The 57,671-nt window shown below is 38.1% G+C and carries 39 protein-coding genes and 2 pseudogenes (1 of these 41 running past the window's edge); 31 read left to right on the forward strand and 10 right to left on the reverse strand.

All coding sequences use genetic code 11. The features are described 5' to 3' along the window. The 6 genes from B5V81_RS06650 to B5V81_RS06675 all read left to right on the forward strand — a co-directional run. The coding region (locus B5V81_RS06650) for an autotransporter outer membrane beta-barrel domain-containing protein (RefSeq protein WP_212112772.1) at positions 1-361 on the forward strand (361 nt) is incomplete at its 5' end. Between the two features lie 1,858 nt (positions 362-2,219). After that, entirely contained in the window at positions 2,220-4,685 is a 2,466-nt protein-coding gene (locus tag B5V81_RS06655) for an autotransporter outer membrane beta-barrel domain-containing protein (protein ID WP_212112773.1), read from the forward strand. Positions 4,686-5,255: 570 nt separating this feature from the next. After that, the gene (locus B5V81_RS06660) at positions 5,256-7,700 is read left to right on the forward strand and encodes an autotransporter outer membrane beta-barrel domain-containing protein (RefSeq protein ID WP_212112774.1); all 2,445 of its coding nucleotides are present in this window, start codon (positions 5,256-5,258) and stop codon (positions 7,698-7,700) included. Between the two features lie 145 nt (positions 7,701-7,845). After that, positions 7,846-9,543, forward strand: a complete 1,698-nt coding sequence (locus B5V81_RS06665) for an autotransporter outer membrane beta-barrel domain-containing protein (protein ID WP_212112775.1) — start codon at positions 7,846-7,848, stop codon at positions 9,541-9,543. Positions 9,544-9,675: 132 nt separating this feature from the next. Continuing rightward, positions 9,676-12,723: an autotransporter outer membrane beta-barrel domain-containing protein gene (locus tag B5V81_RS06670; protein WP_212112776.1), complete on the forward strand. Its 3,048-nt coding sequence runs from the start codon at positions 9,676-9,678 to the stop codon at positions 12,721-12,723. A 1,050-nt stretch (positions 12,724-13,773) separates the two neighbouring features. Continuing rightward, the gene (locus B5V81_RS06675; RefSeq protein ID WP_212112777.1) at positions 13,774-14,133 is read left to right on the forward strand and encodes a helix-turn-helix domain-containing protein; all 360 of its coding nucleotides are present in this window, start codon (positions 13,774-13,776) and stop codon (positions 14,131-14,133) included. A gap of 1,690 nt (positions 14,134-15,823) precedes the next feature. On the opposite strand, the gene B5V81_RS06680 is transcribed toward B5V81_RS06675, so the two are convergent. The 3 genes from B5V81_RS06680 to B5V81_RS06690 form a co-directional block, all read right to left on the reverse strand. After that, positions 15,824-16,228 carry a flagellar protein FlgN gene (locus tag B5V81_RS06680; RefSeq protein WP_212112778.1) on the reverse strand — a complete coding sequence of 135 codons (405 nt, stop codon included), beginning with the start codon at positions 16,226-16,228 and terminating at the stop codon, positions 15,824-15,826. Between the two features lie 1,733 nt (positions 16,229-17,961). Beyond that, complete coding sequence (locus tag B5V81_RS09115; RefSeq protein ID WP_212112779.1) at positions 17,962-18,084, reverse strand: EexN family lipoprotein; 123 nt, start codon at positions 18,082-18,084, stop codon at positions 17,962-17,964. Positions 18,085-18,247: 163 nt separating this feature from the next. Continuing rightward, on the reverse strand, positions 18,248-18,535 hold the full coding sequence (locus tag B5V81_RS06690; protein ID WP_212112780.1) for an EexN family lipoprotein: 288 nt from the start codon (positions 18,533-18,535) through the stop codon (positions 18,248-18,250). 1,032 nt (positions 18,536-19,567) lie between these two features. Here B5V81_RS06690 and B5V81_RS06695 point away from each other — a divergent pair. Continuing rightward, positions 19,568-19,792 (forward strand): annotated as a pseudogene (locus tag B5V81_RS06695) (Arm DNA-binding domain-containing protein); the annotation flags it as partial. Positions 19,793-20,031: 239 nt separating this feature from the next. Here B5V81_RS06695 and B5V81_RS06700 read toward each other — a convergent pair. From B5V81_RS06700 to B5V81_RS06710, 3 genes are all read right to left on the reverse strand, one after another. Further along, positions 20,032-20,259, reverse strand: coding sequence for a hypothetical protein (locus B5V81_RS06700; protein WP_212112781.1), 228 nt, complete (start codon positions 20,257-20,259; stop codon positions 20,032-20,034). Further along, positions 20,256-20,885 (reverse strand): ParA family partition ATPase, encoded by a 630-nt coding sequence (gene parA, locus B5V81_RS06705; protein WP_212112782.1) that lies wholly within the window; start codon positions 20,883-20,885, stop codon positions 20,256-20,258. Before parA ends, B5V81_RS06700 begins: the two co-directional genes overlap by 4 nt. 819 nt (positions 20,886-21,704) lie before the next feature. Then, on the reverse strand, positions 21,705-21,860 hold the full coding sequence (locus tag B5V81_RS06710; RefSeq protein WP_212112783.1) for a hypothetical protein: 156 nt from the start codon (positions 21,858-21,860) through the stop codon (positions 21,705-21,707). Positions 21,861-22,196: 336 nt separating this feature from the next. On the opposite strand from B5V81_RS06710, the gene B5V81_RS06715 reads away from it, so the two are divergent. Next, positions 22,197-22,526, forward strand: coding sequence for a protein tyrosine phosphatase family protein (locus B5V81_RS06715; RefSeq protein ID WP_212112784.1), 330 nt, complete (start codon positions 22,197-22,199; stop codon positions 22,524-22,526). Between the two features lie 600 nt (positions 22,527-23,126). On the opposite strand, the gene B5V81_RS06720 is transcribed toward B5V81_RS06715, so the two are convergent. Continuing rightward, entirely contained in the window at positions 23,127-24,143 is a 1,017-nt protein-coding gene (locus B5V81_RS06720) for a bifunctional riboflavin kinase/FAD synthetase (RefSeq protein ID WP_212112785.1), read from the reverse strand. After that, positions 24,143-24,988, reverse strand: a complete 846-nt coding sequence (locus B5V81_RS06725; protein WP_212112786.1) for a TIGR01459 family HAD-type hydrolase — start codon at positions 24,986-24,988, stop codon at positions 24,143-24,145. Before B5V81_RS06725 ends, B5V81_RS06720 begins: the two co-directional genes overlap by 1 nt. Before the next feature lie 982 nt (positions 24,989-25,970). Between B5V81_RS06725 and B5V81_RS06730 the strand changes: the two genes are divergently transcribed. Both B5V81_RS06730 and B5V81_RS08920 read left to right on the forward strand, forming a co-directional pair. Then, positions 25,971-26,330 carry a helix-turn-helix domain-containing protein gene (locus B5V81_RS06730; protein WP_212112787.1) on the forward strand — a complete coding sequence of 120 codons (360 nt, stop codon included), beginning with the start codon at positions 25,971-25,973 and terminating at the stop codon, positions 26,328-26,330. A gap of 651 nt (positions 26,331-26,981) precedes the next feature. After that, positions 26,982-27,262, forward strand: a pseudogene (locus B5V81_RS08920) (Arm DNA-binding domain-containing protein); the annotation flags it as partial. Between the two features lie 800 nt (positions 27,263-28,062). Here B5V81_RS08920 and B5V81_RS06740 read toward each other — a convergent pair. Next, a complete protein-coding gene (locus B5V81_RS06740; protein ID WP_212112788.1) occupies positions 28,063-28,788 on the reverse strand; it encodes a hypothetical protein in 726 nt (241 codons plus the stop codon). Between the two features lie 395 nt (positions 28,789-29,183). Here B5V81_RS06740 and B5V81_RS06745 point away from each other — a divergent pair, with 395 nt between their 5' ends. From B5V81_RS06745 to B5V81_RS06835, 19 genes are all read left to right on the forward strand, one after another. After that, complete coding sequence (locus B5V81_RS06745; RefSeq protein WP_212112789.1) at positions 29,184-29,510, forward strand: TrbC/VirB2 family protein; 327 nt, start codon at positions 29,184-29,186, stop codon at positions 29,508-29,510. Further along, positions 29,511-29,819, forward strand: coding sequence for a VirB3 family type IV secretion system protein (locus B5V81_RS06750; protein ID WP_212112790.1), 309 nt, complete (start codon positions 29,511-29,513; stop codon positions 29,817-29,819). 22 nt (positions 29,820-29,841) lie between these two features. Then, a complete protein-coding gene (locus B5V81_RS06755; protein ID WP_212112815.1) occupies positions 29,842-32,196 on the forward strand; it encodes a VirB4 family type IV secretion/conjugal transfer ATPase in 2,355 nt (784 codons plus the stop codon). Next, positions 32,193-32,726, forward strand: a complete 534-nt coding sequence (locus B5V81_RS06760; RefSeq protein ID WP_212112791.1) for a type IV secretion system protein VirB5 — start codon at positions 32,193-32,195, stop codon at positions 32,724-32,726. The genes B5V81_RS06755 and B5V81_RS06760 overlap by 4 nt, the downstream gene beginning before the upstream one ends. Then, positions 32,713-33,690, forward strand: a complete 978-nt coding sequence (locus tag B5V81_RS06765) for a TrbL/VirB6 family protein (protein WP_212112816.1) — start codon at positions 32,713-32,715, stop codon at positions 33,688-33,690. Before B5V81_RS06760 ends, B5V81_RS06765 begins: the two co-directional genes overlap by 14 nt. 211 nt (positions 33,691-33,901) lie before the next feature. After that, positions 33,902-34,216 (forward strand): type IV secretion system protein VirB7, encoded by a 315-nt coding sequence (locus B5V81_RS06770; protein ID WP_212112792.1) that lies wholly within the window; start codon positions 33,902-33,904, stop codon positions 34,214-34,216. After that, a complete protein-coding gene (locus B5V81_RS06775) occupies positions 34,170-34,874 on the forward strand; it encodes a VirB8 family type IV secretion system protein (RefSeq protein ID WP_212112793.1) in 705 nt (234 codons plus the stop codon). Before B5V81_RS06770 ends, B5V81_RS06775 begins: the two co-directional genes overlap by 47 nt. After that, positions 34,871-35,737 (forward strand): P-type conjugative transfer protein VirB9, encoded by an 867-nt coding sequence (gene virB9 / locus B5V81_RS06780; RefSeq protein WP_212112794.1) that lies wholly within the window; start codon positions 34,871-34,873, stop codon positions 35,735-35,737. The genes B5V81_RS06775 and virB9 overlap by 4 nt, the downstream gene beginning before the upstream one ends. Then, positions 35,730-36,896 carry a type IV secretion system protein VirB10 gene (gene virB10, locus B5V81_RS06785; protein ID WP_120102117.1) on the forward strand — a complete coding sequence of 389 codons (1,167 nt, stop codon included), beginning with the start codon at positions 35,730-35,732 and terminating at the stop codon, positions 36,894-36,896. The genes virB9 and virB10 overlap by 8 nt, the downstream gene beginning before the upstream one ends. 1 nt (position 36,897) lies before the next feature. After that, on the forward strand, positions 36,898-37,968 hold the full coding sequence (virB11, locus tag B5V81_RS06790; RefSeq protein ID WP_120102119.1) for a P-type DNA transfer ATPase VirB11: 1,071 nt from the start codon (positions 36,898-36,900) through the stop codon (positions 37,966-37,968). Positions 37,969-38,030: 62 nt separating this feature from the next. Further along, positions 38,031-38,246, forward strand: a complete 216-nt coding sequence (locus B5V81_RS06795; protein ID WP_212112795.1) for an antitoxin VbhA family protein — start codon at positions 38,031-38,033, stop codon at positions 38,244-38,246. A 10-nt stretch (positions 38,247-38,256) separates the two neighbouring features. After that, on the forward strand, positions 38,257-39,891 hold the full coding sequence (locus tag B5V81_RS06800) for a BID domain-containing T4SS effector (RefSeq protein WP_212112796.1): 1,635 nt from the start codon (positions 38,257-38,259) through the stop codon (positions 39,889-39,891). Between the two features lie 146 nt (positions 39,892-40,037). Continuing rightward, positions 40,038-41,954, forward strand: coding sequence for a Ti-type conjugative transfer system protein TraG (traG, locus tag B5V81_RS06805; RefSeq protein WP_212112797.1), 1,917 nt, complete (start codon positions 40,038-40,040; stop codon positions 41,952-41,954). Positions 41,955-43,577: 1,623 nt separating this feature from the next. Then, on the forward strand, positions 43,578-45,176 hold the full coding sequence (locus B5V81_RS06810) for a BID domain-containing T4SS effector (protein ID WP_212112798.1): 1,599 nt from the start codon (positions 43,578-43,580) through the stop codon (positions 45,174-45,176). A gap of 306 nt (positions 45,177-45,482) precedes the next feature. Further along, positions 45,483-47,219: a BID domain-containing T4SS effector gene (locus tag B5V81_RS08925; protein WP_244979429.1), complete on the forward strand. Its 1,737-nt coding sequence runs from the start codon at positions 45,483-45,485 to the stop codon at positions 47,217-47,219. A gap of 341 nt (positions 47,220-47,560) precedes the next feature. Further along, positions 47,561-48,403, forward strand: coding sequence for a BID domain-containing T4SS effector (locus B5V81_RS06820; RefSeq protein WP_212112799.1), 843 nt, complete (start codon positions 47,561-47,563; stop codon positions 48,401-48,403). 343 nt (positions 48,404-48,746) lie between these two features. Further along, positions 48,747-50,051 carry a BID domain-containing T4SS effector gene (locus B5V81_RS06825; RefSeq protein WP_212112800.1) on the forward strand — a complete coding sequence of 435 codons (1,305 nt, stop codon included), beginning with the start codon at positions 48,747-48,749 and terminating at the stop codon, positions 50,049-50,051. A 306-nt stretch (positions 50,052-50,357) separates the two neighbouring features. Beyond that, positions 50,358-52,235, forward strand: coding sequence for a BID domain-containing T4SS effector (locus B5V81_RS06830; RefSeq protein WP_212112801.1), 1,878 nt, complete (start codon positions 50,358-50,360; stop codon positions 52,233-52,235). Between the two features lie 338 nt (positions 52,236-52,573). Further along, positions 52,574-54,949 carry a BID domain-containing T4SS effector gene (locus B5V81_RS06835; RefSeq protein WP_212112802.1) on the forward strand — a complete coding sequence of 792 codons (2,376 nt, stop codon included), beginning with the start codon at positions 52,574-52,576 and terminating at the stop codon, positions 54,947-54,949. Positions 54,950-55,170: 221 nt separating this feature from the next. On the opposite strand, the gene B5V81_RS06840 is transcribed toward B5V81_RS06835, so the two are convergent. Further along, positions 55,171-55,401: a hypothetical protein gene (locus tag B5V81_RS06840; RefSeq protein WP_212112803.1), complete on the reverse strand. Its 231-nt coding sequence runs from the start codon at positions 55,399-55,401 to the stop codon at positions 55,171-55,173. Between the two features lie 397 nt (positions 55,402-55,798). Between B5V81_RS06840 and murJ the strand changes: the two genes are divergently transcribed. Next, positions 55,799-57,370 (forward strand): murein biosynthesis integral membrane protein MurJ, encoded by a 1,572-nt coding sequence (murJ, locus tag B5V81_RS06845; protein ID WP_212112804.1) that lies wholly within the window; start codon positions 55,799-55,801, stop codon positions 57,368-57,370. 60 nt (positions 57,371-57,430) lie between these two features. Beyond that, positions 57,431-57,671: the beginning of a tryptophan--tRNA ligase gene (trpS, locus tag B5V81_RS06850; RefSeq protein WP_212112805.1), read on the forward strand. The gene runs 830 nt beyond the window's last position; 241 of the gene's 1,071 nt are visible here — the first part of the coding sequence; its start codon is at positions 57,431-57,433; its stop codon lies off the right edge, out of view.

The raw sequence follows: 57,671 nt of genomic DNA on the forward strand, positions 1-57,671 counted from the left end.
TTTGATGTTTGATACCATTAAAGATGCTGATAATCTGACCATTGACATGCAAAATCCTTCTCAATGGTTGATCCGTGTTGGTGGACGTTTAACAAAAGCCATTTCCACTGAAAACAGCCGTCCTATGTCTTTCTATGGAAAAGTAAATTTGATCAAAACCTTTGGTGATGATCAAGCAATCCATATTGATAAGGATTATAAACGAGACCCCTCAGGAACCTCTCTTGAAGGTGGCGTTGGTATCAATGCACAATTGTCCGCTAACCTCTCCCTTCACGGTGATGTCAGCTATCAACAAAAGCTTCAGAAGACGGGGATAAGTGGTGCAAGTTTTTCAGGTGGAATACGCTATCAGTTTTAAATCAAGATTGTAAAAAACAGCCTATGCAATTTAATAAAAAGGCAGCAATATGCTGCCTTTTCGCTTTTCCTGATCTCTTCTTTAATAAACCGTGCATCTTCCTTTATAATACAACTTCCAAAGTCCTCTATTCTATCCCCTACCCTTTTTATCAAGAAAAACATAAGGTACTTTTATCTAGAATACGTCAAAAGTCCAAAATAATGAAAGCAGAAATCTTCCAATAAAAGTGCAATGTTATTGACCAAATTATCACTCATTTTAAAGCTTCACCATGAAGCTCTTTATGAAAAGCGTTTTTCCACCTAAAATAGGCTTTTCCTCTTCTTCATACGTGTCCAACAGCATATTTTGTTAGCGAATTTATCCATAAAGCTAAAAAAGTGCATTTTTAGATAATAGACAGATCACAATATCTAAAAAGGTAATAATAAAAAATTTTTCTTTACACCCTTGTTATGTTTATACACCCTATTCTTTCAATCAACGAGCTTATTACATCATCTATAAGACTTCATTGACATTTCGCCGTACCGTTTTAGGTAAACAATTTTGAGAAAGCTTATCCCTTTCATACCAAACTTATCTCACCGAAATAAAATAGAATGATGGAACACCTATCAAAATCAGTATAATGAAAATGAATTTTTTAAGTACACTATAATGCTATCAATCTTAAGAGATACTGTAAAAGCAGTGCCTATTTATTATATTTAAACATATATAAAATAATAAATATTTTTAAAAATAGTCTATTGTGTACAGTAGCTATAAAAATTTTACTATTTTTGACCTATAATGCGAGAAACCAAATCTCTTGCAATTTTGGCTACAAAAAACGTATTCAACAAAACTTATGAGAGACTTCATGCAAAAGATGATAAAAAACGCATCGACGAATATTTAACAATAACGAGAGAAGAGAAATATAAATTTCTGTCCCTAAAAATGCCTCTACGGTTGTAAAAATTAAAGGAACAAATAGCGTAATCGAATTCCTGAATAGCATAAATATTATAAGTATAAGCCAATTCATTAATTTACCAAAGAGTGTTCATTGTTTGCATATCGAATAAACGTCCCGAATACGGTAAGATTCCCTCATTCCGAATCTGTTCCATATCGAAATAACAAAAACCATATCTCTTCTACATTAAAAACGGATAGGCCATGTGGATAAAAACTATTAAAAAAAGATTAAAACTGACTTTTTATCACTCCTCTCAAGTACAAAATGCTGTAGCAACAATGAGAGCTAGCAAAGTATGTGATGGTTTTCGCCCTTTCATTAAAGTGTAAAGGCACCGACTTGCACCTTCACAATTATAAAGATAGGGAAATTAATGAACTTATATATCATTCATGATCGCCATCACAAAATGAGCTGTACCGTCTTAGAAAAATAAGCTTCAGTACCTTCAGAAAAGTTTCTAAAAAAAGCCCATGAATATTCCCCTCATCTCTCCCTTTTATAGCAGATTTCCCCTATAGCAGAGAAAATTGACTTAGGACTGAGTTTTTTCTAAGTGCCTAAAATAATCTATCTCAACGCTATAGAATTTTTATAATGATTATCCTTGAATAGACAATTTTTTAATAGCGTAGTTCATCGTGGTTTTAGCAAAAACTGACCAAACTAAATTTTATGCAATCCATTGTTTTATTGCTTTTTATGATCATGAAAATTTTTTTTCTGAAGCAAAAATTCAAATTATAGAGCCCTGGTTATAGAACACCACATAATATTTCGTTTTGTTCTTTACATAAAAAACATAATGATATAAATACCACCAAAGTACTTGCGCCATCAGGGGAATGAAGTAAGCATCAAAGACATACCAAGACTAAAGGCATATCTATGTGTAAGAAATCTATTTATAAGAAAAATCTTTTGTTATGTACAATTGCTGGAACTTTCATTTTTTCTCATTTCGGTTCAACTTATGCAAATACACAACCTCCTGAAATTATTAATGAGTTTAAGCTAGAAAAAGAAGAGAAAAAGACTCTTGATAATGTTTTTATCCGCAATAAGAAAATTGGAGTGTCTGCTGCTGAAAAAGCAATTGCCACAATTACAAACTCAACGATACACACAGAATCAGCCGCTTTTTCCGTATCAAAAGGTGGGAACATTCACGCTAAAGGAATTGATGCGAATTCGATATACAAAGGTTTAGAAACTAAGAACGGTGTAATTAATATTGAAGATTCAATCATAACCGTTCAAGGAGGTGGAGCGGGTGGTATCGTTCTTTATGAAACCCCAAAGAATGAGATAAAAGAAGGTGAAAATGTCATCAATAGGATTAGTCTTACCAGGAGCAAACTTCTTGTGAAGGATGGTGTCGGTATTCGGGGTCCTTATGGTTCAAAATCTATTGCTGAGATTTCCCTGAAAGATTCAGAAATTCGGGCTGATGTTTTATTAAGAAATAAAACTAGGCGTAAATATTATGACGATGATACTCTTCCTGTCTCTCTTATATTAACTGCTAACAATTCGATTCTAGAGGGAAGAGCAAGAACCTTAAAAATAAATACGACGACTCTTACTCTGAATAATAACAGCAAATGGTACTTAAAGGTTAGTCAAGAAGATATAGATACTGATTTTAATACCTTTAATTTTGATCTCAGTGACCTTAAACAACGAGCACTTTCTACTGTTTCAATAGTGAACCTTAATAACAGCTCTATTATATTTAACGCACCGTCTGCTAATGCACCATCTGCTTTGGGAAAGGGGCAATATCAGATCTTGAGTGTAGGGAAGACCGCCGAGGTTTATGAGTCACGAGACAATATGGTCCCTACTGTAGAAACTGCCTATTATGCGACGGGTAATGTAAGTATTTATTTCAATACCGAATGGAGTGATGGTTTAGAGGTAGAACAACAGAAAACTGACCATCTTCTTGTTCATGGAAATGTATCGGGTACCACAACAATTTATTTCAATAATCTTTCAAACAATAAAAAATCAGAGACTGAAGATTTTCTTCCCTTAAACGCACGGGGTCTTTCACTCATTCAAGTATCTGGAGAAGCAAGTGAAACGTCCTTCAAACTGGCAAATGGCTATGTCACAATGGCGGGATTGCCTTATCGATATGTACTCAATGCTTATGGACCAACCTCCAGCCATGGAAGAGCAGAGAGCACACAAAGCCTCTTAGGAAAGATATCTCAAGAATCTGAAGAAAACACCCTTAAAGACTTCACAAGCTACGTTATAAAAAAGGATACTAGAGAGAGTGTTCTTGAAGGGGTTTCAAAAGATAAAGGAAATGCGCAAAGTGAGAATTTCTGGGATTTCCGCTTGCAAAATGCCACACTTGATAATGAAGGAAAGATCAGAGCCCTTGTCGCTCAAGTTGCAAGCTATTTGGTGATGCCCAACGCTATATTCTCCACGGGACTTTCTGATGTAAGCAATCAAAATGCATTATTAGACGATATGCGGACAACAGTTACGGGAACAAAAGATCATAAAAATAAAGGGCTTTTCTTATCCTCTTATGGTAATAAGATGACATTGTCCTCGAGCCGGTCTCCGTTACAATATGGTTATGGTGCTGATGTTCACTATGCTGCCTTACAAGCAGGCGTTATATTAGCAGCGCTAGAAGAACAAAATATCGCTATGAATTTTGGTCTTTTGGGTACATATGGGAAATTGTCCTTCACGCCAAAAGATATGGAAGGTGCTGATAAAAGTACACTCGATAAATGGTCTCTTGCCGCATATGGTGACTTCCACCATAATAATGGCCTCCATGTTAATGCACTCTTCTCTTATGGAGTTCTCAAGGGAAATGTCACCACAGCTCTTATAGGAAAAACGGCAGAATTAACTGATGCTAATACATTCAGTGTATCAGCAACCATTGGACAAAAATTCGAAACCAGTGCGAAAGGATTGGTCTTTGAACCACAAGCCCAATTTGTTTATCAAAGTCTTATGATTGGGATATTTTCGGATGTTGATGGTTTTGATGTGAATATGGGCAACCCTCATCAATGGTTAGTGCGTGTTGGTGGGCGCTTAACACAAACAACGCTTCCTATTGAAGGAGGTAGTAGTTTCTCTTTCTATGGTAAATTGAATATTGTTAAAGCTTTTTCTAACAATACCACCATACAGATTGGAGATAAGTTCCACTTTGATTCTATGGGATCTGCCCTTGAAGGTGGAATTGGTGTGAATACACAATTATCACAAAATATCGCCTTTCATGCTGATGTCAATTATCAGCAGAAACTTCAAAAAGCAGGGATATCTGGAATAAATGTTTCTGGTGGAATACGTTACCGCTTTTAAAAGTTTCTAATCATTATTTTAAGAATATGAGCAGCGCTGAGATATCAACAGCGCTGCTTAATTTTTGTAAATCGCAAAAAGTGCCATCTGATGAAAACTTATTAAGTATTTATCAAAAAAGAAATATTTTGACTTTTTTAATTATATTTAAAACATTTAGTTATATTTAAAATAGCATAATGAATTACTTATTCTTTATACGGGAAAAAATCTACTCAAAGTTTTTTACAAGCATAACAACATATCTTATCCCAAAGTTCTGTAGCTCTTCCTATAATAACGACTTTAAGCAACAAACATTTTTGCAAAAGCTTCTGTTTCATAGCATTTATGAAACACAGACTTATCAAGAAAGCTTTTCTACAATCCATGTTCGCTGGATTACACAATCACGTTAAAAGATTTTTCACACCCATTTTCAAATTATAGAGCCCCAGTTATAGAACACCACATAATATTTCGTTTTGTTCTTTACATAAAAAACATAATGATATAAATACCACCAAAGTACTTGCGCCATCAGGGGAATGAAGTAAGCATCAAAGACATACCAAGACTAAAGGCATATCTATGTGTAAGAAATCTATTTATAAGAAAAATCTTTTGTTATGTACAATTGCTGGAACTTTCATTTTTTCTCATTTCGGTTCAACTTATGCAAATACACAACCTTCTATAGTAAGCATGGTTCGTGCGGATAAGGCAGAAGAAGAAAAAACCTTTAAAAATGTTTTTGTACGCAGTAACTATAGTGCGGTAGTTGCTGATGACAAAGCCTTTATTATCGTTAAAAATTCAACGCTACGCTCCAGTGGCGTTTTACTTTCTGCATCGAAAGGTGGACGCATTCACGCTAAAGAAATTGTAGGAAAGCCAGGAACGCATGGTTTAGAAATTTCCAATGGAACAATCCATGTTGAAGATTCAATCATAACCGTTGCAGGGCATCATAAAAATTATGGTATCCGTTTTGACTACATCTCGGATTCTTACGTAAAAAAGGGAGAAAAAGTCGTTAATAAAGCGATTCTTACCAATACAAAACTTCTGATGACAGATGGTATTGGTATTGCGGGACCATACTCCTCGAAATCTGTTGCTGAAGTTTTTCTGACAAATTCAGAAATTCGTGCTGATATGTTGTTGAAGAATAAAAGCGTACCGGAGGATCCTAAACCTAAGACTTTCGTATTAACCGCTGATCATTCAATTATGGAAGGAAGAGTAAAAACTTTTACTGACAATACGACGGTTTTTACTCTGAACAATGGCAGCAAGTGGCACTTAAAAATTAGTCCATTTGAAGTAGAAGATGAATACAGCTCATCTGATTCATACAAACTCATTGACATTCAACAACGAGCACAATCCGTTGTTTCAATCCTAAACCTTAATAACAGCTCTATCGTATTTAATGCTCCGCATGATTTAGTAGAAAACCATTATCAAACCTTAAATGTGGGAAGACATCCACAAAAAGCAGAACAAAACAGAAACTCCGATACAGCAACAGTTTACAATGCGACAGGCGACGCAAAGATTTACTTTAATACTGAATGGAGTAATGGTCTTACAAAAAAACAACAAAAAACTGACCGTGTTCTCGTTCATGGTGATGTCTCAGGCACCACAACGATCTATTTCAACAATCTTTCAAAGCATGCAGAATCATCCAATGTGGTATCAGAAGAAAAGAACTCTATTCCTTTGAATGTGCGTGGACTCTCGCTTATTCAAGTTTCTGGACAAGCAAATGAAGATTCCTTCAAACTGGCACATGGCTACACCACAATTGGGGGCTTACCTTATAAATATATACTCAATGGTTATGGACCAACCTCCAGTCGTGGGAAAGCCGATAGGACACAAAGCCATTTAAGCGAAACATCGCAAGAATCAAAAGAAAAAGATGCGCAAAATACCCATGCATCATCCCTTGGAAAAGAAAACAACAGACAAGTTCTCTTAGAGGAATCCCCTTCGGAAGAAAATGAAAATTTCTGGGATTTCCGCTTGCAAAGTGCGACTCTTGATGAAGAAGGAAAAATCAAAGCGCTTGTTCCTCAAATGGCAAGCTATTTGGTTATGAATAACGCACTATTCTTCACTGGATTGGCTGATGTAAGCAATCAAAATACACTGTTAGATAATATGCACTCAACAGTTTTCGGATTAGAAGGTCATAAAAAGAAAGGAATCTTCTTATCGACTTATGGCAACAAGGTTACGTTATCTTCCAACCGTAATCCATTGGAATATGGTTATGGTGCGGATGTTCGCTATGCCGCTTTACAAGCAGGCATTGCATTAGCAATGTTAGAAAAACAAAACATTACTGCAAACTTTGGTCTTTTAGGCACCTATGGAAAGCTTGCTTTTACACCAAAGGATATGGAAGGTTCTGACAAAAGCACACTGGATAAATGGTCCGTGACAGCCTATGGGAACCTCCACCATGACAATGGTCTCTATATTAATGCACTTTTCTCTTACGGCATTTTTAACGGACATATTACAACCGCCCTTATTGGCAACGTTACAGAGTTAAAAAACACGGATACATTAAATATATCAGCGACTGTTGGACAAAAATTAGCGACCGGCGTTGAAGGATTAGCCTTTGAACCACAAGCACAGCTTATTTATCAACATATTGCATTTGGCATGCTTTCAGATGTTGATGGCTTCCAAGTTAACATCAAGACACCCCATCAATGGTTGGTCCGTATTGGAGGTCGTTTAACGAAAACAATACTTCCTATTGAAAAAGATCGTATTCTTTCTTTGTATGGTAAATTGAACGTTATCAAAGCTTTTGGTGAGAAAAACAGGATTGATATTGTTGAATCTTTCCATATCGATTCTATGGGATCTTCCCTTGAAGGAGGACTTGGTATTAACGCGCAACTTTCTAAAAATATCGCGCTTCATGCGGATATTAATTACCAGCACAAACTCCAAAAAGCTGGGTTCTCTGGAATTAATTTTTCCGGTGGAGTGCATTATCGCTTTTAAAAGTTTTAGCTTTCTCTTTTGACACATAAGCAGCGCTGAAATGTAAGCAGTGCTGCTTATTTTGGCACATTACGAAAAACCGTGATGTGTCAAAGAGTGGTTCATTTTTTATCAAAACAAAGAAAATATCTTAAGGAATATCTCTATGCATAAGAATCTTTTGTTATGTACAGCCGCTTGTGCTTTATTTTTTTCTTCTTTTACTTTTACCTCTACCAGTATCGCCTCTAGCCTAAGCCCTGAAATACGCCGTCCCCTAGAAGGAATTACCAAGTTACCTGAACAATATCGCTATGCCATTGATTTCATAAACACACCAACACAGGCAAAAAAAAATCGTGAAAAGATAGCCTCTGGCACCATGGCAGAAGCTAATGCATCTTTCAACCAAGAACATCAAAAAAATTCTGAAACCTCTCTTACACATACAGAGAATAAACACCCTGTTATTAATTCTAGCACAAGACAAAAACGTAGCAGTGATCCATTACCACCCGCTAATGTTGTTTCACAACACAAGAACACTTCATCCTTAAGGGCAGTTCATGAAATTACACAGCCTGAGATAAATAAAAATTTGCAATCTGATATTGATCCTAAAACGAACACTAGTTCCTCAACATCCGAAATGTCTCCTAACACATCCGCAAAAGCGCATGTGAAATTACTCTCAAAGGTTGATAGTACTGCTATTACTGATCCTCAAAGCAGCTCTCAACTTACAGATGGCAAAGCAACCGCAAGTTCTTCTTCTCTTGATGAAATAGAAAACAGCAAAACACTGACACCACAAATAGAAAACTCTCTAATCATGCCTATCGCGATGTTTTCTGTTGGGGTTGCTGATGCCAACAATCAAAGCACCTTATTAGACAATATGCAAATAACAATGTTTGAACCCAAAAATTATCAGGAGAGAGGCATTTTCTTATCTACTTATGGCAATAAGAACACGTTTTTCTCCCGCATTCAAACAGAACAAGATAATGTTCAAACAGAGCAAGATAGTGTTCAAACAGAACAAGTTGAAGTTCAAGCAGAACGAGATGAGATTCAAGAAAAACAAGAAGATGTTCAAACAGAACAAGAGAGCGTTCATGCAGATATTCGCTATGCGGCATTGCAAGCAGGAGCAATACTAATAGCGCGAGAATATCAGAGTATCAGCACCAATTTTGGTTTTTTTGGCACCTATGGGAAATTGTCTTTTGCTCCTAAAAATGCAGAAAGCTCTCATAAAAAGATGTTTGATAAATGGTCACTCACCGCATATGGAAACATTCAGCATGACAGTGGCGCCTATGCAAGTGCATTTCTCTCTTATGGAATTTTTAAAGAAAATATGGCTAACAATTTCATCAAAGATACCCCCAAAATGAATAATAGTAAAATTTTAGGGGCTGCTGCAACTGTTGGTCAAAAGCTATTAACCAGTTTTGAAGGTGTCATCCTAGAACCACAAGCACAACTTGTTTATCAACATCTCATGCTTGGCTCTTCCTCAGATAACAACTCTTCTTCAAATGATAGTTCTCCCTCAGATGAGGATACCTCTAAAATAAACATAAGCAAACCTGATCAATGGTTGGTCCGTATTGGTGGGCGTTTAACGCAAAACAAAGGCCATGCCCTTTCCTTCTACGGCAAACTGAACCTGATCAAGACTTTTAGTAAAAATTTTCAGCTTGCTGCTATGGGATCTTTAGTTGAAGGTGGTTTTGGTGTTCACGCACACTTATCGCAAAATATCGAACTTCATAGCGATCTCAGCTATCAACATAAGTTCAAAAAAGTTGGCATCTCTGGAATAAATATTTCTGCTGGAATGCGCTATCACTTTTAAAAATACTTGTATTCCTATCTTGAAATATAAAGAGCCCTCATTATGTTTCGTTTTGTCGCTTACAAAAGAGACATAATGAGGCCAAAGTTTTATATTTTATGAGGGAGGGGAAATATTTAGGAATACATCCATATGAAAAAAAGTTTCTTACTATACACTGTTTCTGGAGTTTTGTTTTATTCTTCCACCAGCTTGTCTTATGCTCTTCATAGCGTGTCTTCACCAACACGAGCTACTGTTTCTCCAGCTCTACCACTAAATGCTGAGACAAGCCAGTATCCGTCCCATCCACCTTCAACACCTAATGCGCCCACTACCCCTACAGCGCCTAACCTCACAGCCACACAAGATACTCTTACTACACAATCTACAACAACAGAAACAGTAAAATCCAGAAGACGTTCAGGTGTCTCCGACACTTACTCTTCCAGTGAAAAAACACCACCGAATTCTGCTACCTCTTCACAGTCAGAATCCACACAATCTTCACCTCGTTTACAGTCAACATCTGCAAACTCTGAATCTACAGGACCTATACTTACAAGACCAACAATAGAGCGATCATCAACGTCTAATGAATCAGAGATCACACAGCCAATATCTTTAAGACCAGCAATTGGAGAACTAACATCACTGACAGCGTTAGAACCTAAACAATCAATGGCTGCGCAATCTGAATCTGCGCAAAGAATACCTGCAAACTCTGACCCCACAAAACCGGAACTTACGAGACCAACAGCAGAACAAACATCGGTATCTAATGAATCAGAGCTCGTACAGTCAATCTCTTTAAGGCCATCAGCAGGAGAACCAACATCACAGATAGCGACAAAATCTGAAAAACCAGCGTCCACGCAATCTGCATCGGCACAAAAGATATCTGAAAAATCAGAACCTGCACAGATCGAAGATATAAGCGCTGGAGTTCAGGTTCAGAACGGTGAAGCTGTAACTTTACATAACAAAAAAATTCAAGACAGAGGTTTTGCTGTCCGTGCTGAGGGAAATCATTCAAAAATTCAAATGAACGGAGGAACCGTTAATGCTGGTTTTGTTGCACTGAGTGTATCCAATGGTGGAGAAATTGATGCCATCGATATTACAGTAGAAGCAGAAACAACTGGTTTGGCTAACATAGAGGGTACAATCAATCTTAAAGATTCCAGCGTCCATGTCACAGGAGATTATGAAGCGAATGGTATTGTTTTCCGCAATAATCCATATCATGCTTCTAGAAAACGCTATACACGTAATGCTGAAAGAAATGCCAACGCCGTTCAAGAACAAGATATTGCTGGTAAAGTAAATCTAGAGAATACGAAGCTTTTTGTTGACCATGGGGTTGGTATCAGCCTTTATGGAACGAACACAAACGGTGTTGTCAGCCTTAAAAATTCAGAAATTCATGCCGATGTTTTATTAAAAAATATTAAAAACGAAAGTGAATCCGTAAACACTCTTACATTGGTTGCGGATCACTCTTCTTTAGAAGGTCGAGTAAAAACTTCTAGAGATAATAGAACAATTTTTGATCTAAAAGAAGAGACGAAATGGCTCTTAAAGCCAAATAAAAACGCCATCAATAATGATAGTGTCTCAGATGACGAGAATGTTTTAGATGACTATAGACAGTTTGGTGTTGATGAAAAATCATTCTCTAATATTTCTGTATTACGCCTTACAAACAGTGCCATTATGTTTGAAAAACCAGTGGAGGGACGTTACCAAACCCTGTTTATAGGGCCTAATCTTTCGCAAGCAAACGAAACAGCTCACACAGCAGCGGTTTATAGTGCAACTGGTGTTGCAGAGATTTATGTTAACACTGAATGGAACAAACATTCTCCTATCACGGAACAGCAAACCGATCGTGTTGTGATTAATGGTGATGTCTCAGGAAGTACTGTTGTTCACATCAATCTCCAAGAAACAGATAAAAAAATGACCGATAGCTCTGCTGTTTGGGGAGAACATATGGCGTCACTTCCTTTAGGGACACATGGAGTTTCAATCATTCAAGTTTCCGGACAAGCAAACGAAAATTCCTTCACGTTAGCAGGAAACTATATGACAATAGGTGGACAACCTTATAAATATGTCCTTAAAGGCTATAAACCTGGAACATCTCATGAGAGCCAAAGCCTTTTGGGCAACAATAGTAATTTCTGGGATTTCCGCTTACAGAATGCTTACGTTGATAACGATAAAAAAGTTCGAGCGCTTTTACCACAGGTGGCCAACTATTTAACCCTGCCTAATACTTTGTTTTCTGCTGGATTTGCTGATGTAAACAACCAAAACACGTTACTAGATGCTATGCGGACAACAGTATTTGGAGCAGAAGATAATAAAAAGAATAATCTCTTTTTCTCTTCCTACGGTGAGAAAGTCACTTTATCTTCCAATCGGGGTCCACTGCGCTATGGTTACGATGCTGATGTAAACTATGGAGCTTTACAATTGGGAGTCATATTAGCCGCCTTAGAAAGCAAAGACATACGCACACACTTTGGTCTTTTAGGAACGTACGGAAAGCTTGCCTTTACGCCAAAAGAAATGCAAGATTCTGAAAAGACAACGCTTGATAAATGGTCACTTACCGCTTATAGCGGCATCCAGCATAGCAATGGTCTATATCTCAACGCTCTTCTTTCTTACGGAACCTTAAAAGGAAATATTACCACAGCCCTTGTTGGGAATGCTGCGAAATTGGATGGTACTGAGATCCTTAATATATCCGCAACCCTTGGTCAGAAATTAGCAACCGATACAAAAGGGCTGGTCTTTGAACCACAAGTACAATTCATTTATCAAAATCTCATGTTTGATATTTTCTCAGATGCCAATGGTTTAAAAGTAGACATGGGCAATCCACATCAATGGTTGATCCGTTTTGGTGGACGTTTAACAAAAACGATAATGGCCGTTGAAGAAAACAAAGCTGTATCCTTCTATGGTAAAATGAATGTTATCAGAACTTTTGGTGATGGTAAAATAATAAAAATTGCTGATACTTTTCATCTTGATCCTACCGATTCTTCAATTGAGGGAGGCATGGGTGTAAATGCCTATCTTTCTCAAAATATCGTGCTGAATGGCGATATTAGCTATCGACAAAAACTGCAAAAAGCCGGTGCATCGGGTACCAATGTTTCTGGCGGAATACGGTATCGTTTTTAAAGAAAAAGCACTTTTAACTTAAATAAAATAAAAGGGCAGCACAAAGTGCTGCTTTTTTATTTAAACGTATATTTTTAAAACTCTCAACAATCATTATCCCACTAAAATTAACTTATAATGGTTTTTGCCTATTGAATAAAAAAACTGGATACCATCATGCATTCTCTCATTTCTAACCTGTGCACCTTGAAGCAATCAAAACTATTTGCTTTGCACATCACAAGCAGAAGACGTTGATATATCGATAAAAATTAATTAAGAAAGGCATAAAAATACTTCTTAAGAACCATAACAACAAAAGGAACATTGAAAATTGGCAAAGTGAATAATAATAACCAGCTTACTCCCTTCATAGGCAAAAAATAGCAGCTTTTGTAGCACTCTTTATACCACTCATAGAGGCTTTATACACTTCACGAAGCACCATACCATTCATGAACACCATGATGAAATGAGCATTGAGAAAATTCTCTTTAAAACAAGCATATAAATTGGTGACGACATCTATCCTATTTTTAAATATTTTGTTTTGTATGAAGCGTGTTCCCTCGTGAAAGCTCTTTCCTATCATCATGATATCCCAACCACATCAAAAAGATAAAACAAGCCTTTTGGGGTATTGGTCAAGGATACCATAAGCCACAACACCATAAGAGGTTCCTTAACTTTAAAAACTAAAGCTTTTTGCTCCCTTTGCACAACGCAGATCTAATGTCATGATTTTGACAAGCGAATATTCAAAATTTGAAAGGCAAACAGTTTTTCAGTAAAAAATCCTATCCGTTTTAAAAAACTATTTTTATTGCCAATCTCCTAAAATTACTTTACACATTAAAAGATGTTTTTGGTCGTATACGCAACGACCAATAGGGCCTTGAAAACCTGAAACCCTAGCGTAAAAATGAACCCACTCTGTGGGTGTCCCGGGATTCCGGGAGATTTTGCTATGTCCAGGTGCTTTTCCGCACTAAAAGCAAAATGCTGACTAGGGTTCAGTGTTTTCAAGCTCCCGGAATACCAATGCGAGGGCGCTCGCACTTGGCGGGGAAGATGCAAACTCAAAATCCTCATATTGATCTTTTTGGTGGCAAAAAAATTCGCTTGAAGCGAAAAATGCTGGGAATGTCTCAAAAAACATTAGGACAACACTTAGGTGTCACTTTTCAACAAATCCAGAAATATGAAAAAGGCTTAAATCGTGTAAGCGCAGGACGTTTAAAGGAAATTTCCGATATTTTGAATGTTCCACTTGCCTTTTTTTACACTGATATCATCAAAAAAGAAAACGCCCCGTACCATCATGAAGAAATCGCATCAAGCAAAGAGGAATTTTTGCTTTTAAAAAATTTTAGAATCCTTCCGTCTGTCAAACAAAAAGCCATTTTAAAATTGATTTCTGATCAAGATTAAAATGGTTTAAATAATTTCTATACTTCACTATTCTTGACTTCCTATCTTAAATAACAAAGTACTGCAATCTATAAACAACTCGGTTTTTAGCAAATTTTTACTTAACTGATTTCATATAATATGGAGCCCGACACTTTCTCTTGATATGTATTCATGCTCTTCATAAGCATTCACGAAAGAATCTAGAAATGCAAATGCGCCACGACAATAGCGTTCTTTTTTCTCCTTAACTTTCTTCTTAGATCTATACAATCCAACTTCTCATCAAGCGAATTCTTACTTTTGACCACTCAACGGAATCTCCTAAACATATCTTCACTTATCATTTGCTTAATAAATAATATATTGATTTATCATGGTAAATTATCTTTTTTCTACTTTAATCCTGAATATAATAAAATTATCTCATAGCAATAAATCAATCAAAATCACTTGTTTGCACGCACAAGAAAGGGGGTATGGGTAAAAAAGAATAAAATGCCCAAAGAATCTCAAGTACCAAAAGCTATCGCAACATTGGAAACTGAAAAAGTGTATGACGTTGTTGAGAAATATGACAAAGCCAATTTTCTCCTTCATTAAGCATAAAGATGGTCGTACTCTATAGATTTATATTAATTTCCACTGGAGCTTATTATGCTCTTTACAAGCCCGCCATCGCATTACAAGCACTGTTGTGAAATGAACTTACCTTGAGAAATATTTCTTTGAAACAAACACGTAAATCGACAACCCAAGTACATTCCGTTTGGAATATTCTATTTTGCGTAAAGGATGTTTCTTCCATTAAAACATTACAGCCGCTGTCCAAAATGGGCGCTGTTGCGAAATGGGTGTGTGATGAGCTTTGAAAAATTTTTCTTTGAAACAAGCGCTGTATATTGGGAACAATAAATGCATTCTTTTTGAATCGTTCTGTTTTGCATAAGGGACGTGATCCCAGTAAAAAAGACAATAAACAAAAATATGAAGAAATGTATCATTTTCGCTCTTTAAAAGACAGCGCTTTAAGTTCTTTTAAAAGCCGTAAAGCTAGAAGATGATGGTAAAAATATCACCTTTACAGCTAATTCTTCCCTAATGAAGCTATTTTCCCTTTTCAAATATTCATCTCAACAAAGATATGCTCACTTCAATCTAGTAGACAAAATCTGCCAAAGAAAATACTAAACCGCCTTAATCGTTGTCTTAGAATAGGTAAATTCTAAAAAAGTATCGCTTCAATCACCACACGTCAAAAAACAGTGCTTCACGAGGCAGACAATATTCATCACCTACTCTAAAAAGTAATTAATATGTAAAACTTTATATCACCACATTTTAAAGGAAGTTGTTTCATATGGCATTACAGGGTGATCTCAATACCCTCTTCCCCCTTCCCCGAACGAAAAAACGACGCGCCCTCACAACCCAATCATTAAAACAATATTTTGTAAATAATCTCTATGCTCTGTGAACAATCCGCCTTCTCTTAAAACGCCGCTTCCACTTAACTTCCCATAGATGCGTACGCTCGACATAACCTTAAAAGAGATTGTTTTAAAAAAACCTTTTTTACAGAACAGTAGAATGATAATTTAAAGACCCAAACGCACTGAAAACATGTAGACTTAACAAACACACTCTTTACTCAAATTGATGCTCTACCTCATCATTATAATCACATAGAACAGCCAATATTAATCAAAGATTATTCCTCTAATTCTTTTGGAAGTCCAGATAGTTGCATAGCTTGTGAAAGATCGTTAACTGCATTTAAATGCGTTTGAAGCAATTCACTATTACGCTGTAATTTGTCTTGTAAATCGGAGAGCAAACTTTCAACCTCATGCTCAATATCTTGATTCATGTAGCGTTTCACATCGCTCATCGATTTATTAAGATCGCGCAAACCACGTATTTTACATAAATTTATTTCTTCGTAATCTGGAATACCACTGCTCTCTAGCATATTGCTTTCATAATCAACCACTTGAGCTAATCCTTTAACAGCAGCGACAAATTTTGTCATCGCCCAATCACGATCAATAAGATTATTATCAAGAACTTTTGCTTTTGCTGCAAAACTATCATCACCATATTGCACTACAGACATTTTTATTTCCCCTTCAATCACATTGTTTAATCTTTTTTCACTTTCAAATGAGGGAGATTAAACAGCTTTTCTTCAATGCTGATACACTCACATCGCGCTTGTGGTGCGAAAATTACTCAGACAATAACACGACAATCCTTAGAAAGTGTACACCACCGCAACTTTCACCACATTCTCTTAAATATTTTTTTGCTTTGCTCCAAAACCATTATTGCGACTATACTCATTCATCAAAACGCTATAAATTTACCCAAATGCTATAAATTTAAACTTCTGCAAATTTAAACTTCTGCGCAGCGATATCGAAACTTCCAAATTTTCCCTGTCTATTTGTCTATTTCGCCTTGCCTATATTTTTCTTGTCTAGCCTATTATCACCGCCAAGCCTTCAACAGAAAACAATGATGCTCTGACGATAACTTTGGCAATAAAAAATACCTGCCAACAAAAATTCGCAGCACATAAGGACTTAAGCCCATTAAGAACTTCAGCATTTCACCGATAGTAGCATTTCACCCTCCATAACTTTACGGCTTTCTCTGTACCTAAACCTGTACGCTCTCTGGCACTCATAAGACAGCACCCTACAAGATTAGTTCACATCCATTCAAAAAGACACTCCCTCACACTGTGCTCCTTCTGCATACATGCAGTATTTCATACAAAACACAAAAAGAACGCTCTTTTGAACAGACCAGCCATATAGCACTATTAAAAAAGACATCTTAAAATAGCTAAATAGCTATCAATCTCCCTTTTTCAATGATCATTCGCTTTTCTTTGCAATGAGCGACTATATAAGATTTTTTGAACCTTTTCAAGCGTTTCTTAATTCATCCATTCGATACGTCTTCAATGACACATTCACGCGTTTGTTTTGAAGAAACAATCTCTTAAGAGCCCCAAACCCATTTCATACAAGTTCATTTCGCACAAATTCATTTCGCACTGGCACCCATGAATAGTATAATGATAAATTTTCCATGAAATGTATAAAATCCATTGAGCCCTCATCTTTATATGCTTAATACAAGAGCAAGCGGACACCATCACACACTCAGCCATCAATGTAACGTCTCCCTTAACACTCGAGATGCTTCATAAGAGGTATGCCTTTCTTGTGCAATTTCACCCACACGGATCTTTCCGCTTGTAGCGTTCAAGAAACATACATGATTTTGGCTGATCAAATATAAAGAGATTTGAAATGAGAGAATCATACGGTATTGGGAGTTTTAACTCAATATGAATAACGCTAAATTATCTATATAAATTAATATCTTTTACGCATAATTTAAATATAACTCTATTTTCACGCATAAATACTGTAAAATCCTTGTGTTAATCTAAATACAATAGTCTTTAAAGAAGCTCTGTATGCTAAAGACCTATTCTGCTTCCTTTATCCTAAGTTGCTGCATCAAAAGATATTGGTTGTTTCTACTAGCTAATTTGCTAAATGAAAATAAAAGCTATAGAAACATAACCAATCCCACTCTATTTGCATATATCGTGATATTTAAGAAAAGATTCTCTCTCTCTCTTGAAAAAAAGAAAAAAGCATTGTTGTCACAATTACTTTTGTTGATACTTTCAAATTTATCTTTTTTCCTCAGATTTACAAAATCTGAGTATAGTTTTTAACCGCCAAAAATAAGTTGTCTCTCCGCTATTACTGCATTCTCACAATTTTTAGATTGAAGCATAGAAGTCCCACCTAAGTAACATTTCTTTTACCATTCGAGGCGTAACTTTTTATCTTTCTTAAGCTCTTCTATGCTGTAAGTTTTTTCACAGCCAAAAGTGATAAATCCCGTGCAAAGCAGCAGTGCTGTTATAATGACTTTGTTCGTCAATAACTTCCCCTTCTTTCAGATTAACAAAGTTTGGATACACTTGAGCATCCCATTAATGTGCATTTTCAAAAATCTTAACCCCCACTTCTGTAGGCGATTTTTCACAACCTGTAACGAAAAATCACTTACCAAGAAAAATACTGCGATCAACATTTTTTATAATTTAATTTTTATTCTGCTGTTTCTCCGTTTCATTCCCATTTGTACTATTTTCACGGAGTTTCTTTGCAAGATCTCTATAATGCTCCTGAAAAAGTTCCATATCAGCTTGCATGGCATTTTGACAATTCTTGGTTTCAAAAGCAGATGGTCCCATTTTCTCGCATTTCTTTCCCCATTCTTGCATCAATTTTTTATCTTTTTTAAATTCTTCAACACTGTAGTTTTTTTCACACCCCACAGCGACAAGCCCTGTGCAAAGCAACAGTGCTGTTATAATGATCTTATTCATCGTTTTACTCCTCTCTTTGTTTTATACTTTAATAAAAATGTCGTTGGATTCATAAAATCCCTGTATCGCGCTCTCACATATAACTTTCCTTTGACAAATACGTATACTTTCAATGCTAATATGTTAAATCATGAGGACCGCTTTATTCATCAGTCTTGCATTTGGAATGTTATCTACACAGCTGCTCTTTGTGTTTGAACTGTTTAAAATTCAGCAGCAATTTTGATATCTTGTTATTTTCAAAAAGCTTTTTAATCGCTTCTTTTCTTTCAAGAGTTTCCCTTCAATAACCACTTCATCATGAGAAGCAGTACGAATATCTTATCAAAAATTCATCATGCCTATCTTCATTGCAAATTTTCTGCGAATGAAACAACATATCCTTCAATGATCCGACTGCGCATTACTTATTTCTTAAACCGCTGAAAAAGAAAACTTTAAGTCCCCTGCACTTTTTAAATACCAATAGAAATTCTAAAAAAACAATTTCATAGACTCTGATAAAAGCAAACAATACCTATTCTCTTGCGTAGCAAGATAGGATCCGTTAAATATCTCAAACTATAAAATCAATATAAATGTAAGAAATACTTTTTCTAACATGCTCAATGACTTCTTTTGTTTATTAGAAAGTCTTATAGCGCACCCATATTAATCAATTTTATTTATCTTATATCCCCCCTGAATACATAAATATAATTTTAAAAAGGAAGTTTTCCCTAGCAGAAAAAAAGAAGCAAGGCTACTGTCAATTTATATCATTTATCCCTGCATTCAATAAAATAAACAAAAAACAACTTCACATTTAAAAACATGATCAAGACAATTATTTATGAAGGAATAAACTTACCTATCAGGCGACTATTGATTTATAATCATAATTCGCTGTTTTGCATTATTGAATGAGAAACCCAAATATCGTAAGATTCTCTTATTCCAAACCTGTTTATATTGAATCAACTAAAACCACTTGCTTGCACATAACAAGTGGGATGAGTGTGTGGATAAAATTTGTATAGACAAGGACTAAAAATGGCTCTTATGAATGCTCTCAAAAGCTAAAATCTGTTGCAACATTGGAGGCTGGCAAAGTGTATGATGGTGCCGGCTTGCTTCTTCGTAAGCGTAAAGATGAAGGGACTCAATGGATTTATCGCTATACCCTTCACAGGCACCGTCGTGAAATGGAGTTAGGTCCCTTAAAAAATGTTTCTTAAAAAAGCTCGTGAATGTGCAAATCAATGGCGTTCTGTTTTACAGCTACGATACAAATAACAGAGTGGAATGATCATCACATCTATAGAAGAAAAATTGAAACGAAGGATTTTTCATAAGCCTAGAATTCTTTCATGAGATGAATCTTATGGAAAACAACTTAAATAAAAAACCCCTCGTAAAAGAGTGTTTTTATCACGGTTAACATCATGTAAAAATGACCGATATCATCTTTTTAAAAACAATCAAACCAAAGCACACTTATTATCGTATATTCTCTTTTATTTTCCATATTTTTTTGAAAGCAATTCGCGCACCTCATCGGCCATTTTAGTTCCACGACTTGCACAACTTACCTTAATTAACCGATGCAAAGTTTCTGGTATATCAATTGTAAGGCGCTTCATCTCTCCACCCATATTCTCTTTGTGGCTTCCTACCCACGCATCAGCCGTTAAAGGAATTGACTTATTGGTTGGTTTCGTACCAATTTTAATTTTTTTATTCATCGCGCTAATTCCTTGATTTCCGCCGCCACAGCTTCAATTTCTGCGGCTGCGGGTCCTTGTTTATCAATTTCGTAAACAGCTCTGCCCTGTGCTGCAGCTTCTGCAAAAATCACGCGCTGCGCAACGCTAGAAGAAAGAACATGTACGGGGTATATGCCAAGAGCTTCGTTCACATCACGCCCTATCGCTGTATTGACTATTTTACGATTAATAACAAAAGCAGATTTGATATTTTCTTTATAAACGCGTGCTTCATCAATCAGCTTTACAATTCCATCAGCAGCCCAAATATCATAGGGACTAGGCAAAACGGGTATAAGCACAAAATCCGAAGCCATAAGAGCACTCCGTGCAAGGTCAGTCACACGGGGAGGACCATCAATAATAATATGATCATAACTATGACCAATCTGCGTAATCTCTTTGTGAACTGTTGCACGCGGTAAACCAATAACTGAAAAAAAAGGGGCATCTTCCCGCGCAGCAGCCCAATCCAATGCACTCCCCTGTGGGTCAACATCAATAAGCAAAACCCGTTCACCAGTACGTGCAAAACTAGCCGCAAGATTCACGCTCAACGTGGTTTTTCCAACACCCCCTTTTTGATTCAAAAGTCCAATGATCATTCTTTACGTCTTTCATTATTATCGTTTTTACGATTATACAGAAAACAATAAAAGAAGCAAGCACCCATCACCTACAAAACAACCACTTTTCCTATTTTTACGATAGAAATAACAGCCCCTCATTTTATCTTTATAATATTCTTTTAGCATAAGCCCCAAATATTATGAAGATGGTGTTCCTGAGGACAAAACGATACATTTAAGACAAGAAATACACTCTTCTTTCCCCGCTTTAAAATGAAAGTTTTTTAAATTCACACCAATCTGTAAATAATGCTCTATCCATAATCTTGATCTCTTGGACTTTACCCTTCATAGGGTCCACTGCATAGGATTCAACAAAAAAGCTCTGCCCTGAATAGATAACAAATTACCAAGGAGAGTTCATGCTTTTACATGTTGAATGAGAGAATAAAAATCCATAAAATTCTTTTGTTTTCCCTTTCTTATATTCAATCAATTAAAATCTCTTGTCTGCCATCACAAGGAGCGCTGACATATAAGAACAAACACTGAAAAAAAGGAATAAAAATACTTCTTATAATACTTCTTATGACGTATCTTAAATATCAAGAACTTTTGGCAGCATTGGTAACGAGTGTATGATAATGCCGGCTTGTCCTTTTTCTTGAACGAAAGAGAGCATGTACAATGAATTTTATACTCTTAATTTATATCCTTGATGTGCGACAAAGTGAAATGAACTTAGAGAAAAATAAGAATAGCTCTGCGTATAAACAAACCACACAATAGGGTGTTCTATGCTTTGCGAGAACAATGAACAATCCATAGAGAACGTTATCTTTCATAATGGTAAATTTATTGAACATCCCCATCTTTACGCTTGAGAAGGAGCAAACCGCCCCCATCACACAACTTTGCCAATGCGTGAGTGTTACACACAGCTCTTGGCACTTGAAACGGTTCATAAAAAAGTATTTTTTTGTTCTTATCTTGTACAGTTGCACGCCACATAAGGCTCCACTTATTGAGGCTCTCGTTTATAACGTGCAAGCAAGAGATCTTGATTGATACACCATGAAACAGACTTGAAACAAGAGAATTTTACGGGGTTTCAGGCTCCTAATTCAAGTTGAGGAACGCTCGATTATCATTATAAATCAATTCACTGCACAAGATCGAATAGTAAACATTTTACGGAGTTGAAAGGCTTTGTACCTTACAACGCGCTTTTCCAAGCCAGTCATCTCGACAAAAAGAATATTTTTGTTAAGATGCCATTGAAACATCTTACCTTCATTATGTTCTTTTAAAGTATTGTAAAAATTGTGCAATTGGGAAACAACAAAAATGAATTTACAGCAAATTGATCCTGATATTTTTATCAGCGGCCAAATTAGCATAGAAAATATAAAAACATTGGCAGAAGCTGGTTTTAAAACAATTATCTGTAACCGTCCCAATCACGAGGGACCTCATCAACCTGATTTTTCAAGCATTAAAGCGGTCGCAAATGACTATGGCATACAAGCCTATTATATTCCCATTTCTCCTCCGACCATAGAAAAAGCAGATGTTGAAACCATGCAAACAATTCTAAAAACAGCCTCTCTCCCTCTTCTCGCTTATTGCCATCATGGGACGCGTTCACTGCATCTTTATCGTTTAGCACGTCTTTAATCACAGGATTCCTACGCTTCCCACCCATTTTAAAAGACAAAGATTTTTTAATCCGCACCGATCTGTAAACAAGAATCTGTCAATCATTTTTGTCTCACACCTTCCACTTGGAACTGTTCCTTCATGGTAGACATCTCATACAGCTTGATAAGCAAGCTTTTTTCTTAAAGATACAACAAACATTCACTCCTAAAAATATAAAAATGCATGCAAATTGCATGAAACGATAAACTTTTAAAATAAAAAAGTCGTCGATTTTAAACTTATGAAACTCTAAAGTTAAAAGCACAAGAAATTTTAAAAACTGTATTTTTCCTTCTTCTCATCTATTCTTGCCCAATACGTTGTGTGCTTATTCATTTACTTTTTATCATGGGTTTTAACGGATCATAAAGAAACAAGCAGTAAACTTTCGAATGATAACAAAATCCATAAAATTAACTTTGAAAAAGATAATGCCTAAATCAAACCTTCAGATATTCGATTCTCCCTCTCAACAACGGGAAAAACGTATATTCCGTGATGTTTTGGAATATATTTTTGTGATGATCATCACTTTAAGTGCTATTCTTACCGCTCTTCTTTCTTTTTCAGATAAACTTAGAGTATATTTTTAAAAGTAAGCAACCTATCCAACTGTGATAATGGTTGGATTGTCTTTAAAATTTCTTTTGCTTTTTTTTCATCACGGTGCATTTGTGCAATCAAAGGTTCAAGCCCATCAAATTTTTCTTGTCCGCGCAAAAATTGAAAAAAAGAAACGGTACAGCTTTCCCCATAAAGATCATCGTTAAAATCAAACAAATAGGTTTCCAAAAGTGGCGCTCCATCTTTAACAACTGTTGGACGACACCCAAAGCTTGCAACACCATCATACAAAATACCGTTCGCACGACGCAAGCGTACCGCATAAACACCATGTGCCAAACGAACTTGAGGAGGCAACATCTGATTAGCGGTAGGAAACCCCAAAAGGCGTCCAAGTTTGTCGCCTTGAATAATATTGGAGCATACTCGATAGTGATACCCTAACAAATGGGCTGCTTTGTCCACTTCCCCTTGTGAGAGAAGTTGCCGAATAAAACTCGAGGAAATGATCAACGGTTGTGAATCTTGAGGATGAGAAACGCATGGTTGAGAAACGCAAGGAACTTGCACAACCTGAAATCCATATTCTTTTCCTCTTTGGCAAAGAAGATGTACGTTTCCTCTTTTCTGATGACCAAATTGAAAATTTTCGCCTGTTACCACAACGGAAACATCAAAAACTTCCTTTAAAATCGACTGAATAAATTCATCTGCTGAAAGAGCAGCAAACTGTGCATCAAACGGCTGCTCAATCACGCCGTCAAAGCCAAGGATTTTAAAAATTTCAGCTTTTTCAGCCGCCTCTGTCAAACGATAGACAGGCGCTGAACGTTGAAAAAAACTTCTTGGATGAGGTTCAAAGGTTAAAACAACAGCGGGTTTCTTTTTTATCCGCGCCAAATCAAGGGCTTTTTGCAACACCACCTGATGCCCACGATGAACACCATCAAAATTTCCAAGTGCCAACACGGCTTCCTGCCAAGCCGAAGGAAACCTATGAGTTCCCTGAAGACGCAAAAAATTAGCCATTACTGAAGTGCCCACATGATTGCTTGTGGCCTATAACCATGACGCTCAAGCAAAGAATGCAAAGCTTGCTTATCCACCACACCATTTTTCATATAATCATAACAATGAATCCCCCCCATAATATAAAGAGCATCAAGCCCAAAATGAGCCGCCCCCTTAATATCTGTTAAAAGACCATCACCAATAGCTAAAACTTTACTTTTTTCTACTGTCCCGCGTATTTTTTGAAGTTTTTCAAAGGCACACTCATAAATAGGCGCGTGAGGTTTTCCAGCAATGCGGACTTCCCCCCCTAATTGCTGATAAAGACGCGCTAATGCACCAGCACACCAAAATTCCTTATTTCCATAATGGACAATCACATCCGGATTAGCACAAATAAAAGGTAAATTCCGCGCGCGTATACGACGAAACATCTCCTCATAAGCAGAGGGTTCTTCATCAAAATCTTCAAGAAAACCACTACAAACGACCACAGAAGCTTCCCATTCTTCAACAAATTCAGACTCTAACCCTTCAAACAGCACCAAATCACGTTGTGGACCAATGAAAAAAACTTTACGCGGCGCAGCACAAATGAGATTACGCGTTACATCCCCTGAAGTGATAATGGCATCATAATAGTCGCTATGAATATTCATGCTTTGTAATTGGGCGGCAACATCTTCCCGTAGTCGAGGAGAATTGGTTAATAAAATAACACTTTTCCCCATTTGTCGAATTTTATACAACGCGTTTAACGCGGGTTCAAATGCATGGACACCGTTATGCACAACACCCCACACATCACAAAAAACAGCATCATAATGCGCTATCACAGTCTCAATATGGGTAAGTTCATTCATGATGCACCTATCTCTATGTGTCTTTGATCAAGCCGTATTTTACTTCAAAATTACTTATCGAAAGATAAGACTTCTGTCATCTGCTTTCTCAAACCATATCCCAACTTTTTATCGTCTATAGAGATCATAAGAAACGATAAAATAAATAAGTTATTATTAAGTTGTGCAAAATTCTAAAATGTTTGATAGTAAAAGCTCATTATTGCTAAATGCTCATTTTTCTCATAAAAATTTTAGTTCTAACAAAAATTGCGTTAATCTTGTTTTTTATCGAAAACACGCTGATTCTTTACTTGGAAAATAAACGAATAACGCCCCCCTTTAAAAAATCACTTCCTTAAGTATAAATCCATTGAGTTATAATAAATGGGCTTAAGCAATTGAGAAATATCTCTTTGAAAACAAACATGTGAATGTACGACAACAAAATCTATAATGTTTTGATTTTATGTTAAATGAAAAGTGTTCACTCGTGAAAACTTTTCCCTATCATCAAAATATCTCAGCCGTATAAAAACAAACCATTTTGCTCACTCACATAAGAAAAACAAAATGAATCCTTTTGATTATTGGCTAAAAACAACACAGTAAGAATAGCTTGAGCTTAAAAACCAAGCTTTATCTTTGTGAAAAGCAGAGCTGAAAACATGACTTTAATGAGTCAGCATAAAAAATTGAGAAGCAAACAGCCTTTCATTTAAAAACTCTATCCGTTTCAAGAAAAACTATTTTTATTGCCAATCTCCTAAAATTACTTTATGAGTTTAAAAGTGTCTTGGTCGCATACGCAACGACCAATAGGGATTAAAAGCCTGAAACCTAAAAACATGAATTGACCCCGCTTTGTGGGTATCCCGGAATTCCGGGAGATTTTGCTATGTCCAAGTGCTTTTCAGCACTAAAAGCAAAATGCTGATTTAGGTTCAGTGCTTTTAACTCCCGGAATACTCATGCGAGGGCGCTCGCAACCGGCGGGGAAAAAATGCAAAATCAAAATCTTAATATTGATCTTTTTGTAGGCAAAAAAATTCGCTTTAAAAGAAAAATGTTGAAGATGTCTCAAAAAACATTAGGTCAACATTTAGGTGTCACCTTCCAACAAATTCAAAAATATGAAAATGGCTTAAACCGTGTCAGCGCAGGGCGGTTAAAGGAAATTTCCGATATTTTGAAGGTTCCAGTTTCCTTCTTTTACACTGATATCATCAAAAAAGAAAACACCCCGTATCATTATGATGAAATCGCAGCGAGCAAAGAGGAATATTTGCTTTTAAAAAGTTTTAGAGTCCTCCCATCTGTCAAACAGAAAGCAATTTTAAACTTAATTTGTGATCAAAATTAAAGCATTTAAAAGCATGAGTATAAGGTGATACACGCCCTGTTCTTGACTTTCTCCCCACACCTCAAAGGACGCCCCTCTCCCCAAACCGGTTGATAAACGATCCACCTTCTCAAGAACAGCTCCTTCTCAGCTTCCCATTTCATAAGGTTCCTCTCCCCAAGTTATATCAACAAGCCCTCCCCTGAATATTCACCGCACTCTCTCACCAAAACAGCCTATGCATAAAATTTTTGTGCCTTACATCACCATACCGCAAACAATAGTGTTTTACAGCACAATAGGGCAAGCATTCTACGTATAAAAGAATAACCCCTCTTCGCTGTAGATATTCCATTAATTTTAAACAATGCACATTTAATATACTTAAAGACTCGTAAGATGCCTGTTATAAAGGTGCACAACGCATTGATTTATAATGATAATTCACTGTTTTGTATGTTGAATGAGAGTCTCCAATACCATAAGCTTCTCTCATTTCAAACCTATTCCATGTTGCATCAATCAAAACCATTCCCTTGCATATTACAGGCAGGATGCGTGTGTGGATCAAATTTGTATAGACAAGAACTAAAAATGGCTCTTATGAACGCTCTCAAATGCCAAGATCTGTCGCAACACCCGCGGGCTGATAAATAGTGTGATGGTGCCGGCTTGCTACTTCACAAGCGTCAAGATGGGGATGCTCAATGAATTTACCACTATACCCTTCACGGGCGTCGTCGTAAAATGGGATTGGGCGCGTTGCGAGATGTTTCTTTAAAACAAGCCCGTGAATTGGTAACTGGGTGGCGCTCTGTTTTACGCGAAGGTTGTAACCCTATTAAAGAGCGCAATAAACAAAAGCGTGAAGCAATCTCCATTATTTAAAAGACATTTCTCTAGATACTTTTGAAAGCCGTAAAGCTGAATTAAAAGAAGATGGAAAAGATGGTCAATAGTTTCCACCTTTACGCGAGAAAGCCTATGAGCATTATAATGCTTAGTCTCATTCTTAATAGGCGACGAAGTCATCAAAGCAAAAATTCCAATGCTTTTTTGCATATATTTCGACCATTGCTGCCCCCTTATATTATTATAATTATTTTATACTTAACTATATAAAAATATAGAGAAAAAACCAAAAATACAAAACACTTTTATGAAGATTTTTTCGTAAGGATCTATTTGAAATCCATCCATCATGGAGAAGACAGCATTTAGAAGCAGATAGTTTTGTATGAAAGCTTCATAAAGCGTACGACGGATTGACTAGTAGATTTGAAGAAATAAACAGCTTTTGCCCAATACTGAAAACAAAATTCTAATTTAAAAAACGCTTGCTATGATTTTTTAAATCTATTGTAAAATATTCTATCCGTTATATTAAATGTTACACCATTTTGTGGGATGTTCATTTTTTACTTTTATCAATCTCGCTCTAAAAATTGATCAACCCCACTCTACACCCCCGTTTCTTGAGCGTTTTTTATCTTCTCACTTTCTCCTTCAAGCACAAATACTCGAAAAACCTTTCCCACCAACAATGACAATCCCCTTCTTTTGAAAAACACACAAGAAGAGAGCCCATTTTAAGAGAAAATCTCTCTTAAAAATAGAAATGTTATCCGTTCATCTTTATGAAAAAAGATGCAAATATTCTCATGGCTCATTCCAGTTTACTCTAAGATCTGTTGCAATTTTATGAATAAAGTTTCTCTATTAAGGTTCAAGTCAATAGATTGGTTACAGTCAATCACGGACTTGCAAAGGGGTTGTAAGATCCATTATCGCGCCGCCATTTTAAAGGTTCGGTGAAATGACTTGACCAAAGACCAATCTTGTTGCCGCGTGCTTTTTCTTCCGCATGATGATACTGCGTTGGAATAGGATTTTTACCCTCCTTTGAGAGGACCAACATACCTTCTGCAAGACCAGCTTCTGCCAAATCAACCCCCTGAACAAAACATTGTGCATAATAAACACCATTGTGCATAAAAGCCTGCTTACAGGATAAATCCTGACCAAGTGTTTTGGTGACAAGCCAAGCCGTTGTAACTGCACCACAGGGCCATTCTTGATCCTTTAATTTTGCTTTTTGACGTGGTGCACATGTGTCCACACCATAAAGATGAATATCACGGGTAATATGGGATCGCCAAGATTGCGCAGAAGGCGTCAGTAATTTAAATGTGGTTCCACTCGTAACGGATGCCCTACCATGAAAAACAACAGCACTATTGGCAATATCGTTTAGTGAAATGCTCTTCTGCAAATTGAGAGCTGGTTCATCTTTTTCTAATGGCTGTTTGGAGATCGATTTAACCAACTTTTTTTCTTCTCGATAGAGATCAACAATATCTTGAATATCTTGCATCTCAAACGGTTTAAGAATGCTGAAATCTATTTTATCTTTATATTGGCTTAATCCCCACACTATGGACCCCATAATGTAAATAATAACAATCAATTTAAATAGCATCTCTTAACACGCTCGCTCAAAAAATTCATTGTTTTCCTATCCTTTCAGATCATTTGTCAGCAATCCCCTTGTTTTTAAAGAAAAAATCCAAATATAAGTGTTGCAGATTAACTACAGTTTGTAAAGAATAATATTTTTTCTTGCATTATTTTAATATTGTTATTTTTACCAAAATACAACTTAAAATTGCCATTTTCATATAACACAATCTCAATTTAAAAAGACTTCTGTCTCTTTAAGAAGAAAAGTTTGAGAGTGATAAAGATCCGCTATCAAGACTTTTAAAACAAAAAAACGAGGAGTTTAGACTGTCATGAAATAGCAGAATTCTCCAGTTGTTAGAGGCAATGGAATGTCGATAGATGAACAAATATTGTTTGTTAAAGAGAGGTAAAATGACAGATAATAGATTCCAAAACATCATTTTTATCGTGACCATGCTGCTTTTTACGGCAGTTTTTGTATCAGATTTTTCTTATGCTGCTCCTACTCCTGCTACTGGTGGAGGTGGTCTGGGAAATCTTGATGGTGTTTTAGGCAACATTGTCACAATGATGACAGGTGCAACAGCAAGACTTATTGCCATTATATGTGTTGCTGCTGTAGGGATTGGCTGGATGTACGGCTTTATTGATTTGCGCAAAGCAGCTTACTGTGTTCTAGGGATTGCTATTGTTTTTGGTGCCCCTACTCTCGTCACTAAGTTAGCGGGCACAACATAAATGAACGAAGATACTCTTTTCCTTGCCTGTACGCGCCCGGCCATGTTTGCCGGTGTTACAATGGAAGCGATGGCGCTCAATGTTATGGCAACATCCATTCTTTTCATTTTGACCAGTGATTTTACCATGTTTGGTCTTGGGATTGGGATGCACTTTATTTTGCGAGAAGTAACAAAGTATGACCACAACCAATTTCGCGTATTATTTGCATGGCTCAATACACGAGGAAAACAGAAAAACCTCAACCGATGGGGAGGAGGTTCAACCTCCCCTTTACGCCTTATCCGCACCTATAAGGAACTAAGCTGAAGGAACGAAACCGGTGAAACAGATGTCAATGATGAAACGGGAAACTTTACCCGAAGAATATATTCCCTATATACGTCACATTAACCAACATGTCGTTGCTTTAAGTTCACGCTGTTTGATGGTTGTGTTGGCCGTTGAAGGTGTAAATTTTGACACTGCCGATATTGATCAATTAAATTCTTTACACAACCAATTGAACACTCTTTTGAAAAATATTGCAGACGAGCGGGTTGCTTTATATTCTCACATCATCCGCCGTCGTGAAACGATTTATCCAGAAGGCCATTTTCTTTCATCTTTTGCAACAAAATTAGATGAAAAATATAAAAAGAAAATGGTTTCGCAAGAACTGTATCGAAATGATCTGTTTATTTCACTGCTTTGGAATCCCGCAGCAGATAAAACGGAACGACTGGTTGCATTTTTTCAGCGCTTAAGCAAGGCAAAAAAAACACAATCTGAACCCGATGAGGAAGCTATTCGTAAACTCGAAGAGCTAAGCCAAGATCTCATGCAAGGTTTGGAAGAATATAAAGTTCGTCTCCTATCAATCTATGAGCACGAAGGACTTTTATTTTCCGAACAAAGTGAATTTCTCCACCAATTGGTGGGTGGAAGACGTGAACGTATTCCTCTTACATTTGGCACCATTGCTTCAACGATTTACTCAGATCGTGTTATTTTTGGAAAAGAAATTATTGAAATTCGCCATGAGAGCAATGAACGCTTTGTCGGCATGTTTGGATGGAAGGAATACCCTTCTAAAACACGCCCAGGTATGACCGATGGTTTGCTTACGGTACCATTTGAATTCATCTTAACACAATCCTTTGTTTTTAAAAGTAAAGCGGCCGCTAGTGCCATTATGAGCCGTAAACAAAATCAAATGATTAATGCGGCCGATCGTGCGAGCTCACAAATTGATGCGCTAGATGAAGCCCTCGATGATTTGGAATCAAACCGTTTTGTTCTAGGCGAACATCACATTTCTTTGGCCGTTTTTGCGGATCATCCAAAAATGTTGACTGAAAACTTATCAAAGGCACGTTCCCATTTAACCAATGGGGGAGCTGTGATTGCTAGAGAAGATTTAGGATTGGAAGCCGCATGGTGGGCACAACTTCCTGGAAACTTTAGCTATCGTGCGCGTTCAGGCGCCATCACCAGCAGAAACTTTGCCGCTTTATCGCCCTTCCATTCTTTCCCCGTTGGCAAATTAAACGATAATGTTTGGGGAGCTGCTGTCGCATTGCTAAAAACACAGGCTGGTTCACCTTACTATTTTAATTTTCATTATGCTGATCTTGGAAATACTTTTGTTTGTGGACCGTCTGGCTCTGGTAAAACAGTCATTGTTAATTTTCTTCTTGCACAATTACAAAAACACAATCCGAGAATGGTTTTTTTTGACAAAGATCAAGGAGCAGAGATTTTTGTACGCGCTGGAGGTGGAAAATATAAACCTTTAAAAAATGGACAGCCCACCGGTATTGCTCCCTTAAAGGGCATGGAATACAACGAAAAAAATAAAATCTTTCTTCGTAATTGGATCTTAAAGCTTGTGACCTCTGAAGGGCAAACGGTGACCGAAGAAGAGCGACAAGATATTGCCAAAGCCATTGATTCCTTAGAAAATTTACCCCCAACACAACGCTCTCTTGGCGCCCTTCAGTTGTTTTTTGACAACACATCCAAAGAAGGGATTGCCATGCGGTTACAACGCTGGATTAGAGGCAATGATTTAGGATGGGTTTTTGATAATGATCAAGATGATCTCAACTTAAATGCACAATTTATTGGTTATGACATGACCGATTTCTTAGACAACGAAGAAATTCGGCGTCCCTTGATGATGTATCTCTTTCACCGCATTCTTGATCTGATTGATGGACGGCGCATCATTATTGTCATTGATGAATTCTGGAAAGCTTTAGAAGATGACTCATTCAAAGCTTTTGCGCAAGATCGTCTTAAAACAATTCGTAAACAAAATGGCTTAATGCTCTTTGCGACACAAAGCCCTAAAGATGCTTTAAACTCTACAATCGCACACACAATTATTGAGCAATGCCCCACCCAAATATTTTTTCCAAATCAAAAAGCAAATTACAATGATTATGTCGAAGCTTTCAAACTCACTGAGCGCGAATTTGAACTGATACAGTCAGAATTAAGTAGAGAATCCCGTCGTTTTCTCGTCAAGCAAGGACAAAGCTCTGTTGTTGCAGAACTTAACTTACGTGGAATGAACGATGAGATCGCCGTTTTAAGCGGCACAACCAAAAATATTGAACTCATGAATGAAATTATAAACGAATATGGAACAGATCCTGAAAAATGGCTGCCCATATTTTATCAAAGGAGAAAAAATCAATGAAAAAATATGGCTTAGTAACACTATTGTCTTTTTCTTTTATTTCTCATGCAATAGCACAAACGACACCCGATGCTGATGAATATTATAAACAAGCACTTGAGAACACACAAAAATTAGATGCTGCAAAATCAGAAACAGCTGAAACCATTTATAAAAGTGCAACTGAAACTGCAAAAAAAATTGAAGAAATAAGTAAGAAACTTGAAGAAGTTAAATCAAAAATAGATACAACAGCAGCTGAAGCGACAACGGACGCTGAAAAAGCATCTAAACTTGAAAAATTGCAGCATCTTCAAGCTCTTCAACAAGAACTTCAAGTAAAGCTTTCTCTTCTTCAAGCAGGTCTTCAGGTGAGTTCTTTAAAGCTTCAGTCTCTTGATATGATTCAAGCAAGAGATACGAAGACAAAAGAGGAGCTGCGTGAAGAAAAGGAGAAAGAAAAGCATAAAAAACTTGAAGCAACATTAGAAGAAAAAGAAAAAAAATTAAAAGAAAAAATTGAAAGTGCGCGTACAGATGTCAGACTATAGTTTTGCTCCCTTTGAAAGCATTTCTGGGTATATTTTGAAACCTCTCGACAATGTGATGGACACAACGGTGAGTGGTTTATCTTCTGCTATTTCAGCACCCTTAAATCTTGCCGCAATCATTTTTATCTTCCTTTATGGCTATAATGTTATGACAGGTCGCGTTGCGCTTTCCATGCATAGTCTTCTTAACAATGTTGTTAAAATTGTCGTTGTGACGACAATGGCAACGAACGCAGAGACGTTTAACACATATGTTAAAGATATTTTCTTCAATGATTTATCCAATGCTATTGGAAACGCACTAAACAGTAATCCTGCCAACTCCAATGTTTTTGATTATATTTTGTTAAAAGCAAGTAAACGCTATCAAGATGTCTTATACAATGCTTGGTTTTTTGAAAAGATCGTTGTGGGGCTTCTTGGTTCTATCATGCTTCTCGCTGTTATTCTCTTTTGTATAGGTGGTTTTATTGTTCAAATGTTTTCACAAGTTGCATTGGTCATGATTATAGGTCTTGGACCTCTGTTCATTAGTTTATATTTGTTCAATGCAACGCGAAAATACAGTGATGCATGGATTACAACTTTGATTAATTTTACTATTTTACAAGTTCTTGTGATCATGCTTGGAACCATTATATGTCAAGTGATCCTACAGGTTCTCAAAGTTTCATATGATTCAATCTATGTTCTTTTCCCTCCTGTCATCGTCATTTCGATCATAGGGGTTATCATCTTTCGTGCGCTTCCTAGTATTGCAACGGCTCTCGCCTCTGGTGGACCATACTTTAACGCTGGTGTCTCTTCAGGAGGTCAGATTTTCACAATGCTTGCCAATAGTGCAAGAGCGAGTGGTAATGCAATAAAAAGTGCCACTTTACAAATCTCAGGGGCTGCCGGCAAAGGTGCGGCAGGCGCGGCAGCAAAAGCAGGAAGATCTGGAGGTGGTCGTGGTCGGTTTTAAGATAAAGTACCTCCTTAAAAGAATGAGCATTTTTGTTTTTGCCTTGCGTGCGCCCTTTGGCGCACGCACCGTGATCCTGTTCCATGAAAGACCTAAAACCCTAGGTCTTACAACAAAATCAATCACAATATTACATCACATAAATTTGTAAAAGTGTTCAGGAATAAAGGCTCTTATGCATTGCATTCCAAGATATTTGTGAGTTCAAAAAATGAAACGAAAAATAACTTTTGTTATGATCCTAACAATCGCCCTTACCGGCTGTGCTTCTTTGAGTGGTCCTAAAAAACCACCGCGCTGCAATGGCAAGCATACACGTGTTTTAAATAAAGATAAGTGGAATTGGGACAATAAAAATATTGTCCTGCAAGAAAAGGCTGTAAAACCTGTTACCGCACCCATCATTCTCAATACTTTAGACAGTGAAAAAGAAACAGCCAATCTAACACTTCATCCAGCTTTATTAAAGCCGGTTATTCATGAAGCACGATCTGATAAAACTGTGGAGGTTACACGTGAAAAGTGATGCCCTTGAAGAATATATAAAAGAAGCACGCTCATTTGACATTGATCGCATGCATGGCATGCGCGTGCGGATGAAAATTTCCATGGCTTTAACAGTGCTTTTTGGATTGATGACGATTGCGCTCGCTTTGGCTGTCGCAGCTTTGACGCCTTTAAAAACTGTAGAGCCTTTTGTTATCCGCGTTGATAACTCAACAGGCATCATCGATACTGTAAGTGCTCTAAAGGAATCCCCGAATGACTATGATGAAGCGATAACGCGTTATTTTGCCAGCCAGTATGTTCGTGCTCGTGAAGGTTTTCAAGCCTCAGAGGCAGAAAACAATTTTCGCTTAGTTTCTCTTTTATCTTCTGCAAAAGAACAAAACCGTTTTGCAAAATGGTACGCGGGCAATAATCCAGAAAGTCCACAAAATATTTATCATAACATGATTGCTACAGTCACAATCAAATCAATCTCTTTTATAAGCGAAGATCTTATCCAAGTCCGTTACTATAAAACGGTCAGAGACTTTAGTGAAAAAGAAACTATTTCCCATTGGGTTTCAATTTTAAATTTTTCTTATGTTAACGCACACATTTCAACCTCTGACCGTCTCATTAACCCCCTTGGTTTTCAAGTATCGGAATATAGATCTGATCCAGAGGTGATAAAATGATCAGACTTTTACACATAATTTTTTTAACGTTTACAATCACTCTCGGCTTTCATACGGTGCTCTCGTTTGCGGAAACTGCGCCTGTGAGTGCACGTAAAGATAACCGCATCAGATTTATCAATTATGACCCCTACAACGTCGTACAAATCATTGGTTCCATTCGCTCTTCAGTTCAACTGGAATTTGCCGATGATGAAGAAGTCGCCTATGTAGGAATTGGAAATTCCGTTGCTTGGCAAGTTGCGCCAGCTGGCCACTTTGTTTTTCTCAAGCCGCGAGAAGTCCAACCTGTAACCAATTTACAAATCGTTACAAGCCGCCAAGATGGAACAAAACGCTCTTATCAATTTGAGTTGCAAATCCGTGAAGGCGATGTTTCAGCCGGCAATGAGACTTATTTCTTGGTAAAGTTTCGCTACCCAGAAGATGAAGCCTTGCGTAAGAAATTAGCCGAAGCGGCAAAAGCCGAACAACGTGAAGAAAATTTTGTCAATGATATTTTAAATATCCATGAAGATTTTGGACCACGCAATTGGGCTTATGAAGCCCAAGGCTCATCCCTCATTGAACCTACTTCTGTCTATGATAATGGGAAAACAACAACTTTTACCTTTTTAGGCAATGTTGAAATCCCAGCCATTTATCTTGTAACGCCTGATGGACAAGAATCCCTCATTCCTAAATCAATTAAAGGCAACAAGGTTATTGTTCATGCGACAGCTGCACAATTCACACTACGACGTGGAAATGAAGTATTGTGCATCTTTAATAAAAGGTTTGTCCCAGAAGGAATTAACCCTGAAACAGGGACAACATCACCATCTGTAAAACGTAAAGTGAACATAGGAAGCAGCCATGAATAACAACGTGGATGAAAAAAATATTAACGATCGCGATACAATAAAAAATGCTCAAGGAAAAAGTCAACAGAGCAATGTAGGCAAAGCAATCGCTCTTGTTATTCTTTTCAGTGTCTGTCTTTATTTAGCCTATTCAACGCTTATCACAGAAAAAAAACAATCGATTGAATCTTCAAAAGAAGGACCAAAAGAAGGAAAAGTTATTAAACAAACAGAACTTTTTCGTCCTGCACAACCTGCCCCTCCCTCCGTTGAACCGGCTCACCGAAAGAACGCTCTGTTACCCAAAGTCGAGCTACCAACACCCAACATCAATCAATTAAATTCTGATGATCCTCTGTTGGAAGCCGCCCAACGTGCTCCTGTATTAGCTTATGCAAATACACAACAAGGCAAAACAAATGCACAAGCAAACAATGGCACTTTGCCACATCAACTTGACAGCAAACCTGATGAGACAACACAGCGCTTCAATCATCTTCTCAAACCTACAGTGCTTGAAGGTATTCGTGCTTCAACCCTTGGCAATCGAAATTATATCATTACGATGGGAACTTCTATCCCCTGTATCTTAGAAACTGCCATCAACAGTGATCAACAAGGATTTGCTAGTTGTATCGTTTCCAGAGATATTTTATCAGACAATGGTCGTGTTGTTCTTCTTGATAAAGGCACCCAAATTGTTGGTGAATATCGCGCTGGTTTGAAAAAAGGCCAAAAACGTCTCTTTGTGCTATGGAATAGAGCAAAAACCCCCAATGGTATCATTATATCCTTAGCTTCACCGGCAACAGACAGTTTAGGACGTTCTGGTATTGACGGTGATATTGATAATCATTGGTTAGAGAGGATTGGATCGGCACTTCTTGTATCTCTCATAAAAGATGTAACAAACTATGCCAATAAACGTTTATCAAAAAAACAAGAAAAAGAAGAGAATGAAACAATCTCTTCAGGACAAAACATTGCAAATATTCTTGTCGAAAATTACGCTAATATTCCTCCAACTTTATCTAAAAACCAAGGGGAAATGGTAAATGTTTTTGTTGCCCGCGATTTAGATTTTTCCAGCGTTTATAAACTGAAAGTTATCGAAAACAAAAAGCAGATTGTCAATCGAGCTGTTTCAAGAAACTTTTACAAAAATTCTGCGATACCTTAAAATGAATCCAAACCCACACACCCTAAGCGATGAAGCCGTCGCAATTGTTCTCACAAAACTTGAACCTATCAGTACTTTTTTGAAAGATGAGAGTCTTTTTGAAATTGTTATCAATCGTCCCTATCAAGTGATGACGGAAGGGGTTAATGGATGGGAAACGATAGAAGCACCAGCTCTCTCTTTTAATGAACTGATGGGAATTGCGAAAGTTGTCGCGTCCTATTCCAAGCAAAATATATCAGACAGGAATCCAATATTATCGGCTACTCTCCCAGGCAATGAGCGCATTCAAATTGTCATTCCTCCAGCTGTCGAAAAAGACACAATTAGTATGACAATTCGCAAACCCTCATCGCAGAGTTTTTCTCTCGAAGAGCTCGCCCATAAAGGTCTTTTCTCGTTATGTGAGCAGGTTTCTTTCACACCATTGAATGATTATTATACGCGTTTTAACGAACTCAAAATCATCGAGCATAATTTAGCCAATGCTTACTGCAATAAAGACTTTGTTTCCTTTTTAAATCAGGCTGTAAAATGCCAAAAAAATATTTTGATTGCAGGAAAGACTGGTTCGGGTAAAACAACATTATCAAAAGCATTAATTGCCAAAATTCCTCAAGACGAGCGTATTATCACCATTGAAGACACACAAGAATTGGTGATACCGCACCCTAACCATGTCTCAATGATCTATTCAAAAGATGGCCAAGGTTTAGCTTCTGTTGGTCCCAAAGAATTGCTTGAATCATCTTTACGGATGCGTCCTGATCGTATTCTTTTGCAAGAACTTCGAGATGGTACAGCCTTTTATTATATCCGCAATGTCAATTCGGGCCATCCAGGCTCTATCACAACCGTTCATGCCTCAACAGCCCTTGCGGCCTTTGAACAAATGACCCTTTTGGTCAAAGAAAGTGAAGGAGGAGGTGATTTAGAGCGTGATGATATTCGAGGTCTATTGATTTCAATGATTGATATCATCATCCAATGCAAACGGGTTGAAGGAAAATTTAAGGTCACAGAAATTTATTATGATCCTTTCAAACAACGAAACATCTTTGGCGGTGACTAAGACAAAATCATATCGGTTGAAGACGCTTTTAAAGCAACGATTGGTCATAAAAGGAAAAATGCATGAAAATCAAAACAATAGAAAATAGAGGCAATCTTTTATCGATGACAGCAGAAGAATTAAAACGCCGCCGCCAAGCTGTTGATGCCGTTATCAGCACCCATGCAATAGAGGACATAACGCTTCACTCCAAAACATTACAAATTCTAGAGGAATACGCAAAGGGGAACATTTCACTCGAGGAATTTAACACTCTAATGCACAACGTAAAATTATAAGGAGGTAACAATGCCAAAAGCAAAAGCAAAAACCAAAAATATCGAAACAATTTCTCCTTATCATTATGTCTATCCAAACACCACAACGCTCAAAAATAAATATGGCATAAAAGACTTAAAATCCTTTCTGGATAAATGCTCACATGATTCAGCTCAAGCAATGATCAATCTGCGTGAAGCCCCTCTCCCAGAAAAATTTGGTAGTTCCTATCTATGCTCTATTCATCATCAGTTGTTTAAAAATACCTTTGAATGGGCTGGACATCTGCGCCATCTCCCCTTTACATTTGAAGATGGCACCACAGCCGCCATGCCCGAAATGAAAAGAACAGGATGGGACAATCCTTTTGCAATCGGTGATGAAGTCCAAGAAGGTTTACAAAAATTAGATCAAACGCTTAGCGAAAAGAATAATTTGCAAGGCTTAACACGCCAAGAATTTAACTCTGAAGCCATAAGCTTATTTAATTCTCTTAACCAACTCCATCCTTTTAGAGTAGGCAATGGACGGACACAACGAGCATTTTTTGAAAAGCTTGCTCAAGCCGCAGGGCATCAGCTTGATTTTTCACTTGTTACAAAAGAACGCATGATGCTCGCCAGTGTCGCAGTAGCAGAAAACGATGATCTAAAACCGATGCAGCATCTGTTTGAAGATATCTCCAATCCAGAAAAAATTCATCTTTTAAAAGAGTTCATGAGCCATATGAAAGAACTCGGACGCAATGTGAATGATCGCCCTGTTATGGTCACCAAGGAAGGTGAAACTTACACAGGCACCTATAGGGGGGCTGGTCATGATAGCTTTGCCTTCAATGTGAAAGGCGCTTACATCATCGGCAGTAAAGAGCAGCTCACACCAGAACAACTCAAAACATTAAAACCTGGTGATAAATTTACCTTCACCGTTCCACAAACACGAGAGTTAAAAAACATTCTCATTCCTGAAGAAAAATTAGCCCCTTTGACAAAAAATGACAAAGCCGAAATGATTGCAGAAGATGCCGGTGTCCACACCGCTCGAAACCAAATTCAAAAGTTAGCAAAAATTGTTTATGGTAGCTCAAAAACATTAGACAAAAAGATGGTAGAGATTATTAAAAATCCAGCCTTAGGCCAACAGCTCGCCAATCAAATTGAAAAGACACCGAACTCTGTTGCTCATCTTGCCGGTTTCAGTTTATTTGGACTCCAAAATCAAGCACGTGCAAACGCTAAAAATCATATTGATATGCTCTGTACGGCAATCGCAAATTTCACGCATGCAGTAAAACATGCGGAGAAGGGAATTACGCAAGAACATGCAACAGAACAAAAACGCCGTGCAACAACAGTAGAAATGCCAAGTAAAAACTTGCAAGATCTCTTCACCTTGCCCAAAGAATTACAGCAAGAATCTTTAGCAAAAAATCTTGGACTTCAAAAAGAGCTGAGCAATCTTGTCAAAAACATCAATAGCCGTCTCTCAGCAACTGAACATAAAGCTGTCAAAAATAATGAGTATGAAACATTGGCTCAAAGCATTGGTGTATCAGAAAATAAAGCCACGAAAATTGCACAAACTGTTAAGCAAGCCCAAGAAGTACACCAGCAAATCTGCACGCGCGCAGTCATTCGCTCAAATGTGCTCTCTATGGCCAGCTAGGAATGGATGAAACCTTCCTCTTTCATGAAAAGGGCGCATAAACGAAAACGAGTAGAGTTATCTGCGCCTTTTCAAAAGAGAGTATTACACCCTTGAAAAAAGAGCATTTCACAGCAAATTCTAAAGAGAATTGAAAGTAAAATACAATGAAGTATACCAAGGCACAAATGGTTCTTATTTTAGTCCCAATCGTTTTAGGGGCTTTAACGATATTCCTTGTCCCTCATTTTTTGTCGTTTATAACAAATGGACTAAAGAGTGATCAAATTTATTGGACTCTTCGTTCAGAGCCTTTATTAGTCTTAGCACTAACGGCTGCTGTTTTATTGTTGTATAGTCTCTCACAAAAACTACACCTGCGTAGAGTCATCACGTTTGTTTCCGTTGTTTTTTTTGGAACCGTTGCTCTTTACTATGTTGTGGGTGAAATAAAACGCTTAAGTCCCTATGTTGGCCAACAAGGCATAACGTGGAGCTATGCGCTTCAATTCATGGATCCTATGGTTGTCTTTGGCATCATCATTGGTACTTTTTTTTCCCTCATTCAATTCATCACAACCTCTCCCCCTAAAAATAAGGTTAAGCGTGCCAAAAAAGAGGTTTTTGGGGGAGCAGCATGGATGGATTTAAGAGAGGCAGCAAAAATTTTTCCTGCCAATGGGCAAATTGTTGTGGGGGAAAGATACCGTGTTGATCAAGATAATGTATGCAAAATTCCCTTTGCACCTGGCAATAAAACAACATGGGGTAAAGGTGGAACAGCACCTTTGCTAACCTTTAATCTTGATTTTGGTTCAACCCATATGATTTTTTTTGCCGGTTCTGGTGGTTATAAAACCACAAGTACAGTGGTTCCTACTTGTTTAACCTATCCAGGATCTATTATTTGTCTTGATCCCTCAACAGAAGTTGCTCCAATCGTCAAATTTGCCCGTCAAAAGATGGGCAATAGAAATGTTATTGTTCTGGATCCTAATTCACTTTTAACAAAAAGTTTTAATGTCATTGATTGGCTTTTAGACGACAGCGTACCCCGCACACAACGTGAAGCAAATATTGTGAGCTTTTCCAAATTGCTTCTCACCGATAAAAAATCAGACAATTCTTCAGCGGAATATTTCTCGACACAAGCCCATAATCTTTTAACAGCTCTTCTTGCTCATGTGATATTTTCTGATGAATATGAAGACTATGAGCGCAACTTAAAAACATTGCGTGGAATTCTCTCTCAATCAGAAACAGCTATTATCAATCAATTACGCATGATTCAAGAAACAACACCTTCTCCTTTTATTCGTGAAATGGTGGGGATTTTTACAGAAATGGCAGAACAAACTTTTTCAGGAGTCTATACAACTGCCTCAAAAGACACTCAATGGCTTTCTTTGTCTAATTACGCAGATCTTGTCTGCGGTGATGACTTTTCCTCCTCAGATATTGCCAATGGTAATATAGATGTTTTTCTCAATCTCCCTGCAAGCATTTTAAACAGCTATCCAGCGATAGGACGTGTAATTATTGGTGCCTTTCTCAATGCCATGGTTACAGCAGACGGTAACTATAAAAAGCGTGTTTTATTTGTCTTGGATGAAGTTGATCTTCTAGGTTATATGAATATTTTAGAAGAAGCCCGTGATCGTGGACGTAAATACGGCACATCCTTGATGCTCTTTTATCAATCCACGGGTCAGTTGGTCAATCACTTTGGAGAATCAGGGGCACGTTCATGGTTTGAAAGTTGCTCCTTTGTCAGTTATGCGGCCATTAAAGACCTCCAAACAGCTAAAGAAATTTCAGAACGCTGTGGTCAAATGACCGTTGAAGTCACCGGAGTGAACAAATCAAGAGGTTTATCTTTAGGGAAGAGTTCTTACAACATCAATTACCAACAAAGAGCGCTCATTTTACCCCACGAGGTTATTCAAGAAATGCGTCAAGATGAACAAATTATTCTTATGCAAGGACAACCTCCTTTGCGATGTGGCCGTGCCGTCTATTTCAGAAGAAAAGAAATGTTAGCCGCTGCTGCAAAAAACCGTTTTGCCCCACAGAAGAAAAACTAATCTCCATGATGAGATATTAACAAAAAATAACCACAAAAAGGCATATAGCCCTGTTTTTTAAAAGCCTATGAACGAAAAAAATGTCTACATACAAAAAACAGGATCAAAAAATCCGTAATTTTTCCTTTTACATTTTCCTTTTATATTTTGTGCATCGCTTTACCAACAACCAGAACATTTAAAAAGTCTCTATAAAAATGCCCATATACCCAACCAATAGCGACACCAATATTTTCAGAAAAAAAACACATTCCTACAAAGGATTCTCATATATCATTTAGAAAATACATTGATTTATAATAATCACTCATATTTTTGCGTTGAATGAGAGACGGGATAGTGTGAGATTTTCTCATTTAAAATCTGCTCCACGTTGACTGAAACCCTATCACTCGCATGTCACAAGCGGGGTCCCTAGGTGAAGTGGGGCTGTACAAGTAAAGGCATACCTTTTCATAAACCACCTTAAAGTCCAAGGGTTTGTCAGCAATATTTTAGCGCTAGCCCAAACTGTGTGATGGTACCAGCTTCTTTATGAAGCATAAAAATGGGGGCGCTTAATAGATTTTATACACTTTATGGGAGCTGTGCCATTATACCATTCAGGAGCAGCGTCGCCAAATAAGTGTGTTAAAAGACGTCTCTTTAAAACAATCCTGTAAGAATGCAACATAATAGTGTTCTGTTTTGCGTAAAGGATACGCCTCCATTAAAGAATATCATAGATAAAAGATTTTCCTTTGAGACAAGAAACTCTTAAAATACCCTCACAACAAACACTGGTTTCCCCCAAAAAACATCTAAAATATACACCAAAATGAATAAAACATTCTTACACAAGGTTTTTCCCCTTTACGATATCACCATGTGTTCTATTTTAACAACCAAGCATTGAAAAAACAACTTTTTTCCTCGCTCAAAGAAAAGTTTTCCCTCTTATAGATCTTAAAGAAGCGCAATATAATTAAAAGGAACAGCATAAAATAAAAAACGTTTTGTTTTAAATGCAGACAGATAAAAACATAATGGAGAAAAATCTTGATCACTGCTTTCATCGATAGACTTCCCAATCTAAACACTATGTATGAAAAATCCCCAAGCCATCTGATAATCAAGAGCAATCCTCTCCGCCATATCCACGCCCTTCATCAAAGTGCTTTTGCAAAAAACTTTGTTAAAGGCAAAACAACGAAAATCTTAAGCAATATTTTTCTTTTTAGTCTCCCCTTCCCCCCACCTCAAAGGATAAAGACTTCACCCAGAGTTGATTTATAGAAAATCCATTTCTCCCCTCACGGGATTCATAGCAACATCTTAAGTACCAATATTTTACCGCACAACAGAATAATAAATAAAAGAAAACATCAGAGAAGCTAAAATAAATGAAAAAAGGAATAGGCATGAAAACAATCGCAACAAAACATTATGTATCTCTCACACTAAAAGCCTTTCAAAATCCTTACAAAAGGGTTGCTACAATCATCCATACACTTAAGAGAAAAGTACTTTCTCTCATAACACTTAAAATTTCAAAAGAATGCGCGAAGGGGAATTTTCAATATACCAACATGCAGCGTTTAAAACGCGCATCAATCATCACCCTATCCTTTAAGGAGAGCTTATATGTTAGAGCAAAATTATTTATATAAAGGAACCACAACACTCAAAAATAAATATGGCATCAAAGATCCTAAAAAACTTTATGAACGCTGTGCCCATGACGTCTCTAAAGAAGCCGTCAATTTTCGCCATGAACCACCCCCACAAAAATTTGATGTCACTTATCTAGCCTTAATCCACTGGAGCCTCTTTCACAAAACGTTTGAATGGGCAGGCTGCACCCGCGATACATCCTTTACATTTGAAGATGGTACCACTGCCCGCATGCCAGCGATGCGTCCTAAAGGTTATGAAGCTCCTTTTGCTATCGGTCCACAGATAAAAAGAGAACTCAAACAACTCGAAAAAACACTGAACCAGAAGAACAATTTAAAAGGCTTATCGCGCCAAGAGTTTGCTGAAAATGCCGCTGACGTTTTTATGGCACTCGAACACGCACACCCTTTTAGAAAAGGCAATGGGCGTGTCAATCGAATGTTTATGGAAAAACTTGGACAAGCAGCAGGACATCCCGTTGACTTTTCTTTCATCACAAAAGGACGCATGACAACAGCTTGTATTGAAGCCATGCAATATGGCAATTCCCAACCGATGAAAGATCTTTTTGAAGATATTACCCATCCACAAAAATCCGTTATTCTAAAAGAATTCATCTCCCAAATGAGAGAAGCTGGACTGAATGAAATTAACAATCGTATTGTTGTTGCAGCAAAAGAAGATGTAACCTATGAAGGCATCTTTCGAGGCGTTTCAGCAGAAGGGTTTGTCATGGAAGTAGGGGGAGCTTTCGTCGTCGGGCACAAAGATGATCTTTCCCCAGAACAGATCAAAACATTACGCAATGGCGATCGCCTCCGCTTTCAAAAAACCAACATTCAAAATTTAAAAGAAACATTAATCCCAAAAGAAACCTTAGCCCCTCTTCCCCATGAAGCGTTATTCGAAAAGATTTCAAATGATTCTTATGTCGAAGAAAGCCGAAAAGAAATCGAGCATTTATCAAAGATTGTTTATGGTAACGCCCACGCCTTAAAGACAAAACTGGACATCATAACGGTCGCTCCAAACTTAGGAAATCAGTTTGCCGATGAAACTCTCCAAAGCCCTCAATTAATTTCTAAATTTGCTGGGCATAAAATACTTGGCATGAAAAGTTCAAATCGCAAGAACGCGGAACAAACTGTTCCACAACTCAGCCAAGCCCTTAAAAATTATGGCGCAATAACCCAACAAACAAAAGATACAATTCTAGAACAACACCAAAGAGAACAAAATCGCTTAAGCCACTCTGTCGACAAACCTGGAAAAAATTTACAAAACCTTTTTGCCTTACCAGAAGAACAACAAAGGGAAGCTTTATTGCATTCTCCAGCACTACGACAAGAACTCCATACCTTTTCACGCCAACTAAAAAATCGTTTCTCCTCAGAAGAGCATAAAGCCATACACGAAAAAGATCATACAAGACTGGCGTGCCTTCTTGGTACATCAGAAAGCAAAGCAAAAGAAATTGCACAGGCTGTAAAGAATACCCAAAAAGCACAATGTCAAGCCCGCAGCTTGAAAGTTAGTCGTTCCTCATCGCTGGCTCTTACAGGCTAAAAACGTACCAACTTTTGCTTTCCAACAGAACTCTTGGTCTCAATCATTTAATCTCCATTGCCACACGAATTGTTTTAGAATATTACAAAAAATAGTCCTAAAAATAGATCCTTTAATTTATTATAACTCATTGATAAAATTTCACAAAAAAACTTTATAAAAGACATAAATCTCCATTACACATTAACGTGAATAGCGCGAAATCTTTGGGGCATTCAGTTTGATATTCTTCTTTTGTCTTAAAAGATATTAAAAAAGTGGGGAATGTTCCAAAGAGGTTTTCTAAGATATTGAAAGGAAACAGCCATGAAAAAAAACCACCCACAACCAACCCCCCAGAACACAGAGGCTCTCTACGCAAAAGTTAATAAACCACGTACAAGAGGAGGTCCGCGCACACCAAGCCCAGAAGGAATACAAGCAAATGCTAGAAGCCATTCCCCTAGCGACTATGATACGCCCCCTCCTCAACAACACGCAGACAGCACCTATGCCCCCCAAAATCCACTACAAGAAACTGCCTATGCCCCCCAAAGACCAATCGGCAATCCCTATGACAGACCTGGTGGGACACCGAGTAATGGGCGGCGTGCTAAAAAGCTCGCAGATCCCTATGCCGTCGTTGATCTGGCAACGGGTGAAACAGAGTTCGAACAGCGAATAAACCCCCTCTATGACTCACCGAGCGGAAGCTCTCAAGATCTGCGCCCCTCTCAACAACCAGAACATCTCTATGCAGAGCTTGACTTTGGTCCAAATGGACGCTCTCCCCATAAACCTGTAGAATCTGTCTATGCAACTGTTGGCATGGGCGCTGAAGGTGGGCGCGATCCCCAAAGACCAGAAGAGCATCTCTATGCAGAGCTTGATTTTAGTGAAAATGGACGTTCTCCCCAAAAACCTGTAGAATCTGTCTATGCAACTGCTGGTTCTGGTATGAGCGTCGAAGGTGGGGGTGCTGAAGGTGGGCGCGATCCCCAAAAACCATTAGAAGATCTCTACGCAAAAGTTAATAAACCACACAGGAGAGGAGGTCCGCGCATACCAAGTCCAGAAGAAATACAAGCAAATGCTAGAAGTCAATCCCCTAGCGACTATGATACGCCCCGCCAACAACAAGCAGAAAGCATCTATCCCCCCCAAAATCCACTACAAGAAACTGCCTATGCCCCCCAAAAACCAATCGGAAATCCCTATGACAGACCTGGTGGGACACCGAGTAATGGGCGGCGTGCTAAAAAACTTGCAAGTCCCTATGAAGTCGTTAATCTCTCAACAGGTGAAACAGAGTTCCAACACCGTGAAAACCCCCTCTATGACTCACCGAGCGGAAGCTCTCAAGATCTGCGCCCCTCTCAACAACCAGAACATACCTATGCAGAGCCTGACTTTGGTCCAAATGGACGCTCTCCCCAAAAACCACTAGAATCTGTCTATGCAACTGTTGGCATAGGCGCTGAAGGTGGGCGCGATTCCCAACAAATGGAAAATCCCCTTTACGAAGGTGTTAGTAGAGCAACAACCCCTCCTCCCAGAAGCCCAAAAGATGTCGTTACGACAAGGTTATTAAAAGATGAAGGCTTTCAAGGTAGTGTAACAGAAGTCCAAGCGTGGTGCAAAACTGTTTATGGTAATGAACATGCCTTAAATAAATCACTTGCTAAAATTCTTGACGATCCTAAAAATGCGGAAAATATCCTATGGGACCTTGCAGAACATCCTGAAAGTGCTGGTAAGCTTGCTGGTCGTCAAATGCTCGGTATAAAAAGCCCCGATCGCAAAGCTGCTGAAGAGGGTTTTTCTCCTCTTTGCTCAGCTCTTGAGAGGCATATAGATAAAACAAAAAAGCTCCATAAACAGTTTACACGTGAGCAGCAAAGAGATCAAAGACACGAAAGTCCAGAAAGAGATCCAGAATACAGGTATCGCCGCCGTCACCACCACCACCATCATCACGCAAGAGAACGCAGCCCAGATAGTCCAGAACGCAGCCCTCAACGACAAAGACATGAGGAGAATAAAGGAATGGCTTTTACCATGTAAGGGGGCATAAACATAAAAACAGATCGTTTTTGTCTTTATGTAATCTCTTTGTCATAGAATCTCTTGGTGCAAATCGTGTTGCTGTGGTTGCACCAAGAGGTGTTTCAGAGTGTTACAAAAAATAGTCATAAAAATGGATCCGCTAATTTATTATAACTTATTGATAAGATTTCATAAAAAAGCTGTATAAAAGACATAAATGTCCATTATATAGTAAGATAAATAGCGCGAAATCTTTGGAGGTCATTCGGTTGGATATCTTCCTTTATATAAAGGTTATCAAGACTAAAAGTGGGGAATGCACCAAAGAGGTTTTCTAAAAATATTGAAAGGAAACAGCCATGAAAAAAAGTCACCCACACTCAGAAACCCAGAGCCAAGAGCCCCTCTATGCACAAGTTAATAAACCCAAAAGAGGAAACCAGCGTACCCAAAACCAAGGAGAAGAGCTGATATATGCAACCGTTAGCAGCGTTGACCCTCTTTCAAGAGGGGGACGCCATGCTCAAAGAAGAGAAGATCCTGAAACTGACTACACAGAGGTTGCTCCCAAAAGACCTGAACAAGACTTGATCTATGCATCGGTTAGCAGCGTTGATCCTCTTTCAAGAGGGGGACGCCATGCTCAAAGAAGAGAAGATCCTGAAACCGATTACACAGAGGTTGCTCCACAACAAAGAGGGAGATCATCTTCACCTTCCCTCACAGCTGATCAAAAGAGTGCAATGCTTTTAAAAAATCCACAGGTTCAAGCACGTGCAGAAGAAGTCATGCATTGGGGTACAGTTGTTTATGGCAATGACAAGATTTTCCAAGAACGCTTGCAAGACATACTTAAAGATCCCAGTAAAGGAAAAGATCTTTCAGATCAACTTGCTGAAAATCCTGAATTTATGCATAAGCTCGCAGGCCGCTCCACACTCGGCATGAAAAGTCAAACACGCAAAGCAGCTGAAGACGGTTTTGGGCCACTCATTAAGGCCATTGATGATTATACAAAGGCTGTACACGACGCAACGGAGAGGCTATCGCGAACCCCTATGGCGGAACAAAAACGCCATCAAGAACATTCTCGAGATGCTGAAAGGGGCCATCATCATCATCACGAAAGAGGACAAAATAGTCCAGAGCACAGCCCACGACAACAAAGACACGGAGAAAAAGGTATGGCTTATGCCATGTAAGGGGGCATAAATATAAAAACAGATAATTTTTGTTTTTCATGTAATCTTTTTTTATAGAGTTTTTTGGCGCAAATCGTTTTATCGCGATTGCGCCAAAAATTGTTTTAGAATGTTACAAAAAATAGTCCTAAAAATGGACTCTGTCATTGATAATAACTTATTGATAAGATTTCATAAAAAAACTGTATAAAAGACACAAAGATCCATTAAACTCATTGTGAATAGCGCAGATCTTTGGAGCTCATTCAGTTCGATATCTTCCTTTGTCTCAAAGTGATCAAAGTATAAAAGGCAAGAGCGCCCCAAAGAGGTTTTCTAAAACAATTTTTGAAAGGAAACATGCATGAAAAAAGATCACCCTCACCCTTTTCCATCCTCTTCAATACAAGAACTTATAGAACTCTATGACAAAGCGGCGGCAGAGGTCTCAGGGGAAGCTCCACACCCTAAAGAAGCGCCTTCAAAAAACAAAAGACTGTCAACAATACTGGAAGAAAGTGAGGAAAGACAATCTCTTTTAAGAGAAGAAACTTTTATGGAGGAAGTTGCACAGCCATCCGTTAGAATGACGAATCCAACAACACCTCTCACAAGAAGCGGCTCAACAAAAAGACCGCAAGAAGCTGAAACAACACGCGCAACCGTTGCTTCACAAGTTGCCTTACAAAGGGCAACGAGAAGCCTCTCAGAAGAAGAAATTATTCAATTTCTTCCACACAATTCATTGGTTCGAACATATCAAGAAGAAATCCAACGTTTATCCGCAAGTGCCTATGGCAACTCCAATATTTTGCAAGAAAAAATGCAAGAAATTCAAAGAAATCCCGCAGCAGGAGAGGAACTCTCATGGCGCATGACAGCCCATCCTGAAAGTCTTGCGAAACTTTCCGGCACCAGTGTGTTGGGCTTCAAAAATCGAACGCGTAAACAAGCAGAAGAGAGTTTTTCCGCCCTATGTGTCACCGTTGATGGTTATACAGAAGCTGTCAAACAGGCAAGAGAGAGCCTATTACAATCTCCAGAGCAAGAACTCAAAAACTATGAACGTCTCATGGGAAAGGCCGCCGTCGCTGAACTTCTGAAAAAACCAGATCACCGTGAAAAAGAAAGCCTTTCAGAGGAAGAAATTTCTACCCAAATTCACCAGCATTCAAAAGTCAGAAGACACCATGCCCAAATCCAATATTGGTGTAAAGTTGTTTTTGGCAACGAAAACATTTTGCAATCACAAATAGAAGAGCTTTTCCAAAACCCTGAAACGATAGAACAGCTCGCACAACAACTTGCCGGAAATCCTAAGTCTTTCAACAAATACGCTGGTCGCAACTTTTGTGGCTTCAAAAATCAAGCACGCAGACATGCTGAATCAGGGCTTTCTCACCTCATTGATGCTACTGATAATTATGCAACAGCTGTAGCACAAGTAAGAGAGAGCCTTTTACAAACTCAGCAGATAAAACAAGAACGCAATGAAGCATCTGAAAGAGCGCAAGTCTTGCATCAAAAACAAAGCGTCTCACAGTCTGCGCAACGCCCTGAAACTTCAACAGTAACGCATGAAGGAGCAACGACCTCCACGCAACAAAGAGAAACAGATTTTCGTCCTCGCAAAACTGCCGGCCCCAAAGCAGTAGCTTTTGCCAGCTAAACAAACGTAATTTTTCACATTGAATCTAGCGTCTTGGCCCAATCATGACAAAGGTGGTTTGCGCCAAGAAAAGAGAGGGTATTGAAACAAAATTCATTCTCCCACCACTTAATCTAACCACTTGATAAAACAGTATTGAGAAAGTGATGATGATCGACCCTAAGCAAGTAAAATCTTGTGCACTTATTCAGTTTCATTTCCTCTCTCATAAAAGTAAATGAAAAAGCCTAAAACAGGATAAACACCAACACACATTCTTAAATAGTAATTAGAAAACAATATTGGAAGAACTTGAAAGGAACATGCATGAAAAAAAGAAATCCCTCCCCTTTTATCACCCAAATGATGGAAAAATTTCAACAACAGACTGAACAATCTTCTACCAGCCCCTCTCATTCTCAAGTTTCTCAAAGTGTGCCAAAATCACCTATACAAACACACCCAAAGAATTTGTCACATCCCCCAAAGGTTGCACCACCGCCCCCCCCACGCATAAAAGATAAAACGCCAACCGACCCAACAATCCAAAAACCTGAAACCCAAGAGAGCCTCTCCACGCGCATAAAAATGGCTCCACAAAGACCTCCACGTGCAAAAGATAGAGAACAAAACAAAACAACGGCTCAAGAATCCCTCTCCTTACAAGCAAAAATGGCTCCGCCAAAACCTCCACGGATGAGAGATAAAGCACCAACCGACCCAACAATCCCAAACCCTGAAACCCAAGAGAGCCTATCACTACAAGCAAAAATGGCTCCGCCAAAACCTCCACGCACAAGAGATAAAACACCAGGCGATCCAACAATCCAAAAGCCTGAAACCCAAGAGAGCCCCTCCACGCACATAAAAACGGCTCCACAAAAGCCTCCACGTGCAAAAGATAGAGAACAAAACAAACTAACGGCTCAAGAAGCCTCCTCTCTACAAACGAAAATGGCTCCGCCAAAACCCCCACGTATGAAAGATAGAGTGCAAAACAGTACAAAAAACCAAAATCCTGAAACCATCACCCCAAGTGTTAGATCCAAAACACCACAGCACAGGCAAGTCAGCCAACAAAGCAGTTCATCATCACAAGACAGTGAACCATATGCAATACCTCCTTCAAGAAAACCACACCGAATAGGAGACAGACACAAAAGGGACGCTGACGTCCAAAAAACAGCTTCCCCCAAAACAGCAAGTAAACAACCAAAACCGTCTCAGGAGAGCAAAACATCTATTAATACAATGGAAAAAGAGCTCTTGCTCGGAGCATACCACGAAGAAATACGACTTTTATGTGAAAAGACTTTTGGTGACCAGCTTATTTTAGAACAAAGAATAGAAGCCATCAAAGAAAATCCCAGTATGGGTGAACAGCTCCTATGGGATATTACAGAAAAACCTCAGTCTATTTCCAAGCTTGCTGGTAGAAAAGTTCTTGGCATAAAAAATGGAGCGCGCAAACAAGCTGAAGAAACACTTTCACCCCTGTGTGCCGCCATAGAAGGTTTTGTGTATACTGCAAAATATGTACAAGAGAATATTTCGCAAAACTCTCATACAAAACAACAACAGCATCAACAAGCGCAACAGAAAGGAGAAATCACTCAACGCGCACGAAATCCACTCGATTCAGAAAAGAAAATCCATCCTCTCTCAAATCAGGAAATTGCCCGCAGAGTTCAACAAAATCCATCGGTTCAATATGGTCAAAGAGAGATCGAATATTGGTGCCAAATTGTTTATAATGATCCATTTATTTTGCGATATAGAATGGAAGATATGCACAAAATTCCAGAGATGGGAGAAGAGCTCGTATTTCAAATTGAAAAGGATTCTACATCTTTTGCTCCGCTTGCTGGTAGAAAAAAACTTGGCATAAAAAACGGAGCACGCAAAGCCGCTGAAGAAAGTCTTCCTATCCTTTGTACCGCCATTAAGGATTATGCCGACACTATAAAACAGGTGAGAGAAAGTATCGTGCAAAACCATCAGGTACAACAACAACACCATCACCAACCGCTTACTGATCTGGATAAACAATTGCAAAAGCAGCAAAACCTATCGCAGTCTCCGAAACCACTTGAACGCTTAACAGCAACGCAGCATCAAGAGGTTGCAGAAACATCTAAACAACAAGAGCAACCACCTATTCGACCACGCAGAGCCGAAACATCAAAAGCGATGGCTTTGTCGTAATAGTCTCATCATTGTTGGCTTTTCATACAAAACTTTGGTGCAACTATTTTTCCAATATTGCACCAAGGGTGACGTGTAACATACAGAAAATTTGAATAAACTGTCATATGACAAAACGCATTGATAAGATTTCACGATAATATTTCATAAAAATTACAAACATTAACGTTGTTCCATTATTAACTTGGTTTCACGCGAATAAAGTCAATTTTTTCAATCATTCAAATAGACATTCTTCTTTGAAAAAGAAGAAAACGCTACGAAAAAAGCAGAAGGACAAAAGTGCAAAAAAGAAGCTTTTTAAAAAACAAATATTAAAAATTTGAAAGGAAATATGCATGAAAGAAAACACAGAACATGGTGCCTCCTCCACAGAAGAATTGCAAGAACACCCCCCTGCAATTAATGCCGCCATTTCTAAGCAAATCAATGAAGAAGCACAAAATTTTTTCTACCCTAATAGCAAGGTGCTTAAAAATAAATACCACATCAAAGATAAAGAAATATTAATGGAAAGATGTTCTGATGATGTAAAAAAAGAAATGATCAAACTGCGCCAAGAACCTCCACCAGAGCAGTTTAATTCCTCCTATCTAAAATATCTTCATCAACGCCTCTTTTCCCGCACATTTGAATGGGCAGGACAAACCCGCGAAGAGCCTTTTACCTTTGCAGATAGCAGTGTTGCTTCTATGCCCATTTTGAAAAGAAAAGAATTTACAAAACCTTTTGCGATTGGCAGAAAAGTACAGGAGGGACTAGAAAAGTTAGATAAAACACTTGCTGAAAAAAATAATTTAAAAGGCTTATCCCGCGAAGAATTTGTTGAACATGCTGCCCAACTGATGATAGATTTACACCACTTGCATCCTTTCAGAGAGGGCAATAGGCGCACAAAAAGACTGTTTGTTGAAAAACTTGGACAAGCAGCAGGACATAAGCTAGACTTTTCACTTGTGAGCAAAAAACGAAAAAACTTTGTCCGCGCAGCTGCCATGGAACGTGGCGATACAGAGCCTATGAGGCATCTGCTTGATGATATCTCCCATCCAGAAAAATCGCTCATTTTACAAGAATTCACCAACTCTATGAAAAAGCTTGGAATGGGTGAAAAGAATTATTATCTCGCTGTCGTCGCAAAAGAAGGAGAAACCTATCATGGAACCTATAGAGGCTGTGGAGCCAATGGCTTTATGATGGATGCTCAGGGAACTCTCATCTTGGGAAATAAAAAAGATCTCACCCCAGAGCAAATACAAACATTAACGATTGGTGAGACCTTCTCTTTTACAGCGCCAAAGACTCAAAGCCTGCAAGAAACCCAACAAAACATACGGCTTCCAGAAGAAAAAAGAGCCACTCTCAACAACGATAAAATAACTGAAAAGAGCAAAGACAACGCCCCCATTCAAACAGAGAGAAAAGTAAAAGCCCATTTTGCACCATGGATTGCCTCTCATGCTTTACAGGACAGCGTTGAAGTTATGCCCCAAAGTCTACCAGAAAAAGAACAAATGGCACAGCCAATAGCTCAATCTTCTTCTATGGGGCAAACGCAAAAAGGTTTCCAAGAAACCATTTCACAGACCAACAATAATGATCCAATATCTCTCAAAATAACAAAGGAAAAACACTCTGATCATCAAGAAAGAGCCAAACAATACCCCCAAAAAGCAATGGCATACTGGGACAGTGCTACAAAGAAAACAGAAACCGTCCCTCTCCCCTCATCTGAGAAATTATCCTTATCGCCTAAAACCGAAGAAGAGCGCACACCAGAGCAAATACAAACGCTAAAAATGGGTGACGTCCTCTCTTTTACAGCATCAAAACCTCAATACCAGCAAGAAATGCTGATCCCCGCAGAAAAAATACCCCCTCTTACAAACGAAGAAATTATCACAAGGGTAAAAAATAACGCATCACTTCAAGAAAGAAGAACAGAAATCGAAACGCTATGCCAACTCGTTTATGGCAATCGGCATATTTTGCAGGAAAAAATTGAGAGGATCCATGAAAATCACACGGAGGGCGAACAGCTCACCTATCAAATTGCCACATCTCCTCAATCGCTTGCTAAATTTGCTGGGAGCAATATATTTGGCATAAAAAATAATGCGCGCACCAATGCTGAAGCAAATATCATACCCCTGTGTAGAGCCATTGAGTGTTATAGCAATATTTTTACACAAACAGAAAGAGATATTCTTCATGACCATCACGCAAAACAAAGACGCTGTGAACAGGCGGTAGAAATGCCTAAGGTTTGGATGCAAAAACTCCTTTCCTTGCCAAAAGAACAACAGCAAGAAACCTTATCAAACTCTCCTGAATTAAGGGGGGAAATAAAAAATTATATCAGAAAAATCAATGAACGCTTATCCTCAAGCGAGCATGAAGCAATAAAGGAAAATAATCCCGAAAAACTTGCTAAGAATCTTGGGACATCTGCCATCAAGGCAAAAGAAATTATGGAGATCGTCAAGCAGACAAAAGAGATAGAACAAAACATATCCCCCATGCATTCTCATGACCACCAATTTAATGAGCGCTCTGCACCAAACCAGCACCAATCTATCCAACGTCAGTTGATAAAGAAAAACACTGAAAAAACATGTTTGAATACACTTGATAAAGAAGCAAGTAAAACACAGAAAGTAACAGAAAACTTTCAACCACACACAACGCAGTACGCAAAAGCCATGACTCTTTAAAATTCATATAAGCTTTAATTTTTTGCTCTCTCTGGTAAAAATGCTTGCCTTTCCTCCCTGCCTTTATCAGCAAAGCAATCGTGCAAAAACAAGATGCTAAAACCATAAGAGAGCAACTTTATTTTCTCAGACTTTTCTCTCATCAACTGTGAAAAGAAATCTGAACGAAGCAATGATAAAGATCAACCATTTTTAAAAAGATCATTAATCACTTTCATTGCCTATAGCACTCTTACCCGTAGTGCTAAAAACAGGCAAAATACTGTTGAAAAATCACGTCTTCCTATCTTCCTGTTTGCAAAATCTCTGAAGCGGGAAAACTGCCTCATTTGGGAGAACATAAAGCCATAAAGGTGAAAACCAATCTGAGCTTTTCCTTCACCTTTTAGCTCAAGCTTACGACGTTCAAAAGTATCGAAAACACTGTCTTTTAAATCATAAAAACTGCGCATTGCTTCATGTTTTTATTTTATTAGCGTTCTTTGAAGAAGGGTCACACCCTTCACGTAAAACAGAACAGTCTTTTGTTGCACCCTTCACAACATCACATTCTTAAAGAGAAATGATCATTATATATCCCTAAACTGTTATGACATCGCTCCCCTATTTCAGTTTGAAAAAGAAATTTTAATTATTTTATGGCAATAAATATAAAGTTGTAATGCAATAATAAATAAGGAGCATTTTAAAAGTCTTCACGCCCCCTTGTTGACAGAAAGATAAACACCGTCGTAAAACGCAGTCAAAAATGTATTCTTATATGGGGATACAACTCAGATTTTCACGATTTAAAACGGTTTATTTTCCTATTAACGCTTTTCTTTTTTCTAACAAAACCGATATATCTTTATGACTTTGATAAAAAAAATTGCAACAGTTGCTTCCGGAACTCTGATGAGCCGTATTTTTGGCTTCGTCCGTGAAATGCTTATGGCCGCAGCACTAGGGACAGGTCCTGTTTCTGATGCTTTTAATGCTGCTTTTCGTTTTCCCAATACATTCCGGCGTTTTTTTGCTGAAGGTGCCTTTAGTGCTGCTTTCATTCCTCTTTTTGCAAAAAAAATCACTGAAGATGGTCAAGAAGCGGCCTGCAAATTTGCAGAAGAGGTCTTTGGCGTTCTCTTCACATTTCTATTACTGTTAACCATTGCTATGGAACTCAGTATGCCTTTTTTGGTACGAACCATTATTGCTCCAGGTTTTACTGAAGATGCAACAAAATTTAATGCCACAATTCACTTTACTGCAATCATGTTTCCCTATTTAACCTGCATGTCGCTTGCTGCCATGATGGGGGGTATGCTCAATGCTTTGCGACGCTATTTTATTGCCGCCATTGCCCCGCTCTTTTTAAACATTATTCTGATTGGTGTCCTTGCCTATGCTTGGATCTATCAACTTGATACTTGGCATATCGGTTTAAATCTCTCTTGGGGTGTGTTAGCGGCAGGACTTCTTCAACTTGCCTTAATTGCGGTTGCTTTGCGTCAAAGCGGCATGAAAATTTTTTTCCGTCATCCCAATTTAACACCGAATGTTCGCAAGCTATTAACGTTAGCATTTCCTGCTGCTATCACGGGAGGCATCACACAAATTAATTTGCTCATCAATACCAACATTGCTTCTAGTCAATCGGGAGCTGTCTCTTCTTTAATGTATGCGGATCGCCTTTATCAACTGCCTCTAGGCGTGGTTGCCATTGCTGTTGCAACTGTTCTTTTGCCAGAATTAACCCGCGCTTTGCGAAGCAAAAAGCAGGAAGAAACCCACCATTTGCAAAACCGCTCTATCGAATTAACGCTATTGCTCACACTCCCAGCTTCCATCGCTTTTTTGCTGCTCTCCACCCCTATCGTCAGTTTGCTCTTTGAACGTGGACAATTTACCAGCCAATCAACACACCATGTTGCACAATTATTGGAACTTTATGGATTAGGGCTTCCTGCCTTTGTTCTCATAAAGATCTTTATTCCCAATTTTTTTGCCCATGAAGATACCAAAACACCGATGATTTTTACAGGCATTTGCGTTTTCATCAATATTAGCCTCGCCTTAACATTATTTCCTATTCTATCCGCACGAGGCATTGTTATTGCTGAAATTACTTCTGGATGGGCTAATACACTCTTACTTTGGGGTGTCCTTATCAAACGTGGTTATTGGAAATACGACATCCACCTGATAAAGCGAATATTATGTCTCATGATCGCGACCCTTTTGAGTGCACTAGCCCTTTATTACGGATTAAATGTGCTTGGATTTTTGTCTTTCTCTTTATCCTCACAAGCATCCTTTTTCTTGCGCGTCAGCACTTTAGCAGGGATTATGCTCGGCATATTCTTGATCTATTTTAGTGCTTATTTTTTATCTGCCCCTCGTTCCTTTTTTCACACACTCAAAAATTTGAAAAAACGCTCATAATATCTATACTTCGTCAAAAACAATAAAACAAATAACCTTAATTGGAGAAAGAACACGCCTATGGATACCTTCACACCACTTGTCTTTTCCGGCGTACAACCGAGTGGTCACTTACATCTTGGCAATTATCTTGGAGCCATTCAGCATTGGGTTGAACTGCAAAACACTCATCACTGCCTCTATTGTGTTGTGGATATGCATGCGCTCACCGTCAATCCAGATCCCCTTACTTTACGCGAATCCACCAGAACAGTAACAGCAGCCTTTTTAGCCGCCGGTATTGATCCCCAAAAACACATTA

The organism is Bartonella queenslandensis (genome assembly GCF_018155095.1).
In the GTDB taxonomy this organism is placed as follows: Bacteria; Pseudomonadota; Alphaproteobacteria; order Rhizobiales; family Rhizobiaceae; genus Bartonella; species Bartonella queenslandensis_B.

Bases quoted from the DNA above. Each gene is read 5' to 3' on its own strand.
- B5V81_RS06765 (WP_212112816.1), top strand. From the start codon at position 32,713: ATGTCAGACTATAGTTTTGCTCCCTTTGAAAGCATTTCTGGGTATATT.
- B5V81_RS06810 (WP_212112798.1), top strand. From the start codon at position 43,578: ATGTTAGAGCAAAATTATTTATATAAAGGAACCACAACACTCAAAAAT.
- B5V81_RS06715 (WP_212112784.1), top strand. From the start codon at position 22,197: ATGAATTTACAGCAAATTGATCCTGATATTTTTATCAGCGGCCAAATT.
- B5V81_RS06750 (WP_212112790.1), top strand. From the start codon at position 29,511: ATGAACGAAGATACTCTTTTCCTTGCCTGTACGCGCCCGGCCATGTTT.
- B5V81_RS06665 (WP_212112775.1), top strand. From the start codon at position 7,846: ATGCATAAGAATCTTTTGTTATGTACAGCCGCTTGTGCTTTATTTTTT.
- B5V81_RS06775 (WP_212112793.1), top strand. From the start codon at position 34,170: ATGAAGCACGATCTGATAAAACTGTGGAGGTTACACGTGAAAAGTGAT.
- virB10 (WP_120102117.1), top strand. From the start codon at position 35,730: ATGAATAACAACGTGGATGAAAAAAATATTAACGATCGCGATACAATA.
- B5V81_RS06825 (WP_212112800.1), top strand. From the start codon at position 48,747: ATGAAAAAAGATCACCCTCACCCTTTTCCATCCTCTTCAATACAAGAA.
- parA (WP_212112782.1), bottom strand. From the start codon at position 20,885: ATGATCATTGGACTTTTGAATCAAAAAGGGGGTGTTGGAAAAACCACG.
- B5V81_RS06840 (WP_212112803.1), bottom strand. From the start codon at position 55,401: ATGCGCAGTTTTTATGATTTAAAAGACAGTGTTTTCGATACTTTTGAA.
- B5V81_RS06660 (WP_212112774.1), top strand. From the start codon at position 5,256: ATGTGTAAGAAATCTATTTATAAGAAAAATCTTTTGTTATGTACAATT.
- B5V81_RS06675 (WP_212112777.1), top strand. From the start codon at position 13,774: ATGCAAACTCAAAATCCTCATATTGATCTTTTTGGTGGCAAAAAAATT.
- B5V81_RS06835 (WP_212112802.1), top strand. From the start codon at position 52,574: ATGAAAGAAAACACAGAACATGGTGCCTCCTCCACAGAAGAATTGCAA.
- B5V81_RS06760 (WP_212112791.1), top strand. From the start codon at position 32,193: ATGAAAAAATATGGCTTAGTAACACTATTGTCTTTTTCTTTTATTTCT.
- B5V81_RS06670 (WP_212112776.1), top strand. From the start codon at position 9,676: ATGAAAAAAAGTTTCTTACTATACACTGTTTCTGGAGTTTTGTTTTAT.
- virB11 (WP_120102119.1), top strand. From the start codon at position 36,898: ATGAATCCAAACCCACACACCCTAAGCGATGAAGCCGTCGCAATTGTT.
- B5V81_RS06730 (WP_212112787.1), top strand. From the start codon at position 25,971: ATGCAAAATCAAAATCTTAATATTGATCTTTTTGTAGGCAAAAAAATT.
- B5V81_RS06690 (WP_212112780.1), bottom strand. From the start codon at position 18,535: ATGAATAAGATCATTATAACAGCACTGTTGCTTTGCACAGGGCTTGTC.
- B5V81_RS06680 (WP_212112778.1), bottom strand. From the start codon at position 16,228: ATGTCTGTAGTGCAATATGGTGATGATAGTTTTGCAGCAAAAGCAAAA.
- B5V81_RS06720 (WP_212112785.1), bottom strand. From the start codon at position 24,143: ATGGCTAATTTTTTGCGTCTTCAGGGAACTCATAGGTTTCCTTCGGCT.
- B5V81_RS06710 (WP_212112783.1), bottom strand. From the start codon at position 21,860: ATGTGGCGTGCAACTGTACAAGATAAGAACAAAAAAATACTTTTTTAT.
- B5V81_RS06725 (WP_212112786.1), bottom strand. From the start codon at position 24,988: ATGAATGAACTTACCCATATTGAGACTGTGATAGCGCATTATGATGCT.
- B5V81_RS06800 (WP_212112796.1), top strand. From the start codon at position 38,257: ATGCCAAAAGCAAAAGCAAAAACCAAAAATATCGAAACAATTTCTCCT.
- B5V81_RS06745 (WP_212112789.1), top strand. From the start codon at position 29,184: ATGACAGATAATAGATTCCAAAACATCATTTTTATCGTGACCATGCTG.
- B5V81_RS06820 (WP_212112799.1), top strand. From the start codon at position 47,561: ATGAAAAAAAGTCACCCACACTCAGAAACCCAGAGCCAAGAGCCCCTC.
- B5V81_RS06655 (WP_212112773.1), top strand. From the start codon at position 2,220: ATGTGTAAGAAATCTATTTATAAGAAAAATCTTTTGTTATGTACAATT.
- B5V81_RS06795 (WP_212112795.1), top strand. From the start codon at position 38,031: ATGAAAATCAAAACAATAGAAAATAGAGGCAATCTTTTATCGATGACA.
- traG (WP_212112797.1), top strand. From the start codon at position 40,038: ATGAAGTATACCAAGGCACAAATGGTTCTTATTTTAGTCCCAATCGTT.
- B5V81_RS06770 (WP_212112792.1), top strand. From the start codon at position 33,902: ATGAAACGAAAAATAACTTTTGTTATGATCCTAACAATCGCCCTTACC.
- murJ (WP_212112804.1), top strand. From the start codon at position 55,799: ATGACTTTGATAAAAAAAATTGCAACAGTTGCTTCCGGAACTCTGATG.
- B5V81_RS06755 (WP_212112815.1), top strand. From the start codon at position 29,842: ATGTCAATGATGAAACGGGAAACTTTACCCGAAGAATATATTCCCTAT.
- B5V81_RS06830 (WP_212112801.1), top strand. From the start codon at position 50,358: ATGAAAAAAAGAAATCCCTCCCCTTTTATCACCCAAATGATGGAAAAA.
- B5V81_RS08925 (WP_244979429.1), top strand. From the start codon at position 45,483: ATGAAAAAAAACCACCCACAACCAACCCCCCAGAACACAGAGGCTCTC.
- virB9 (WP_212112794.1), top strand. From the start codon at position 34,871: ATGATCAGACTTTTACACATAATTTTTTTAACGTTTACAATCACTCTC.
- B5V81_RS06700 (WP_212112781.1), bottom strand. From the start codon at position 20,259: ATGAATAAAAAAATTAAAATTGGTACGAAACCAACCAATAAGTCAATT.
- B5V81_RS06740 (WP_212112788.1), bottom strand. From the start codon at position 28,788: ATGCTATTTAAATTGATTGTTATTATTTACATTATGGGGTCCATAGTG.